The organism is Hydrocarboniphaga sp. FW305-C-57, assembly GCF_058783045.1.
The window spans coordinates 1-55052 of record NZ_JBYSYG010000009.1 but is presented as its reverse complement, the minus strand read 5'-3'; the positions used below and the strand labels follow the sequence as shown (position 1 = coordinate 55052).

The window sequence follows — 55052 nt, the reverse complement described above, 5'->3', positions numbered from 1 at the left end:
GCGATCACCGAGCTTGCGCTCGATCGCGGCGATCGAGCTCAGGACCGGATCGCCCGAGAAATCGGTCGCGACGGTGTCGGGTACTTCGGGGCCGCCGATGGCCGGCACCGAACCGAAATCGAACTCCCCGCTCTCGAGGCCGGCGATCTCGGTGAGCCGCTGGCCGGCGGCGTCGAGCCGGATGATGTGGGCATTGAGCTGGGCGATGCGGCGGGACAGCGCCTCGGTGTTCTCCTCGGCCATCTCGCGCGTCCTGGCGAGCTCGGCGCGCTGGGCCATGAGCTCTTCGGACCATTTGCCGGCGAGACGATCCGGCAGCAGCGCGGTCGAGCCTCCGCGCACCAGAAAGCCGGCCGAAAAGCCGACGCCGCAGACCAGCAACCCAACCAGCGCCACCGGCATCCATGAGAGGATGTGCGCAGGCGCGAACTTGAAACGCCAGGTTCGCCCTCGCGTGTGGCTCACAACGATAATATCCATTACGACCCGCAATCCTCATGCACGATGATGCCGTCTCACTGATCGGCACCCTGCGTCAGCAGCCTCATCCGCTGCGTGACCTGATCGAGCGTGCCGAGCGCATCAGCGCCCTGGACAACGCCCTTCGGCAATGGACTCAAGAGCCCTGGTTTCAATCGATACGCCTGGCCAACATTCGCGGCGACACGGTCGTTCTATTCGCTTCGAACGCCGCCGCGCTGGTCCCCTTGCGTTATCGCCAACAGGAACTGCTGAGCTTCCTGAGAGATTCTTTGAAGCTGTCCTGCACCCGCCTGGAGACCAAGGTGAGGCCGTCTGTTAATCGACGATTCACCCGAGTCTAGGCGGCAAGGCAAATTGAGGCAAGAGCCGGGCCGTATCGGGCGTTTTGCCCGGAGTTGGGCGCCGAAGAACAAAAAAGCGGCGCCAAGCGCCGCCTTTTCAACACCATTGAGCCGATTCAGGCCGCTGCAAGCACACCGCGCACGTAGTTGATCGGAGGCGCGGCATTGGCCTCTTCGAAGGTGACGTATTCCCAGGCCAACGGATCGTCGAGCAGCGCGCGCAGCAGTTTGTTGTTGAGCGCATGGCCGGATTTGTAGGCCGTGTAGGCGCCGATGAGGCTGTGACCGCCGAGGTAGAGATCGCCCACCGCATCGAGAATCTTGTGGCGCACGAACTCGTCCTCGAAGCGCAGGCCGTCCGCGTTCATGACGCGGTATTCGTCGAGCGCGACGACGTTGTCGAGGCTCGCGCCTAGGCCGAGGTTGTGGGCGCGCAGCTGGTCGAGTTCGCGCATGAAGCCGAAGGTGCGGGCCCGCGACACCTCGCGCACGTACGAGGTGCTCGAGAAATCGACGATCGCGGTCTGGCGGCTGGTCTTGAAGATCGGATGCTTGAAGTCGATCGAAAAGCTCAGGCGAAAGCCCTCGAACGGCTCGAAGCGGGCGAACTTGTCGCCCTCCTGCACCTGCACGGGCTGCTTGATGCGGATGAAGCGCTTAAGCGCCTCCTGCTCGTGGATGCCGGCCGACTGGATCAGGAACACGAACGGGCTGGAGCTGCCGTCCATGATCGGAATTTCGGGCGAGGAGATTTCGATGATGCAGTTGTCGATGCCCAGGCCCGCGAGCGCGGACATCAGATGCTCGACGGTGGCGACGCGCACCTCGCCCTGATCGGACTTGTGGACCAGCGTGCTCGACAGCGTGGTCTCGCGGATCAGGTCCGCACGCGCCGGCACTTCGACGACCGGCGACAGATCGATGCGCCGGAACACGATGCCGGTATCGGGGCCGGCCGGCAGCAGGGACATGAACACCTTCTGCCCGGAATGAAGGCCGATGCCGGTCGCCCGGACGGCTTTTTGTAGGGTGCGCTGCTTGACCATTTTCTTGGTCCTCGGTTGAGCCCGCTCTGGTTTCGCGGTGGAGCGAGCCACGGCTAGACCGTGACTAAACGCCGAAGTTTACCACCGCTCATGCAAGCTACCGTCGCAAAAACAAACCCCTGCTGAAGCTCGGCCTCGGCAGGGGTCGGATTACCGCAGGGACCGACGATCAGTCCGCCTGCTGCCGCAGGAAGGTCGGGATATCGAGCATCTGCTCGTCCAGATCCAGCCCGGCGAACGGGTTGCTGCGCGGAGCAGCGGCCGCCGCTGCGGCCATCTGCGGCTCCATGCGCGAGCGCTGCACGCCGGTCAGCGTCGGCACCTGCTGCGGCTGCTGGTAGGCCGGCTGCTGGTACTGCGGCTGGTAGTGGCCCTGATGATGCGGCTGCTGATACTGCGGCTGCTCGCTGCGCACGAACGGCGTGACCTTGGACGGCTGCGCCTGGATCGCCGGCTGCTGGTGAGCGGCCGGACGCATCGCAAGCCCGGTGGCGACGACGGTGACGCGCAGCTCGTCGCCGAGCGATTCGTCGATCGACACGCCGAACTTCATGTCCGCATCCTCGGAACCGATCTTGCTCACGCGCTCGTTGACGAGCTGGAGTTCCTTGCGCGTCAGCGAACCGCCGTGCGTCAGCGTGACGAGGATGCCATGGGCGCCCGAGAGCTCGATGTCGTCGAGCAGCGGGCAGGCCAGCGCGGCCTCGACGGCGCGCTCGGCGCGGGCTTCGCCATTGGCGGTGCCCAGGCCCATCATCGCCATGCCGCGGTTGCTCATGACCGTCTGCACGTCGGCGAAGTCGACGTTGATCTCGCCCGGGTTGGTGATCAGGCCGGAGATGCCCTGCACGGCGTTCTTGAGCACCTCGTCGGCCTTCTTGTGGCACTCGGTGACCGTCATGTCCTCGGGCAGCGTGATCTGCAGCTTCTCGTTCGGAATCACGATCAGCGAGTCGACGTGCTTCTGCAGTTCCTCGATGCCGCGGCGCGCCACGTCCATGCGCTTGCCGGATTCGAAGCTGTAGGGCTTGGTGACCACGGCCACCGTCAGGATGCCCATTTCCTTGGCGATCTCGGCGATCACCGGTGCCGCGCCGGTGCCGGTTCCGCCACCCATGCCGGCGGTCACGAACAGCAGGTCGGTGCCTTCGAGCAGCTCGCGAATGAGCTCCTTGCTTTCGAGCGCGGCCGCACGACCCTTTTCAGGGTTGGAGCCCGCGCCGAGGCCGCGTGTCAGAGTCGCGCCCAGTTGAACGATGTTGGTGGTCTTGCATTTCTCGAGATGCTTGCGATCGGTATTGGCAGCGAACAGCTCGATGCCCTCGATGCGCGCCTCGACCATCTCGTTGATGGAATTGCAGCCGCCGCCGCCCACGCCGATGACGCGGATCACCGCATCCATGGGCTGACCGTCGACGATCTCGTACAGCTCGTTAGCTCTTCCTGCCATGTCAAACCTCCAATCGATACTGCGAGACCCCAAACCCTTCCGCGATCTGTGAGAACTTGTCGGCATTTGTACGGGTTTGATGTTATTTAGTGTGCACAGTGGAAATAAATAATGCAACACTTCATAACACTTCAGACCCAGCCCTCAGAACCTTCACAGACTCCCTGAAATCATTGAGCTTTATTAGAAATTGCCTTTGAACCACTGACTTACGCGCTGCACCCAGTAGCCGACGCCGACTTCAGGTCGGGTGTCCCTGGGTGCCTGGAACTGGCGGCCGTACTGCAGCAGGCCCACCGCCGTCGCATTGGCCGGGCTCTTGGCCACGTCGCGCACGCCGACGACGTTCTGCGGCAGTCCCAGACGCACCGGCAGCTCGAACACCTCCTCGGCGAGTTCCTGCACGCCCGGCAGGTAGCAAGCGCCGCCCGTGAGGACCACGCCGCCGGCGATGCCGTCGTACCAGTCCGAGCGATGCAGTTCCTTGCGGATGAGCCGGAACAGCTCCTCGTAGCGCGGACGGATGACTTCCGACAGCGTGATGCGCGAGAGCCGGCGCGGCGGGTTTTCGCCGACGCTGGGCACTTCGATCTCTTCGTCGAAGGTCAGCAGCTGCGGCAGCGCGCAGCCGAACTTGAGCTTGATGTCCTCGGCCGCCTGCGTCGGCGTGCGGAAGGCCACGCTGATGTCGTTGGTGACCTGGTCCCCCGCCACCGGCAGCACCGCCGTGTGGCGCACCGCGCCGCCCTTGAACACCGCGATGTCGCTGGTGCCACCGCCGATGTCGACCATGCAGACGCCGAGCTCGCGCTCGTCGGGCATCAGCACCGCGTAGGCCGACGCGAGGTGATTGAGGCAAAGCTTGTCGACGTGCAGGCCGCAGGACTCGACGCACTTCTGCACGTTCTGCGCGGCCGATTCCGAACCCGTGACGATATGCACCTTGGCCTCGAGGCGCACGCCGAACATGCCGACCGGCTCCTGGATGCCTTCCTGGCCGTCGACGACGAATTCCTGCGGCACCACGTGCAGCACTTTCTGGTCGGCCGGAATCGCGATCGCACGACCGCCTTCGATGACCGATTCGACGTCCTTCTCGGACACTTCACGCGAACGTACCGGCACCACACCGACCGAGTTGTGGCTCTTGATGTGCGCGCCCGAAATGCCGACGAACACCGACTGCGCGCGGCAACCAGCCATCAGTTCGGCTTCTTCGACGGCGCGACGGATCGCCTGCGTGGTCGCTTCGATGTTCACCACCACGCCGCGCTTGAGACCGCGTGACGGATGCGAGCCGAGGCCGACGATTTCGACGTGGCCTTCGGGCATCAGCTCGCCGACGATGCAGGTGACCTTGGACGTGCCGATGTCCAGGCCCACGAGCAGATTGCGCGATTCGCGCTTAGCCATTGTTCTTCACTCCTTGAATAGCGGCGGCCGGCGCTCCTGCCTGGCCCTCGCCGGTCTGGTTGGCGATCCAACCGATGGCGAAACCGTTGGTATAGCGTAGATCGACGTAGGCGACTTCATCGAGACGATTGCCGACGGCCGCGAGCAGCGCGCCCGTGAGCACCGGCACCTTGTCGGCGACGTCGCCGTCACCGAGGCGCAGCGTCAGACCCATGCGCGTCTGCGCGGTCCACTCGCCGCGTGCATCGAGCGCCAGGCCGTTGATCGCGAGCACCGTATCTTCGAGCGCGGCCGAAAGCCGGCGATAGCTGCTCGCCACGAGTGCTTCGTTGCCGGCCGTACCGGACAGCCGCGGCAGCTTGCCGAGCAGTGATTCGGGCATGTCCTGCGCGGCCGGCGTGAATGCGACACCGCCGGTGTCGAGCAGCGATTCACCGTTCCAGCGCGCGAACGGCTCGCGCTCCCAGACGCGAATCGAGAGGCCCGTCGGCCAGTCGCGCTCGACGCGCGCCTTGGCGACCCAGGGCAGCTGCGTGAGTTCTTCGCGTACCGCGTCGACGTCGACCGAGAAGAAACCCTGGCCGAGCGACGGCAGCGCCGCCTCGCGCAGCAGCTGCGGAGACACGCGCTCGAACTTGCCTTCGATGCGCAGGCGGCTCAGGTCCGGATCGCGCCATTGCATCGCCAGCGTCGTCGTCGCCATCAGCAATGCGGCGAGACTCGCGATCCACAGCCAGCGCGACGGAATCTCAAGCCTGCGAAGCTCATCGATCGCGGGCAGTTCGAGCACCCGAGCGCCGCGTTCTACGGTCATGGCACGCATGTCAGATCGTTCCTTCGGAAGACAAAGTGGTTTGCAGGATTCGCCAGCACAGATCGGCGAACGAAAGGCCGACGGCCTTGGCGGCCATCGGCACCAGCGAATGCGAAGTCATGCCCGGCACCAGGTTGGCTTCGAGCAGCCAGGGACGTTGCTGCTCGTCGAGCAGGAAATCGATGCGTCCCCAGCCGCTCGCACCGAGCAGATCGAAGGCGCGCAGGCTCAGCGCCTGGATCTCGGCTTCGAGCGCAGCGGGCAAGCCGCTCGGACAGTGGTAGCGCGTGTCGTTGGAGATGTACTTGGCGTTGTAGTCGTAGAACTCGCCATCGGGCTCGATACGGATCGTCGGCAGCGCCTGGCCGTCGAGGATCGCGCAGGTGTATTCACCGCCGCGAATCTCGCGTTCGGCCAGCACCACGCGTGGACGATCTTCGTATTCGCCCGCCGCCTTGCGATACGCAGACACTGCGGAGGTCGCGAACTTGACCTTGCTGATGCCGACGCTCGAACCCTCGGCGGCCGGCTTCACGAAGTACGGAAAGCCGAGCTGCGTTCCGGCCGCGAGCGCGTCCTCGTTCGAGCGCAGCACGAGCCATTCGGGCGTCGGCAGGCCTTCGGATTTCCAGATGCGCTTGGTGCGCAGCTTGTCCATCGCGAGCGCGCTCGCGAGCACGCCGCTGCCCGTGTACGGAATGCCGATCAGGTCGAGCACGGCCTGCACGGTGCCGTCTTCACCGCCGGTTCCGTGCAGCACGTTGAAGGCGCGATCGAAACCTTCGTTCTTGAGTCCGAACAGGCGCGCAGGCGTGAGGTCCACCGCATGCGCGTCGACGCCGCGCGAGCACAGCGCTTCGTGCACGGCTTCGCCGCTCCAGAGCGCGACCTGCCGTTCGGACGACCAGCCGCCCATGAGCACGGCGACCTTGCCGAAGTCTTCGGGACGTGAGGCGTGAGGGGTGAGAAGTGAGGCGTTCACAACGGCTCTCCTACGACTCGAACCTCGGGATGCAGATCGATGCCGGTCTGCTCGCGGACTTCGCTGCGAATCTTTTCGATGAGTGACTCCACGTCGGCCGCTTTGGCGCCGTCGTCGGTGACGATGAAATTGGCATGCAGCTTCGAGACTTCCGCTCCGCCGATGCGCGCGCCCTTGAGCCCGCAGCTTTCGATCAGACGCGCCGCGTGATCGCCCGGCGGATTGCGGAACGTGCTGCCCGCGCTCGGCTTGCCGACGGGCTGAGTGGCCTTGCGGCGCGCGAGCCATTCACGCGTCACGCGCTCGTGCTCGCCGTGCTCGTCGTGCGCCACGCGCAGGCGCGCACCGAGAAAACCGAGGAAACCGTTCGGCAGATCGACATGCCGATAGCTCCATGAAAAATCGTGCGGCTCGAGCCACTCGGCGCGGCCTCCGCGGAACACCGCTTCGACCGCGATGACCTGCGGCCAGGTCTCGCCGCCCCAGGCGCCCGCGTTCATCGCGAGCGCGCCGCCGACCGTTCCCGGAATGCCGGCCATGAAACCGAGTCCCGCGCGCTTGTGCTGCTGCGCGAACTTGGCGAGCCGCGCGCAGTGCACGCCGGCTTCGGCGTAGATCTCGAATTCACCGGCCGAGACCAGGCCGTCGAGCGCGCCATGCAGCGAAATCACGGTGCCGCGAAAACCGCCGTCGCGCACGAGCAGGTTGCTGCCGAGCCCGAGCCAGAGCACCGGCTCTTTCGCGGGCAGGCGCGCGATGAACTGCAGCAGATCGTCGCGATCGGCCGGCTCGAAGAAGCGATCGGCCGGACCGCCCACGCGCCAACTCGTGTGCAGCGACAGCGGCTCGTGCTCGCGCAGTTCGCCGCGCACGCTTTGCCGTGACGATGGGCTCGCAGTGCGGTTCACGCCGGCACTCCGAATTGCTTGATCAAGGTGGCCGGCAAGCCGCCGATGTCGCCCGCTCCGAGCGTCAGCAGCAGATCGCCGTCCTGCAGCACGCCGGCGAGCGCATCGGGCAAATCGGCGACCGACTTCACGAAGACCGGCTCGACCTTGCCGCGCGAACGCACGCAGCGCGCGAGCGAGCGGCTGTCCGCGTTGGTGATCATCTCCTCACCGGCCGCGTAGACCTCGGTCAGCAGCAGGCCGTCGGCCTCCGACAGGATCAGGCAGAAGTCGTCGAACAGATCGCGCGTACGCGTGTAGCGATGCGGCTGGAACGCGACCACGAGACGACGCTGCGGATGCGCCGCGCGCATGGCCTGGAAGGTCGCCGCGATCTCGCGCGGATGATGGCCGTAATCGTCGACCACGAGCGCGCTTCCGCCTTTCGGCAGCGCGACGAGTCCGTGCGGCTCGCAACGACGGCCGATGCCCTGGAACTCGAGGAAGGCCTTGCGAATCGCTTCGACGCCGACGCCGAGCTCGAGCCCGATCGCGATCGCGGCGAGCGCGTTCTGCACGTTGTGCAGGCCCGGCAGGTTCAGATGCAACTCGGCGCGCAGGCCTTCGCGCGTAACCAGATCGAAATCGTGTCCGCTGCCGACCGCGCGTATGTTCACCGCGCGCACGTCGGCTTGTTCGCTGAGGCCATAGGTCAGCGTCGGCCGCCCGATTTCGGTGATCAGCTCCGAGATCACCGGATCGTCGATGCACAGCACCGCGAGGCCATAGAACGGCAGCCGGTGCAGGAACTCGACGAAGGTGTCCTTGAGCGTGTTGAAGTCGCCGCCGTAGGTTTCGAGATGATCGGCGTCGATGTTGGTGACCGCCGCCATCAGCGGAGACAAGTGCAGGAACGAGGCGTCGCTCTCGTCCGCTTCGGCGACGAGATAGTGGCCGGCGCCGAGGCGCGCATTGGTGTCCGCGCTCTTGACCTTGCCACCGACGACGAAAGTCGGATCGAGCCCGCCTTCGGCGAGCACCGCGGCGACGAGACTCGTGGTGGTGGTCTTGCCGTGCGTTCCGGCGATCGCGATGCCGTAGCGGAAGCGCATGAGCTCGGCGAGCATCTCGGCGCGGCGCACGACGGGTATGCGATGCGCATGCGCGTAGGCGACTTCCGGATTGCTGGCCTTCACCGCCGTCGAGCAGACGACGACGTCCGCGCCCTCGGTGTTCTGCTCGGCGTGGCCGAAGAAGATCTGCGCGCCGAGCGAGGCGAGGCGACGCGTGGCGGCCGACTCCTTGAGGTCGGTGCCCGAGACGCGATAGCCCAGGTTGAGCAGCACCTCGGCGATGCCGGCCATGCCCGATCCACCGATGCCGAGCATGTGCACGCGACGCACGCGACGCATCTGCGAAAGCGACGACGTGAAGCTGGGGTTCACCATACCTGGCCTCCAGCGGCGAGCACTTCGTGCGCGATCTCGCGCGTGGCCTGCGGCCAGGCCCTGGAACGCGCGGCCTGCGCCATCTGCAACAACTTGGCGCGGTTGCCGAGCAGGTCGCGCAGCAGCGCGGCGAGGCCTTCGGCATCGAGTTCGCGCTCCTGGATCAGCACGGCCGCGCCCGCATCGGCGAGATAGCGTCCGTTGGCGGTCTGGTGATCGTCGACCGCATGCGGAAACGGCACCAGCACGGAGGCGCAACCGGCCGCGCAGAGCTCGGCGATGGTCGAAGCACCCGAACGGCAGACCACCAGATCGGCCCAGGCATAGGCCGACGGCATGTCGTCGATGAAGGATTCGATGCGCGCCATCACGCCTGCATTCGTGTACGCCGCGCGGGCGACGTCATAGGTGCGGCCGGCCTGATGACGAATCTGCGGGCGCTGCGTATCGGGCAGCAGCGCGAGCGCGGCGGGCACGAGTTCGTTGAGCGCACGCGCGCCCTGGCTGCCGCCGAGCACGAGCACGCGCAAGGGCTGCTGGCGCTCGGCCAGCCGTTCTTCGGGCGACGGCAGCTCGGCGATCGCCGCGCGCACCGGATTGCCGACCGTGTTCGCCTGGCGGAACGTGCGCGGAAACGCTTCGAGCACCTTGTTCGCAATCACCGCGAGGCAGCGATTGGTGAGGCCCGGCGCCGCGTTCTGCTCGTGAATGACGAGCGGCACGCGGGCTAGGCGCGCGGCGAGGCCGCCCGGACCGCTCGCGAAGCCGCCCATGCCGAGCACCACGTCCGGACGCCGGCGACGAATGATGCCGCGCGCCTGGCTCACCGCCTTCCAGATCAGCAGCGGAGCGCCGAGCAAGGTCTTCCAGCCTTTGCCACGCAGGCCGCGCACGTCGATGGTTTCGAGCTCGAAGCCCTGCGGAACCACGGTGCGCGCCTCGAACGAATCGGGCGCGCCCATCCAGACGATCTCGTGCCCGAGCGCCCGCAACTCGTGCGCGACCGCGAGCGCGGGGAACACATGCCCTCCGGTGCCGCCGGCCATGATCATCACGTTCATGGGGCTTCTCCGATGCCGAGAGACGGCGAACGGGAGACGGGAGATGCAAACGCTTCGTCGGCCTGCGCCGAGGCCGTGCTTCTACGCCTCCCGTCTGCCGTCTCCCGTCTGCCGCCCGCGGACAGCAGACGATTCTCGTAATCGACGCGCAGGATCAGCGCGAGCATCACGAGCACGCAGATCAACGAAGCGCCGCCGTAGCTGATCAGGGGCAGCGTGAGTCCCTTGGTCGGCAGCGCGCCCATGTCGACAGCCATGTTGATGAGCGCCTGCAACCCGAGCCAGGTCGACAAGCCGTAACAGACGTAGGCCTTGAAGCGCTCGCCCGCCGCTTCGGCGCGGCCGCCGATGACGAAGCCGCGCCAGACCACCAGCGCGAACAGACCGATCAGCACGAGCACACCGAGCAGGCCGAACTCCTCGGCGAGGATCGCGAAGATGAAATCGGTGTGCATTTCGGGCAGGTACAGCAGCTTCTGCACGCTGTTGCCGAGACCGACGCCGGTGACCTCGCCGCGACCGATCGCAATCAGTGAATTCGCGAGCTGCCAGCCGCTGTTGTTGATGTCGGCGAACGGGTGCAGGAAGCTCATCATCCGGCGTACGCGATACGCCTCGGCGAAGGCGACCAGGGTGAGCAGGCTGCTGCCGGTGACCATCAGCACGAGCAGGTGCCAGAGCTTCGCACCGCCGAGAAACAGCATGACGAAGGCCACCGTCAGCAGGATCACGGTCGCGCCGAAGTCCGGCTCCAGGATCAGCAGCGCGCCCGCGACGAGCAGCGGCAGGAACGGCAGCAACAGGCCCCGCCATTCGTTCTGCAGGCGCGCCTGCCGGCGCACGATGTAACCCGACAGGTAGACGATCAGCGCGAGGCGCGCGAGCTCCGAAGGCTGCATGCGGATGAAGCCGAGGTCGATCCAGCGACGCGCCGCGTTGACCTTGATGCCGATGCCCGGAATCAGCACGATCACGAGCAGGAGCACCGCACTGATCGCGATCAGCGCGCTCTTGCGCTCCCAGAAATGCATCGGCACGAGGAACGCGCCGAACGCGGCGACGCCGCCGATGCCGACGAACAACAGCTGGCGCCAGAAGTAATGGAACGGAGCGCCGGTCATCTTCTCGGCCTGCGCGACCGATGCCGAGGCCACCATGATCAGCCCCCAGGACAGCAGCAGCGCGATGCCCGCGAACATCGGCCCGTCGAGTCCGACGCGGGCACGCGGGAGCGTGAAGAACTTTTGTGCAAGCGTGATCATGCGAGTGCCTTCACCGCCTGCGCGAAGCGCTGGCCGCGTTCGACGTAGTTCCTGAACTGATCGAGGCTCGCGCAGGCCGGTGACAGCAGCACGCGGTCACCGGCCTGCGCGAGCGACTGTGCACGCAGCACCGAGGCCTGCAGGTCGGCCTCGCGATAGACCGGCAGCGCGCCGAGAATGGCGTCTTCGATCGCCTGCGCATCCTGTCCGAACAGCACGGCGGCGCGGCCCTTCTGCGCGAGCGGTTCCGCGAGCGGCGAAAAGTCCTGCCCCTTGCCCTGCCCGCCTCCGAGCCAGACGATCGGACCCGACAGGCCTTGCAGGGCCGCGAGCGTCGCGCCGACATTGGTGCCCTTGGAATCGTCGAGCCAGACCACGCCGTGGGTTTCGGCGACGAAGGCGCAGCGATGCGGCAGGCCGGCGAATTCGGTCAATGCGCGCAGGCTGTGTTCGCGTGCGATGCCGGCGGCATCGGCGAGCGCGAGCGCGGCAAGTGCGTTGGCTGCGTTGTGCAGGCCCTGGATTTTGAGCGCGGACAACGGCAACAGCATGTCGTCGTCATCGAAAAGGGCGTAGGGCGCGTCTTGATCCACCGTCGTTCCATCGCCGAGGCGGGTCGAGACCCGCCCTACGTGGTATCGGCCGGCTTCGATGCCGAAACTCATGGCGTTCGCCGGCGCATGACACATCACCAGTGCATCTTCGACGTTGACTACCGCGACTTCGCAGTGCGCGAAGATGCGCGCCTTGACCGCGGCGTAATGCTCCATCGTTCCGTGGCGATCGAGATGATCCTGCGAGAGATTCAGGTTCGCGGCCGCGCGCAGCTTGAGCGTGTGCGTGGTTTCAAGCTGGAAGCTCGACAGTTCGAGCACGTAGAGCTCGCAGTCGCTCGCGAGCAGGTCGAGTGCCGGCACGCCGAGATTGCCGCCGACCGCCGCGCGCAGGCCCGCGGCCTTCGCCATCTCGTAGACGAGCGTGGTGACCGTGCTTTTGCCGTTCGATCCTGTGATCCCGATCACCGGCGCATCGGCCTCACGCGCGAACAGCTCGACGTCACCGATCACCGGAACACCGGCCGCGATGAGCTCGCGCACGAAGGGCTCGTCGAGCGAAACACCCGGAGAAACCACGGCTTCGTTGAATTGACTCAGCGGCTGCGAAGCGCTGAACGCACCGAGGCGAAACACGACTTGCGGAAACTCCGCGCGCAAGGCCGCGATGCCCGCAGGCTCCGCACGCGAATCGGTCACCGTGATCTGCGCGCCGGTGCGCGCGAGATAGCGCAGCACTGAGACACCGGACAAGCCGAGCCCGACCACCAGCAGATGCCGGCCGGCGTAGGACTTCGTCACGGTGGGGCGCGCGATCGTGTTCATCGGATCTTGAGTGTCGACAATCCGATCAGCACGAGAATCAAGGTGACGATCCAGAAGCGCACGATGATCTTGGGCTCGGGCCAGCCCTTGAGTTCGTAGTGATGGTGCAGCGGGGCCATGCGGAAGATGCGCTTGCCACCGGACCACTTGAAATAGCCGACCTGGATCATCACCGACAGCGTTTCGGCGACGAACACGCCGCCCATGACCACCAGCACGAGTTCCTGGCGCACGAGCACCGCGACCACGCCGAGCGCGGCGCCGAGCGCGAGCGCGCCGACGTCGCCCATGAACACCTGCGCCGGGTAGGCGTTGAACCACAGAAAGCCCAGCCCCGCGCCGCCGATCGCGGTGCAGAAGATCGCGAGTTCGCCGACGCCGGCGATGTACGGAATGCCGAGGTAGTTCGCGAACTTCACGTTGCCCGTGCAATACGAGAACACCGCGAGGGCCGACGCCACGAGTACGCAGGGCATGATCGCGAGGCCGTCGAGGCCATCGGTCAGATTCACCGCGTTGCTGGTGCCGACGATGACCAGATACGCCCAGATCACGAAGAAGCCGCCGAGCGGCAAGGCCACGTCCTTGAGCATCGGCACGATCAGCAGCGTCTCGGCCGGCGTCTTGGCGGTCAGGTAGATCGCGATCGAGGTGCCGAAGCCGGCCAGCGAAAGCCAGAAATACTTCTGCTTCGCGGTCAGGCCGAGATTGCGGCGATACTTGATCTTGATGTAGTCGTCCGCGAAGCCGACGAGCCCGAACGCCACCGTCACGATCAGCGCGAACCAGACGAAGCGGTTCGACAGATCGGCCCACAGCAGCGTGGCGACGCTGATCGCCGCGAGGATCAGCACGCCACCCATCGTCGGCGTGCCGGTCTTGGCCTGGTGCGATTTCGGGCCGACTTCGCGAATGACCTGCCCGAACTTGAAGTCGTGCAGCTTGCGGATCAGCAGCGGCCCGAACGTGAACGAAAAGATCAGGGCTGTCAGCACGCCGAGTATCGCGCGCACGGTCAGGTAGCCGAACACATTGAAGCCGCTGATATGCGTTTTCAGCGCTTCGGCCAGGTGATAAAGCATCAGTGCACTCCCCCGTCGGCGCCGCCCACCAGCGCCTGAACCACAGCTTCCATACGCGCAGAGCGCGATCCCTTGACCAGCAAAGTCAGCGGCGAGACGCAGGCCGCGACATCAGCCCGCAATGCCGCGATGAGCTGCTCATGCGTTGCGAACACGCGCGTGCCCTCGCCGAAACCGGCTGCGTAATGCGGCGACATCGCGCCGGTGACGTAGAGCCGATCGAGCCCGAGCGCACGCGCGCTCCGGCCCGCTTCGACATGCAGCGATTCGGCCGTCGCCCCGAGTTCGGCCATGCCGCCGAGCACGGCCCAGCGCTCGCCGGGCAGCGCCGCGAGCAGCTGCAGGCCGGCGGCGAGCGAAGTCGGATTGGCGTTGTAGCTGTCGTCGATGAGCCTCGCGTTCGGCGCGATGCGCTTCCAGGCCACGCGACCGCTCGGCGCCTGCACTTGCGCGAGACCGGCCGCGATCACCTCGGCCGACAGGCCGAGAGCGTAAGCCGCGGCGGCGGCCGCGAGCGCGTTGAGCACGTTGTGGCGGCCCGGCAGCGGCAGGTTCACGTCGGCCTCGCCGTTCGGCAGGCTCAGCGTGAAGCGCATGCCGTTGCGTCCATCGTCGATCGCATAGCTCTCGATGCCATCGGCACTCACGTCGGCATCGGCCGACAGGCCGAAGCGAATCTGCTGCGCGTTTCCTGCGAGGGTTGACCACAGCGGCGCGTAGACATCGTCCGCGTTGATGATCGCGACGCCCTGCGGTTGCCGCGCGATCGCGGCGAACAGTTCGCCCTTGCCGCGCGCGACACCATCGCGCGAGCCGAAGCCTTCGAGATGCGCATCGCCGGCCTGCGTGACGATGCCGATCTGCGGCTGCGCGATCGCGGCGAGCGCTTCGATCTCGTGCAGATGATTCGCGCCGAGCTCGATGACGGCGGTCGCGTAGTCGTCGCGCAGGCGCGCGAGCGTCAGCGGCACGCCGATGTGATTGTTCAGATTGCCTTCGGTGGCGAGCACCGGTCCGCGCGCGGCGAGCACCGCGGCGAGCAGCTGCTTGGTCGTGGTCTTGCCGTTGCTGCCGGTCACCGCGACGACCGGGTTCGCGAAATCGCCGCGCCAGGAACGCGCGTAGTCCTGCAAGCCCGCAAGCGTGTCGCCGACGAGCACCTGCGGCAGCGCGACGCCGATGGCGCGCGAAACCAGCGCGCCGACCGCACCGCGCTGGCGCGCCTCGTCGAGATAATCGTGACCGTCGAAGCGATCGCCGACGAGCGCGACGAACAAGTCGCCGGGCTGCAACTGGCGCGTATCCGAAATCACGCGCGAAAAGCCGGCGTCGGCACCGGTCAGTGGCGCGTTCAGACGGCGTGCGAGATCGGCGAGCGTCGGCGTCATGCGTGCGCTCCCAAGGTCGAGCCGCCGAGCAGCTGCGCGACGTACAGGCGATCAGAGTACGCGCGCTTTTCGCTGCCGATGATCTGGTAGTCCTCGTGCCCCTTGCCCGCGACGACGACCACATCGTGCTCGCCGGCCTGATTGACGGCCGTGCGGATCGCTTCGACGCGGTCATGGATGACCGGCGCCACGATGCCGGCCGGCAGGCCTTCGAGAATCTGCTGCGTGATCGACTCGGGCGATTCGGTGCGCGGATTGTCGTCGGTGACGATCAGCGCATCCGCGTGCGCGGCCGCGGCGGCGCCCATGAGCGGACGCTTGCCATTGTCGCGATCTCCACCGCAACCGAACACGCACCAGAGCTTGCCGCCGGTGTGCGCGCGCACGGCCTTGAGAATCTGTTCGAGCGCCTGCGGCGTATGCGCGTAATCGACGACCACGAGCGGCTTGCCCGCGCCGCCGCGAAAGCCTTCGATGCGGCCCGGCACCGTCTGCGACTGCGAGAGCGCTTCGACGACGGCCTGCAGCGGCACGTCGGCCGCGAGCAGCGCAGCGGCGGCGGTCATGAGGTTGTAGGCGTTGAAACGTCCGAGCAGCGGCGCATCGAGCTGCGCACGGCCCGCATGCGTGTCGAGCACGAGGCTCAATCCACGTCCATGCAGCTTCAGCTCGCGGCCGATCACGTAGCGCGGCGTCGCAGGCTCGTCGCCATCGAGACCGTAGGACGTGAGTCGCGAGGCGTGAGACGTGAGGCGTGAGAACTCATCGATCCAGCGCGCGCCGGTCGCATCGTCGCGATTGAGGATCAGCGTGCGACCGTCGTCCGGCTCGAACAGCTTGCGCTTGGCGGCCGCGTAGGCTTCGAGCGTGCCGTGGTAGTCGAGGTGATCGCGCTGCAGGTTCGTCAGCGCTACCGCATCGAAGGCGATGCCACCGACGCGGTTCTGGTCGAGCGCATGCGAGGACACTTCCATCGACACGGCGCTGCAACCGCTTTCGACCATTTGCGCGAACCAGCGCTGCAGCGAAACCGGATCGGGCGTCGTGTGGCTCGCGTCGGCGAGCGCGGCAAGCCGGCCGTAGCCGATCGTGCCGATGTACGCGGCCGGACGGCCGAGCCGATCGAAAGCCTGGGCGACCAGATGCGCCGTCGAAGTCTTGCCGTCGGTGCCGGTGACGCCGAACGTGAATGCGCTGTTCGAAGGCTCGCCGTAGAAACGCGAGGCGATCGCGCCGACGCGCTGTGCGAGCGATTCGACCGCGAATTCGGGCACTCCGAGCTGCGGCGGCGCGATGCCGCTCGCCGGCTCCCAGGCGATCGCCGCGGCTCCGTTTTCGACCGCCTGCGGCGCATGCGCGAGCCCATGCGCAGCGCTGCCGCGCACAGCCAGGAACAGATCGCCCGGCGTGACCGCGCGCGAATCGAGCGTCAGGCCACTCACGCTCAGATCCGGCACAGCGGCGCCGAATCCATCGAACAAGGCCTTGAGCGCGAGCGACTTCAACGCAGCACCTCGGCCACGCCGCCGCCACTGCCGACCTTGGCGATCGAACCGGCAGGCTGCGTCGCCGGAATCACCGGCATCGGCTCGTCGGGCGGAATCTGCAGCAAGCGCAGCGCGCCTTGCATGACCGTCGAGAACGCCGGTGCGGCGACCAGGCCACCGAAGTAGCCGCCTTCACCGGGCTCGTCGATCAGCACCAGGCCGACCAGGCGCGGATGCTCGGCCGGCACCATGCCGATGAAGGCCGACTGGTAGCGCTTGCTCGCGTAGCCGCCGGTGTCCGACACCTTGTGCACGGTGCCGGTCTTGCCGGCGATGCGATAACCCGGAATCGCGGCGCGGCTGGCGGTGCCTTCCTTCGACACCACGCCCTGCATGAGACGGCGAACCTGGCGCGCGGTCTCGGCCGACACGGTGCGCTGCGGCGCCACCGGCTCGCCGCCCTTGACCAGACGCAGTTGCGGCATCAGGCCGTCGTTCGCAAGCCCGCAGTAGGCGCGCACGAGATGCATCGAGGTCAGCGACAAGCCATAGCCGTACGAAGCGGTGGCGGTGGCGATGGTTCCCCACTCCCGGAAGTTGCGCAGCACCGGGCTCGCTTCGCCCGGGAAACCCGAATGGATCGGATCGCCGAAGCCGAATTTCTGATAGCCGTTCCAGACCGCCTCGGGGCCGATCTGCAGACCGATCTTGGCCGCGCCGACGTTGGATGATTTGGTCAGGATCGACATCAGGTCCATGTCGCCGTGCGAATGCGTGTCGCGCACGGTCAGCGCGCCGACCTTCCACCAGCCCGGACCGACGTCGTAGTGGTCGTCGGACTTGACCGCGCCGATGTCGAGCGCCTGTGCGATCAGCAGCGGCTTGACCGTCGAACCGGGCTCGAAGCTGTCGACGATCGCGCGGTTGCGCAGTGCGCCGCCGACCTTGCGCTCGTCCGGATTGTTCGGGTTGTAGCCGGGCTGGCTCGCCATCGCGAGGATCTCGCCGCTCTTGACGTCGGCGACGACGATGAGCCCGCCCTTGGCGTTGAACTTGGAAACCGAATTCTTGAGCTCGCGATAGGCGAGATACTGCAGCCGCAGATCGATCGTGAGCGCCAGGTCCTGGCCCGGCTGCGCGGGCTTGGCGTCTTCGGTGTCTTCGACGATGCGGCCCTTGGCATCGCGGATCACGCGGCGCGAACCGCTCTGCCCGGTCAGCAGCCTGTTCTGCGCCACTTCCATGCCTTCCTGGCCACGGCCGTCGAGATTGGTGAAGCCGACGAGCTGCGCGGCGACTTCACCGGCCGGGTAATAGCGGCGGTATTCGCGCTGCGCGAACACGCCGGGCGCCTTGATCGCGAGCAGGCGCTTGGCCTCGTCCGGGTTCATCTGGCGCTGCAGATAGACGAACTGCTTGTTCTCGCGCTCCTTGAGGAACTGCGTCAGGTCACGCGGCTTCAGGTTGAGCATGCGCGCGATCGCCTCGACGTGGCCGGCCGAGGCGAGCAAGGCCTTCGGCACCGTCCAGATCGAATCCACCGGAGCCGACAGCGCGAGCGGCTCGCCGCGACGATCGCGAATCGCGCCACGGCCGCCTTCGAGCGTGACCGTGCGCACGTGGCGCTTGCTGCCCTCGCGCGTGAGGAAATCGTTCTCGAGCACCTGCAGCTGGAACGCGCGCGCGAACACGCCGGTCGCGCCCACGCACAGCAGGCACAGGACGAGCACGCGCCGCCAGGGCGCCACCGGCTGCACCTTGTGCGGCGCCGCGTTCGGAATCGCGCCCGCGCCGCGCCCGCCGCCACTGCGCGCGTTGCTGCCGCGTTCGTGCTTGAGGTAAGGCTTCACTGGCCATCCCTGCGCAGACCGCGTGCGCGCGGCTGCTCGACGACGACGTAGTCGCGCGGCTCGGACATGCCGAGCTGATCGCGTGCGAGCGCTTCGATACGCCCGTGATTGGCGAGTGCCGCATCTTCGAGCTGCAGCTGGGACCATTCCATCTCGAGCCGATCGCGCTCCTTGCGCAGGCGCTCGATCTCGGTCGTCTGCAGGCGGTTCTCATGCTTCACGCGCACGACCGCGAGCGCGCTGAGGATCACCGCGACGGCCAGGAACATCGGCAGCAGCATCGATTGCCGGGACACGGGAGACGGGAGACGGGAGACGTTCTTGCGCTCGCTCACGAGACTTTCTCCGCGACTCTCAACACGGCGCTACGCGCACGCGGATTGATGTCGCATTCGGCGTCGGTCGGAAAGTCGCGTGAAACGCGGCGCAGCGTGACTTGCGTCTCGCGTCTTGCGTCTCCCGTCTCCCGGCTGTCGCGAATGAAGCGCTTGACGATGCGATCCTCGAGCGAATGGAAGCTGATCACCGCGAGCCGTCCGCCCGGCGCGAGCACTTCGGCCGCGGCGCCGAGCGCCTGCGGCAGCACGTCGAGCTCGCGATTGATGTAGATGCGAATGGCCTGAAAGCTGCGCGTGGCCGGATGGATCTTCTGCCGCGGCCCCGGCATCGCGCGCGCGATGATCTCGGCCAATTGCGTCGTCCGCGTGATCGGCGCCTGCGTGCGCGCCTCGACGATGCGACGCGCGATGCGCCGGCTCGCGCGCTCTTCGCCGTACTGGTACAGCACGTCGGCGATCTCGTCGTCCTTGGCACGCGCGAGCCATGAAGCAGCCGGTTCGCCGACCGCAGTGTTCATGCGCATGTCGAGCGGGCCGTCGCGCAGGAACGAAAAGCCGCGCTCGGCATCGTCGAACTGCGGCGACGACACGCCCAGATCGAGCAGGATGCCGTCGATGCGACCGACCAGGTCGAGCTCGCGCGCAAGCTGCCCGAGCTCGCCGAAGTTGCGATGGTGGATGCGAAAGTTCGCGCGACCGGCGAAGCGCTCGCCGGCCGCGGCGATCGCGGCCGGATCCTGATCCATCGCATGCAGAAAGCCGCTCTCGCCGATCGCGTCGAGAATGGCCTTGCTGTGCCCGCCGCGGCCGAAGGTGCCGTCGAGATAAATGCCGCCGGGCCGCGGAGCCAGACCGGCCAGGGCTTCGTCGAGCATCACCGGACGGTGCGGATCGGCCATCGAGCGCTCAGGTCGGATAGAGGCAGAAAAGCCGCCGGAGGCGGCCGCTTGCGGGGAGGGCGTGTGCATGGCGCATCACCGCTTGATGAGCTTGAGCGCTTGCTTGACGCGCTCGGGCTCAGCACGGCGCGCCTGGTAGCGCGATTCGTCCCAGATGTCGAAGCGGCTGATCTGCCCTTCGACGACGACGCGGCCGTTGAGCAGGCCGGATTCTTCGCGCAGCCACTGCGGCAGCACGATGCGGCCCTGGCCGTCGAGTTCGACGGCGACCGAGCGGCCGATGATTTCCTGCTTGAGCAGTTCGGCCTGCTCGCTGTCTTCGAGGCTCTGGATCTGCTCGGCCAGGCGTGCGAACTCGGCCGACGGAAACACTTCGAGATGCGGCTTGCCATCGTGGGAAAACGGGGTCAGGTACAGCGGGCCGGCATCGGTTTTGGCGAGCGCATGCCGAAACGAGGCCGGGACCGCGACACGGCCCTTCTCGTCCAAGGAAACGGCATACCAGCCTGAGAACACCGAGCACTCACTTTGGACCGCAGCCGGTCCACCCGCCTGAGAAAGTCGTTACGGAAGCAACCCCCCGCTCCAAACAATGTTTCAAAGCTTCAAGCCCACCAGATTCACCACTCAATGGATTTGATGCCCCACTTTGCCCCACTCCGCGCCACTATATTCCACGGCAATGGTGCGCGCAACCGAAATCCCAAGCCGAAACAAGGGCTTGAGCTTCAGGCGCGATTCAGGATTTTTTGGGGAAAGACTGACGAAAAAACAGCCACTTGCGCCAACTTCCTGAAGTGGAAGTCAGCTCGTGGCGTTCGATGCGGATTCGAAAACGAGGAAAAAAGCGAGTCGGCCTGTAAGCCGGGTTCTGTCCGGAGCCTTGCGACCCCTCAACAACCATTCCTCTAGGCTGCACGTCGCCGTGCAGCTCCAGCAGCCTACCCGGTGGGCGCGTGGGCCACGCGTCGCCTTTCTTGCGAAAGACATCCCACCCTATTTGGCCTTGCTCCGAACGGGGTTTGCCGTGCCGGTCCATTGCTGGACTCGCGGTGCGCTCTTACCGCACCGTTTCACCCTTGCCTGATCCCGCTTGCGCGGGCCATCGGCGGTTTGGCTCTCTGTTGCACTTTCCGTAGGCTCGCGCCTCCCAGGCGTTACCTGGCGTTCTGCCCTGCGGAGCCCGGACTTTCCTCCCCCATCTCGCGATGGCGGCGGTTGTTCGGCCGACTCGGCGCGGAGTCTACTGCAGGAGCCGCCTCATTCCGAGCCGCCCGAACCACCGAGCTCCATCGCGAGCGCGTAAAGCTCGTTCTTGCGCGCCCCGGTCAGCTCGGCGGCGACGCGTGCCGCCTTGGCCGGCGACAGCTCCTTGAGCAGCACGCGCAGCAGGCGCAGCTGCTCGGTTTTGCCGGCACTTTCGGCCTTTGCTCCCTCGATCACGAGCACGAACTCGCCGCGTCCGCGATTGCTGTCGGCCGCGAGCCAGGCGACGAGCTCGCTCGCCGGCAGCAGCACGCTCTGCTCGAAGCGCTTGGTGATCTCGCGGGCCAGGCAGACGCGGCGCTCGGGCCCGAGCTCGGCGACGAGATCGGCCAGCGTCTCGGCGATGCGATGGCTCGACTCATAGAAGATCAGCGTCTGCGGCAGGCCGCCGAGCTCGCGCAGGCGCTCGCGGCGCGCGGAGGACTTGTGCGGTAGAAAGCCGGCGAAGCAGAACGCGTCGCTCGGCAGGCCGGCCAGCGACAGCGCGGCGATCGCGGCGCAAGGGCCCGGTACGGCGATGACCGGAATGCCGGCCTCGCGCGCGGCGCGCACGAGCACGAAGCCCGGGTCCGAAATCAGCGGCGTTCCGGCGTCCGAGATCACCGCCACCGCGCGGCCTTCGCGCAGCTGGGCGAGCACGTCGGCGACGGCACGGCCCTCGTTGTGCTCATGCAGGGCGCTCAGCGGCCGCTGGATGCCGAAATGCGCGAGCAGGCTGCCCGAGGTGCGGGTGTCCTCGGCGCAGATGCGATCGACTCCGCGCAGCACCGCCTGGGCGCGCGGCGACAAGTCGCCGAGATTGCCGATCGGCGTCGCCACGACGTAAAGATGACCGGGCGCGACGGCGTTTTCGGCCGTGCTGGAAGAAAGCTCAGACATGGGAACTGCAATCCTGGTGCGCAATTGGCGTGCGATACTTTACCGATGCTGCGATCCCGACTTTTCTGCGCGAGCCTGTTCGGGCTCGGCCTCGTACTGGCCAACGCCCTGGGCAGCTCCAAGGCGGCCGCCGATCCGCAGCCGGCCGCGGAGCAGGCCCTGTCGGCAGCCGAGGCGGCGATCAATACCGACAACGACAGGCTCGCCGAAACCTGGCTCAGCCGGATTCCGGCCGGTTCGCTGACGATGCCGCAGATGGCCCGCGCGCAGATCGTGCGCGCCGACATCCTGCTCAAGCGCGGCCAGCCGATGCCGGCGCTGCAGTCGCTGCCCGCCAGCTCCGATCACGTGCCGCTCTACGCCGCGCAGATCGAACAGCTGCGCGCGCAGGCCCTGTTCGCACTCGGCGATCCGGTGGCCGCGGTGCGCGCGCTCGTGCTGCGCGAGCGCTTCGTGCAGAGCGACCCGGCTGCGCTCGCCGAGAATCGCGACCAGATCTGGAACGGGCTGCTGCGCAACCCGCCCGAGGCCGGCGATCTGCCCAAATTCGCCGCCCAGAACACCGCGACGCGCGGCTGGCTCGAGCTGTTCCAGACCTGGCGCCAGGGCTCGATGGCGAACTACGGCGCCTGGAGCGCGAAATTCCCCGGGCACCCAGGCAATGCGCGCATCGCGGGCTTCATGGCCCGCCCGGCGCAGGCTCCGGCCGTCGCGACGACAGCGCCCTCGCCGCCGGCTTTCGCGTCACCGGCCGCGTATCCGCCGTCCGCACCGGCTCCGATCAGCGATGCGCCCTTGCAGGTCTACGCGGGCAACCGCGGCGGCGGCTTGGCCCTGCTGGTTCCGCTCAGCGGCCCGCTGGCCGCGACGGGTGAAGCGGTGCGCACCGGCTTCATGGCCGCGGCGAACAAGGGCGGCGCCGGCGGAAGCGTTCGCGTCTACGACAGCGGGGCCGACGCGAGCCAGGCGATCGGCGCCTATCAGACCGCGCTCGGCGAAGGCGCCGGCGTGATCGTCGGACCGCTCGTCAAGGATGCGGTCACCGCGCTCGCCCGCATGGGCCCGCCGGCGGTTCCGCTGCTGGCGCTCAATGCGCTCGACGCGAACCAGCCCGCTCCGGCCAATTTCCTGCAATTCGGCCTCGCGCCCGAGGACGAGGCGCGCGCCGCGGCGACGCAGGCGATCAACCAGAACCGCCGCCGGGCACTCGCGCTGGTTCCAGCGAGCGACTGGGGCAACCGCGTGCTGATCGCGTTCCGCGAACAGTTCACCGCGCTCGGCGGCACCGTGGTCTCGGCCGAGGCCTTCCAGTCGGGCGCGCCCGATCCGTCGAAGGTGGTCAAGAAGCTCATGTCGCTCGACGCGAGCGAAGGCCGGCACAAGGCGCTGACCGCGGTGCTCGGCAAGAACACCGAGTTCGATGCGCGCCGGCGCGAGGACGTCGATTTCATCTTCCTGGCCGCCAAGCCGTCGGACAGCTACCTGATCCTGCCGCAGCTGCGCTTCTACCGCGCAAGCGCTCTGCCGATCGTGAGCACCTCGCTGATCTTTGAGGGCCGCGGCATCGACTGGCAGCGCATGAGCGTCTGCGACATGCCATGGATGCTCGAAACCCAGGGCCAGTGGGCGCAGGCGCGCAGCGAGGCGACGGCGACGGATGCCGGCCCGATGCGCGGCTATCCGCGTCTGGTCGCGCTCGGCGGCGATGCGTATCGCGTCGCCAGCCGCCTGCTCACCAACAACCTGCACACGGGCGATCGCATCGACGGCGCGAGCGGCCGTCTCGTGATCGGCGGCGACGGCCGCATCGCACGCGAACTGAGCTGCAGCGCGCCGGTGAACACGGCGGTCGCCAGCGCGGCGCCCTGATTCGCGATGAAGGGCGCGGACGCCGAAGACCTCGCGCTGCGCCATCTGCAAGCCCAGGGGCTCACGCTGCTGCAACGGAATTTTCGCGCGCGCGGCGGCGAACTCGACCTGGTCATGCGCGAGCGCGGCAAGCCCGACACGCTGGTCATCGTCGAGGTACGCAAGCGCGGCAACGCGCGCTACGGCAATGCGATCGAAACCATCGGGACAGCCAAGCGGCAACGCATCGTGCTCGCGGCGCGCTGGCTGCTCGCGTCGAATGCGAAATTCGCGGACATGCCGGTGCGTTTCGATGTCATCGCGCTCGATGCGAACGACCGCGTCGAATGGATCCGCGGGGCTTTCGACGCCGATTGAAGCCCGGCGCTTGCGCGATCGGCCGGTGCGCGATTCGAAGGCGCTTTACTTGACGACGCGCAGGTTCGGGCGGCCCGGACGCGGCGGCTTGCTCGGCTCGTCGGGTGGCGGCGGGGGATCGGTGGGCTTGCCGTCACCGGGCTCGGGCGGCTCGACCTCTCCGAACACGATGCCCTCGCCGTTCTCGCGCGCGAACACCGCGAGCACCGCGCCGCTGGGGACCTGCACGTCGAACGAGCGGCCCGAGAAGCGCGCCGAAAACCAGATCGGATCGCTCTGCACATCGAGGTTCTGCACCGCCATCGGGCTCACGTTGAGCGTGATGCGCCCTTCCTGCACGTACTCGCGCGGTACCACCACGCCCGGATAGTCGGCCGACACGAGCAGGTGCGGCGTATGGCCGTTGTCGGTCGCCCAGTCGTAGATGGCGCGAATCAGATAGGGGCGGCGGGAGCGAAAAACCGGCATGGGATCGTGCGGAATCGGCGGTGGTTGCAGCGAAGCCGAGTGTAGTCGGTTCCGCCGTTCAGCGCGTTGCCTGCACGAGCTTGGAGACCGCGGCGCGTGCGAACGCACGCTGCGCGTAGCGGCGCAGTGGATCGGCCGAGGGCGGCAGATCGAGCCTGATCTCGGCGATCTTCCAGAACAGCGCGGTCCAGGCGCTATCGACGATGGAATGATCCTGGCCGAGAAACCAGCTGCGGCCGCCGAACAGCGGCACGCTGCCGACGAGTCTTTCGACGAGCCGCTTGCGCGCTTCGCGGCCGCTTGCGCTGGTCGGGTTCTCGGCGGCCGGCAGCAGCGGATACAGATCGGCCTCGATGCGATCGAGCACCATGCGCAGGCGGGCGCGCTGGGCCGGATCGGGCGGCATCATCGGCGGATGCGGATAACGCTCGTCGAGATATTCCACGATCACGCGCGCCGGATAGATCACGGTGTCGCGATCGGCGAGCGTCGGCAGTGCGTGAGTCGGATTGAGCAGCGCGAGGTCTTCGCTCGGCCGGCCGGGACGCTCGATCTGCAGCCGGGCACCGTCGACGTCCTTCTCGGCGAGCACGAGCCGCACCCACAGACAGCCCACCGCTCCGGCGCTGCAGAACAGCGTGATGCCGGAATTGGCCGCGGGCTTGTTCGGCGGCACGTACTTCGTTTTGGCGCGCAGAGACATCCAGCGACTCTAGGCGATCACTGGGCAAAAAGTCGACAGTTGTGCAGCAGCGTCCAAAATGAAGAAGCCGCCACGGACGACTCCGTGGCGGCTTCCGGCAAAACAGGTTTCAGACGGACATCAGTGCTTGATGTCGCGCCAGAACTCCTTCTTGAGGAAGTAGCAGAGCGTCAGCAGGATGAGCAGGTAGAACATCGCCTTCGGGCCCACGCCCGTGCGGATGCTCTTGCCCGGCTCGGCCGCGTAGGCCATGAAGTTCACGAGGTCGCCGACGAACTTCTCGTACTGGTCGGGCGTCAGGCTGCCCGGCTGCACGAGCTTGAGCGGCACGCCGTGGTGCTCGCCGCCCGCACCGTGATCGCCGGCCTCGTCGTGTTGCTCTTCCTTGACCTGCCATCCCTGCAGCGCCCACAGCACGTGAGGCATCGAGGCGTTCGGCAGCACGAGGTTGTTGACGCCGAGCGGACGCTTGGCATCGACGTAGAACGTGCGCAGATAGCTGTAGACCCAGTCGGCCCCACGTGCGCGCGTCTCGAGCGTCAGGTCGGGCGGCGTCTGCCCGAACCAGCCCTTCGAGGCATCGGCCGGCATCGACGACAGGATCGCGTCGCCGGGCTTGTCGCTCGTGAACATCAGGCTGCTCTTGAGCACGTCGTCCGGTATGCCGAGATCCTGGCCGATGCGGTTGTAGCGCAGGTACTTCATCGAGTGGCAGCCCGAGCAGTACGCCATGAAGTCACGCGCGCCACGCTGCAGCGAAGCCAGGTTCGAGGTATCGGGCGTGTAGCTGTAAGGCAGCGCATGACCACCGGCGGCAAACGCCGAACCGGAAACGACCAGACCCGCAACTGCGGTCAGCAATTTGGCAAAGCGCTTCATCCCGTCACCCTTTCCGGCACCGGCTTGGATTTTTCGAAGTTATGAATGAACAGCAACGAGAAGAAGAACGCGAAGTAGTACACCGTGCCGATGCGCGACAGCAGCGTGTACAGCACGCTGGTCGGCTGCATGCCGAGGTAGTTCAGCATGATGAAGTCGATCGCGAAGATCAGCGTGAGCAGCTTGGTCAGGTTGCCCTTGTAGCGGATCGACTTGATCGGGTTGCGATCGAGCCACGGCAGCAGGAACAGGATCAGCACCGCGCCGAACATCACGATCACGCCCGGCAGCGCCGAGCTGAACATCGACGGCGTCGCGCGCAGCATCGCGTAGAAGGCGCCGAAGTACCACGCCGGCGTGATGTGCTCGGGCGTGACCAGCGGATTGGCTTCCTGGAAGTTCGGCTTCTCGAGCAGGTAGCCGCCGCCATCCGGAGCGAAGCAGATCACCGCGACGAAGATGATCAGGAACATCGCGACGCCGACCAGATCCTTGACCGTGTAGTACGGGTGGAAGCCGATGCCGTCGAGCGGAATCTTGGTGTCCGGATCCTTGTGCTTCTTGATCTCGACGCCGTCGGGGTTGTTGGAGCCCACTTCGTGCAGCGCGATCAGATGCGCGACCACCAGGCCCACGAGCACGAACGGCAGCGCCACCACGTGCAGCGAGAACAGGCGATTGAGCGTGGCGTCCGACGGGATGTAGTCACCCTGCACCCAGACCACGAGGTCCGGGCCGATGAACGGGATCGTGCCGAACAGCGAGATGATCACCTGGGCTCCCCAGTAGCTCATCTGGCCCCAGGGCAGCACGTAACCAGCGAAGGCCTCGGCCATCAGCACGAGGAAGATCAGGCAGCCGAACAGCCAGATCAGCTCGCGCGGCTTCTTGAACGAGCCGTAGATGAGCCCGCGATACATGTGCAGGTAGACGACGATGAAAAACGCCGAGGCGCCCGTCGAATGCATGTAGCGGATGACGTTGCCCCAGGGCACGTCGCGCATGATGTATTCGACGCTGCCGAAGGCTTCGGCCGCGCTGGGCTTGTAGTGCATCGCCAGGATGATGCCCGAGAGCAGCTGGTTAACGAGCACCAGCAGCGCGAGCGATCCGAAGTAGTACCAGAAGTTGAAGTTCTTCGGCGCGTAGTACTCGGTGAGGTGATCGCGCCAGAGCTTGGTGAGCGGAAACCGGTCGTCGATCCAGCCGAGGAAGCCGGTGGTCTTGTAGGGATTGGGTACGATGGCCATTGCTGTCTGCCCTGTCGGTGCTTTAGGCCGCAGCCTGGTCTTCGCCGATCACCACCGAGTTGTCGCCTTCGAACTTGTAAGGCGGCACCACGAGGTTGGTCGGCGCCGGAACGCCGCGATAGACGCGGCCGGCGAGGTCGAACTTGGAACCGTGGCAGGGGCAGTAGAAGCCGCCCTGCCAGTTCGGCGCGATTTCCGGAGCCGGATGATCCGGACGGAAGGTCGGCGAGCAGCCCAGGTGGGTGCAGGAGCCGACCATGACCATGATCTCGGGCTTCACGGAGCGCGTTTCGTTCTGCGCGTACTTGGGCTGGTGATCGACGGTGGATTCCGGATCGGCCAGATCGCCCTTGACCTTGGCCAGGCTCTCGACCATCTCGGGCGTGCGCTTGATGATCCAGACCGGCTTGCCGCGCCAGGCCAGCGTGATCATCTGGCCGGCTTCAAGGCCGCCGATGTCCGCCGTCACCGGCGCACCGAGCGCCTTGGCTCGCTCACTGGGCTTGAGGGAGGCCAGGAAGGGCCACACCACCGCACCCACGCCTACAGCGCCCACGCCAGTGGTGGCGAGGGTCAGGAACCGGCGTCGACCGGTATCCACACCTTCATTGCTCATCGCAACATGTTCCATTTTAGATAGGGCCAAAGATTGAAAAGCGAACAACGGCCTGTCTGGTGTCGACGTCTTGACGCAGCGATATCGGCATTCATCTGCCGGGACATGCTGCGGAACTCCCCCTAAGACGCATTAAAGCCGATCGATTATAAAGCCCTATTGCGCCGGACGTAACCCATAAATGCGACGCCTGTAACCCGGAATGTCACCCGGCAGCGACAGCTGTCGCCCCATCCGCGTGACAGGCCGGATCGTCAGGCGCGGCCATCGTCGCGCAGCAGCGCCTCGAGCTCGTCGGCGCCTTCGGCCTGCGTGATCATGCGGTCGAGCAGCTCCGAGACCCGGCCACGCAGATCGCCGATCGAGGATTCGCGGACCACGCGCTTGACCTCGAGCAGGCTGGTCGGGTGCATCGAGAATTCGGTCAGGCCGAGCCCGAGCAGCAGCCGGGTGTAGCGCGGATCGCCCGCCATCTCGCCGCACATCGACACGTCGATGCCGGCCGCGGCCCCGGCCTGGATGGTCATGCGCACGAGCTGCAGCACCGCCGGGTGCAGCGGGTCGTAGAGATAGTTGACCTCGTCGTCGACGCGATCGATCGCCAGCGTGTACTGGATCAGGTCGTTGGTGCCGATCGAGAAGAAGCGCGCGTGCCGCGCCAGCATCGAGGCGGCGATCGCGGCGGCGGGGACTTCGACCATCGCGCCGATCGGCGGCGGCGTGATCGCCGCGCCCTGCTGGCGCAGCTCCTGGCTGCAGGCTTCGATGATCGCCGCCGCCTGCCGGAACTCGGCGAGGTTGGAGATCATCGGCAGCATGATCTTCATCTGTCCGTGACGAGCGGCGCGCAGCAGGGCGCGCACCTGCGTGCGGAACATCTCCTGTTCCTTGAGGCAGAGCCGGATCGCGCGCAGCCCGAGCGCCGGATTGTTCGGCGTCGGGCCCAGGCTGCGGCCCGAATCGACCTGCTTGTCGGCACCGAGATCGAGCGTGCGGATCGTGATCGGTCCTTTGACGGCCGAAACAACGCGCGCGTAGGCCTCGTACTGCTCGTCCTCGCTCGGCTGGTCCTTGCGATTCATGAACAGGAACTCGGTGCGGTACAGACCGACGCCCTCGGCGCCGTTGGCCGAAGCCACCGCCGCGTCTTCGGGCAGCTCGATGTTGGCGAGCAGGTGCACGCGGATGCCGTCGACCGATTCGGCCGGCATGTCGCGCAGCAGCGTGAGGCGCTTGCGATGCTGGACCTGCTGCTGCTGGCGACGCCGGTAGAACGCCGTCGCGAGCACTTCGGGATCGGCGAGCACGTGGCCGCTCTCGCCGTCGACGATGAGCTGCTCGCCCTCGCGAACGAGCCGGCGCGCGTTGTGCAGGCCGACCACGGCCGGAATGCCAAGGCTGCGCGCGAGAATCGCGGTATGCGACAGCGGGCCGCCGTATTCGGTGACGAAGGCGACCACCGATTGCTGCGCAAGCAGGATGATGTCGGCCGGCGTGATGTCGTCCGACAGGATCACCGTCGGCTCGGTGATCGTATCGGGCTTGAGCGTGAGCTGGGGCTCGCTCTTGAGCAGCACGCGCAGGATGCGATCGCAGACGTGCTCGACGTCGTCGCGTCGCGTGCGCAGGTACGGGTCCTCCATCTGGTCGAACACCGCGATCAGCGCATCGCGCGCCCTTTGCAGCGCCGCCTCGGCATTGCTGCGATCGCTGCGGATGCGCGCGACCGTCGCATCGGTGATCGAGCGATCGTCCATCATCAGCAGATGCGTATCGATGAAGGCCGCGATGTCGCCCGGTGTGCCGAGCGGGATGCGTGCCCTGACTTCGCGCAGCTGTTCCTTGGCGCGGCGCTGCGCCCCGTAGAAGCGCACGACCTCGCCTTCGACATCCGCCGCGGCGAGCGTGTATTCGGGAATCTCGAGCTCGTCCGAATGCAGCTTCTGCGCGCGGCCGATCGCGATGCCGCGCGAGACGCCGATGCCGGATAGCCAGAGGCTCATCTTGTCGTGAGGCGAGAGAAGTGAGGGGTGAGGCGCAGAGGCGAAGGCGCGCAGCTTTGCGGATTGCGCGCCTCACGCCTAACGCCTAACTCCTCACGGCTTTTCACGCCTCTTCTCCGAAGCGATTGGCGATCAGCGCCTCGAGCTCTTCGAGCGCCTGCCGTTCGTCCTCGCCTTCGGCGATCAAGGTGATCTGGCTGCCCTGCGCGGCGGCCAGCATCATCACGCCCATGATGCTCTTGCCGCTAACTTCGCGCTGATCCTTGCGCACGCGCACGTCGGCCTCGAACTTCGATGCCAGCGTGACGAGCTTGGCCGCCGCACGTGCGTGCAGGCCCAGACGATTGACGATGGTGACGGTGCGTTCCATACGAATTCCCTTATCGCCTCATGCGATGCGCGGGCACAGCATGATGCCCTTCTGTCCGCCTTCCACGGCGGTCTGCGCCATCGCCTCGAGCGAAAGCGCCGGATAGTTGAAGACCCTCACGAGCATCGGCAGATTCACGCCGGCGACGACCACCGTGCGCGCCGCGTTCGCGGCGAGCTTGTTGGCGATGTTCGCCGGCGTCGAGCCGTATGCGTCGGTCAGCACGAGCACGCCCTGCCCTTCGTCGAGCCGCTCGATCACGCGCAGGCCCTGGCGCAGCAGCACGTCGGTGGCCTGCACGCGACGCACTTCGAGCACGTCGGTCTTCAGCGGCAACTCGCCGAGCATGTCGGTCATCGTCTCGAGCATCAGGTGCCCGAGCTTGCCGTGCGTGACGAGCAGAAGACCGACGCTCATGAGGGGCTCCGCAAGCGTCGCTGGTTCACGAGAGTTCCCGGTGCTTGTGCAGCACCTGATCGAAGCGCCCGCTGAAATGCTCGGCGAGCCGCTCGACGATGTAGACGCTGCGATGCTGCCCGCCCGTGCAGCCGATCGCGATCGTCAGGTAGGCGCGATCCTGCGCGCGAAACGCCGGCAGCCAGGTTTCGAGAAACCGGGCGATGTCGTCGATCATCGCGGTCACCGGCGTATGGCTCTTGAGCCATTCGCCGACCTTCGCATCGCGGCCCGTGAGCTTGCGCAGGCCAGGCTCCCAATGCGGGTTCGGCAGGCAGCGCACGTCGAAGACGTAATCGACGCCGGTCGGCGTTCCGTTCTTGAAGCCGAACGACAGGAACAGCACCGACAGCTTGCCTTCGACCGCTTCGGCCATGCGCTGGTAGACCGCTTCGCGCAGCTCGTGCAGGTTCATGCGCGAGGTGTCGAGCGGCTCTTCGGCGGAGTTGGCGATCGGCTGCAGCAGCTGGCGTTCCTTGCGCACCGCTTCGAGCAGCGACAGCTTGCCGCTCGACAGCGGATGCTTGCGCCGCGTCTCGCTGTAGCGGCGCAGCAGCACGTCGTCTTCGGCGGTCAGAAACAGCACGCGCACGTCGACGCCCTTGGCGCGCAGCTTGGCGAGATAGTTCGGGAAGCGCCGGATCTGCGCTTCGGACTCGCGCGCGTCGATACCCAGCGCGAGCCGCTCGAAGCGCTTGCCCGAACGCTTGGCCATCGCCCGACGCATCATCGGCTCGATCAGCGCGAGCGGAATGTTGTCGATGCAATACCAGCCGACGTCTTCGTACTGCTTGAGCGCGACGGTCTTGCCCGCACCGGACAGACCGCTGACGATCACGAGCTTCATGGGTTTTTCGAGGCCTCGATGGCGCGATGCTGGCGACGAATGAAATCTTCGGCCGCATCGTAGCCGGAACGCTTGAGTTTCTGATCGCGACAGGCCGCCTCGGCCAGCGCCGCCAGATTGTGGCCGACGCGAATCGGCAGCGCGATCTCGGGCACCTCGACGCCGAGCAGCGTCCGCGCATTGCGCTGACCGTAGACGCGATCGGGCACGCCGCTGATCTCGGGCGGCAGCAGGCGCAGCACCAGATCGAGTGGGCAGCTGCGCAGCAGGGTCTCGGCGCCGAACATGCGTCCGATGTTGAGCACGCCAAGACCCCGCACTTCGAGAAAGCCTTCGAGCAGCGCCGGGCAGCGCCCGATCAGGCGGCCCTGCTCGTCGAGCGCGAATTCCGTGGCGTCGTCGGCGACCAGCCGATGGCCGCGCGACAGCAGTTCGAGGGCGAGCTCGCTCTTGCCGACGCCGCTGCTGCCCGAGAGCAGCACGCCGAGATCGAAGATTTGAATGAAGACGCCGTGCAAGGTGACCGAGGCGGTCGCGCCGGCGCTCATCGGAACCGGATCAGTTGGAGCCGTAGCCCGACAGCAGCGAATACAGCGCCTTGTCGTCCGAAGCCGACCGCAGCTTGGCGCAGAAATCTTCGTCGGAGAACATCTCGGCGATGGCGGCCAGATGCTTCAGATGCGCCTCGGTCGCACTCTGCGGAACCAGCAGGCCGAACACCAGATCGACGGGGTTGCCGTCGTGGGCGTCGTAATCCACGGCCTGCTTGAGCCGCATGAAAGCGCCGACGCTGGTCTCGACACCGGCGACGCGGCCGTGCGGAATCGCGACGCCGTGGCCGAGGCCGGTGCTGCCGAGTTTCTCGCGGCCGGTGAGGCTCGTGAACACCTCGGCCGAGCTTAGCGTGCCGGTGCCTTTCGAGAGTAGAGCGGAAAGTTCTTCGAGCGCCTTCTTCTTGCTGGTCACCGAAGTCCCGTGAGAGACGCGGTCCGCACTCAGAATTTCGCTCAATTTCATTGATTCGCTCCTGTAGAAGCCCGGGATTCTAGCTGAACTGACAGCAAACCGGCTTCACAGACGGCAGAGCCCCGCCCGGCTTGCGCCGGACGGGGCTCTGCGGCTCCAGCATCAATCCGGCTGCGCTTCCTGGAACGGCATGCGCTTGGCTGCCTGCTTCACATGATGGTCACGCAGCTTTTCCTTGTGGCGGCGCGTCTGCTGATCGAGCCTGTCCATGAGCACGTCGATGGCGGCGTACATGTTGTCTTCGACGGTCGCCTCCGCATGGAGATCGGCACCACTCGCATGAACCGTGGCTTCGGCCTTATGTCGCAACTTTTCGACCGACAACACCACATCGGCGTTGATGAGATGGTCGAAATGGCGCTCGATCCGCTTGATCTTGGTGGTGACGTAGTCGCGCAGCGGCGGCGTCAGATCGAGGTGATGGCCGGAGATGTTCAGGTTCATCGTGGGTGACTCCTTTACGTTCGAGCCGACATTGGCTCGGGGATAGCACCCATCGGCGGCAGTCCCGCCGCCAACGGGGACAACAAAAGGATTCAGGCTACGGCTTTGCGCTCATGCGACGGCGGGATGTTGAGGGCTTCTCGATACTTGGCGACCGTTCTGCGTGCGACTTGAATTCCTTCCTTCAGCAACAGATCGGCCAGCGTGGAGTCCGATAACGGCCTCGCGGGATCCTCACCACCGACCATGCGCTTGATCATGGCCTGAATGGCGGTTGCAGAGCAGACACCTCCTTGAGTGGTTTGAACGTGGCTTGAGAAGAAGTACTTGAGTTCGTACAGGCCGCGCGGTGTCAGCATGTACTTGTTGGCGGTGGCGCGCGACACGGTGGATTCGTGGATGCCGAGCTGCTCGGCCACGTCACGCAGCACCAGCGGCCGCATGGCTTCTTCACCGTATTCGAGAAAGGCACGTTGTTCTTCCACTATGCATTGGGACACACGAAGAATCGTCTCGTTCCGTGATTCGAGGCTGTTGATGAAATAACGCGCCTCCTGCAGATGATTCTTGAGCGTGAGCTGGTCGCGCGACTGGTCCGCCCGCTTGATGAAGCTCTGGTAATGCGAGTTGATGCGCAGGCGCGGCATGTGCTCCGGGTTCAGCGAAACACGCCAGCGGCCGCTCTTCTTGGCGACGATGACATCGGGACGCAGATAGTCCGACTCGTGGGCCTGGAACGGGCGTCCCGGATGCGGCTGCAGGTTGCGGATCAGCACGGCGGCCGTCCTGATCACGCCGATGTCGAGGCCGGTGGCCCGGCGCAGGCCGTTTTCGTCGCGGCGCGCGAGCAGCAGCAGATGGCCGTCGGTGATCTTGAGCGCCGCCGCAAGGCCCGGCGTGGCCGGATCGAGCTGCTGCAGTTGCAGGCGCAGGCACTCGGCCAGGTCGCGCGCCGCGATGCCGGGCGGATCGAAATCCTGGATCTGGCGCAGCACCGCTTCGACGCGCTCGGGCGTGACGTTGTATTCATGCTCCAGCCGCACGCAGAGGCCCGGCCAGTCTTCGAGATAGCCGTCCTCGTTGATCGCGTCGATCAGGTGGGCGGCGATTTCGGCGTCGACCGCATCGACCGACATCAGCTGCGCCTGCGAGATCAGGTGCTCCTGCAAGGTGGCGCTGCCGCGCAGGTTGGCCTGCAGGTATTCCTGCAGCCCCTCGTCGTCGGACGAACCGCTGCCGCTCGGCGTGTAGTCGTCGAAAACGTCCTGCCAGTCGGCATCGACGGGCATGTCTTCGGGAATCGATTCGCCGGCGGTGACCTCGGTGATTTCGCCGCCATCGGATTCGGAGGCCGAAGCGGCTTCTCCGGCCGGCTCGCCGGCGTCCCATTCGGAGTCGTCGGTGTCCATTTCGAGCATCACGTTGGAATCCAGCGCCTGCTGGATTTCCATCTGCAGATCGAGGCTCGACAGCTGCAAGAGACGAATCGCCTGCTGCAGTGCAGGCGTCATCGTCAGGGCCATGCCGGCCCGCAATGAAAGCGACTGCTTCATGCTAGACCGTTCCTGAGTTGAGACTGTTTTGAGAGCAAGGTTTGCGTTTCATACGGCTCAACATATACGCCGGTACAAACCTTGCATCAAGTGGGGTAGACGAGGGTCGACCCGGTGTGCATACTGCGGCATTAAGCGCCGCCCCGAACATCCACTCCCGTCGCGATGTTCGCCCGCAATCCCTTATTCAAGGCTTGTTCAAAGCCTGAATTGCTCGCCCAGGTAGACCTTCCTGACGGTCTCGTTCTGCAGCAGTTCCTGCGGCGCTCCCTCTGCGATCACCGTACCCTCCGCGAGGATGTAGGCGCGGCTGCAAATCCCTAGGGTTTCGCGCACGTTGTGGTCGGTGATCAGCACGCCGATGCCGCGGCTCTTGAGATGCGCGACGATGCTTTGAATGTCCCCGACCGCGATCGGATCGACGCCCGCGAACGGCTCGTCGAGCAGGATGAAGCGTGGATTCGCGGCCAGGGCGCGCGCGATCTCCACACGACGGCGCTCGCCGCCCGATAGCGCCTGCCCTTCGCTGGCCCGGATGTGCGCGATGTGCAGTTCGCCAAGCAGGCGCTCGAGTTCTTCGCCGCGCTGCGCCCGGTTCAGGTCGCTGCGCGTTTCGAGGATCGCCAGGATGTTGTCCTGCACCGACAGCTTGCGGAACACCGAGGCTTCCTGCGGCAGGTAGCCGATTCCCAGGCGAGCGCGCGCGTGCATCGGCAGCCGCGTGATGTCCTGGCCGTCGAGCTCGATGACGCCGCCGTCGGCCGGAACCAGGCCGACGACCATGTAGAACGAGGTGGTCTTGCCGGCGCCGTTCGGGCCGAGCAGGCCGACCGTCTCGCCGGCCTGCACCTGCAGCGACACGTCGCGCACCACCGTGCGCTTCTTGTAGCGCTTGACCAGACCGCGGGCGGAAAGAATCGAGCTCATGGGGTGGTCGGCTTGCTGTCGGTCTGGGGGGGCGGCGTCGCGGCGCCGCGCTGCTGCGGCTGGATGATGATCTTCACGGGCCCGCCGCTGCCGCCGTCGGCCTGGATGCGGCGCTGGTTGACGTTGTAGTGGATGGTCTCGCTCGTGAGCTCGTCCTCGCCGCGCGTGACGCGCGCGTTGCCGGTCACGTCGATCTGCCCGGCCTTGGTGTCGTAGAACAGCGTCCTGCCGCGCGCGGTGACCGGCGGCTCAGGCTTCGCGGTCGAGCCGGGCGCCGCGTCGTGGCACAGGTTGGCCGGGTTGCCGAAGACCTTGGCGCGGTACTGGCCATCGCCGAGCTGCTCGAGTTCGAGCTTGTCGCCGTCGATCTTGAGTGTGTCCGACACCAGTTTCACGTCGCCCGAATAGACCATGAGCCCGTTCTGGGCCCAGTCGACGTTCTTGGCGGTGATCGTCACCGGGCCGGTCGGGCGCAGGCGCTCGGCGGTCTCGTTGGGCTTCTTCTCGGCCTTGGGCTTGGCCGCCGCTTCGGCCGGCTTGGCGGTCGACGCCGCCTGCGCGAGCGCCGCGGGCGGCGAGCCGAGCATCAACGCGGCCAGCAGGCCGGCGACGAGGCGCGCATCGGCGCGCCGCTCAACGGGATTGCGGTTTGGGCACATATTCCATCCTGACGTCGCCAAGCAATTGCACGGTCTGCTTCTCCCAGTCGGCCTGCAGTCCCTTGGACCTGCCATTGCGGCTCGCGCTTTCGAACTGCACGCCCTCGTCGGTCTGCAGCTGGCGCTTGTCCGGATCGACCCAGAGCTGGGCCATCTCCAGGGTCACCGGCTCGCCGTCGGGCCAAGCGCCCTCGACATTGACCGGCCCGTGCATCGAAATGCGGCGCTCGTGCGGCGGAGCTTCGCCGCTCGGCGAGCTCAGGTTCCACGGGGTCTTGCTGATGCCGAGCACGTTGACCTTGAGCTGCTCGTAACGCGCCGATTCGTCGTCGTAATAGTCGGCGCTCTCGGCGGTGGCGGTGAAATCGCGCTGGCCCTGCTGGTTGAGCCGCGTCCATTCCACGCCCTTGAGGCTGTAGCGCGGCACCTTGTCGCCCTCGGCTTCGGGCGGCGCTTCGGGCTCCAGCGCCGGTGAGCCGAACAGCAGCCAGGCCGCGACCATCAGCGGCAGCGCGAGCCAGATCAGCGCCGACTTGAGCCGGTTCATGCGTCGATGCCCTGGGCTTCGAGAATCAGGTCCGAAGCCTCGCGAATCGCGCCGTCGCCGCCGCGATACTGGCTGACCCAGTGCGAGGCGGCGATCGCCTTCGGATGGCCGTCGGCGACGCACAGCGCGAGGCCCACGCGGCGCATCAGCGGCAGGTCGGGCGTGTCGTCGCCCATGTGGGCGCACTGCTCGTCCGTGAGGCCCAGGCTGTCGATGATCTCGCGATACGCCGGCAGCTTGTCCTCGGTGGCCAGGCGGATGTGGCGCAGGCCCAGATGTTCGAGCCGGCGCTGCATGGCTTCGGAAGGACGGCCCGAGATCACCGCCACTTCGATGCCGTTGCGCAGCAGGTTCTTGATGCCGAGCCCGTCCTTGACGTTGACGGCCTTGATCTCCATGCCGTCCGGGCCGAGATAGAGCTTGCAGTCCGTCATCACCCCGTCGATGTCGAGGAAGACGCAGCGGATGCGGGCCGCGCGCTCGCGTACCTGTTCGATGGGCAGCATCAGACCACCCCGGCGCGCAGCAGATCGTGCATGTGGATCACGCCCTGGAGTTTTTGCGCATCGTCGGTGACGAGCAGCGCGGTGATCTTGTGCTTCTCCATGAGCTGCACCGCCTCGGCCGCGAGCCAGTCCGGGCGCGCGCTCTTGCCACCGCGCGTCATCACCTGGTCGATCGTCGCGGTGCGCAGGTCGATCTGGTCTTCGAGCGAGCGGCGCAAGTCGCCGTCGGTGTAGACCCCGACGACGCGATCGTCCGCATCGACGATGGCGGTCATGCCGAGGCCCTTGCGGGTCATTTCGAGCAGCGCCGCGGTCAGCGGCGTTCCGGGCGCGACCTTGGGCAGGCGGTCGCCCGTATGCATGAGATCCTCGATGCGCAGCAGCAGGCGACGACCGAGCGAGCCGCCTGGATGCGAGAGCGCGAAATCCTCGGACGTGAAGCCGCGCGCCTCGAGCAGCGCGACCGCCAGCGCATCGCCCATCGCGAGCGTGGCGGTGGTCGAGGCGGTCGGCGCGAGGTTCAGCGGGCAGGCTTCCTTGGCGACCGAGACATCCAGGTGCACGTCGGCGATGCGCGCGAGCGTCGAGCCGGGCTTGCCGGTCATCGCGATCAGCGGCGTCGCCATGCGCTTGATCAGCGGCAGGATCGTGAGCACTTCGGCGGTTTCGCCCGAGTAGCTGATCGCGATCACCACGTCCTGCGGGGTGATCATGCCGAGATCGCCGTGGCTGGCTTCGCCCGGGTGCACGAAGAAGGCCGGCGTGCCGGTGGAGGCCAGCGTCGCCGCGATCTTGCCGCCGATGTGCCCGGACTTGCCCATGCCGGTCACGACGACGCGGCCGTGGCAGCCGAGCATCAGCGTGCAGGCACGGGCGAAATGCGCGTCGACCCGGTCGAGCAGCCCGGCGAAGGCGTCGCGCTCGATCTCGAGCGTGCGCCGGCCGCTGGCCTGCAGCTGTTCGGAGTTCACGGCCTGGGGATGCTTGGTCATAAGGGCGGGAGTTTATCCGAGACGTTCAGCCCTTGATGCGCGCGAAGGCTTCGAGCGCCCGCGCCCGCGATTCACCGAGATCGACCGCGGGTCGCGGATACTGCTGGCCGAGCGTGAGCCCATGCTGGCGCAGCAGCCCGGAGTCGGCCATCCACGGCGCGTGCAGGAGCTTGTCGGGCAGCTTGCCGATCTCGGGCACCCAGTGCCGCAGGTAGCGGCCCTCCGGATCGAACTTCTGGCTCTGCGTGACAGGGTTGAAGATGCGGAAATACGGCGCCGCATCGGCACCGCAACCGGCCACCCACTGCCAGCCGAGCGTGTTGTTGGCCAGATCCGCGTCGACCAGCGTGTCCCAGAACCAGCGCTCGCCTTCCTGCCACGGAATCAGCAGGTTCTTGACCAGGTAGCTCGCCACGATCATGCGCACGCGGTTGTGCATCCAGCCGGTGGTCCAGAGCTGGCGCATGCCGGCGTCGACGATCGGCACGCCGGTCTGCCCGCGCTGCCAGCGGCGCAGGTCGTCCGCGTAGTCCTTGCGGTTGCGCCAGACGAAGCCGGCAAAGCGCTCGTTCATCGGCTGCTCGGGCGTCTTCGGGAAGTGGTAGAGCACGTGGTGCGCGAACTCGCGCCAGTACAGCTCGCGCTCGTAGACCTCGGCCCCTCCGTGCAGGCCGGCCTGGCTTGCGCTCGCGAGTTCGCGCTGCACGCGGGCCAGGGCCTGCACGGGCGTGATCTCGCCGAAATGCAGGTGCGGGGACAGCAACGAAGTCAGCACCTGGTCGGGGCGGTCGCGGCCGGCGGCGTAGCCGCTCATGGCCTCGCGGCAGAAGCGGTCGATGCGCGCGTGCGCCGCGTCTTCTCCGGGTGTCCAGGTTCGGGCGATGCCGCCGTCCCAGGCGATTCTGGGCAGCAGCCCGAGAGAAGCCAGGTCCTCGCTCGCGATGCCGGCCGGCATCGGAATGGCACGCGGCGTCGGCAGCGGCCGGCGCGGCAAGCCGAGCGCCCTGGCCGAGCGCGAGAACGGCGTATAGACGCGGTACGGCCCACCCGAGCCGGTCTTGAGCGCCCAGGGCTCGACGAGCAGGTTCGCCGCGAACGCGCGGGCTTCGAGGCCGTCTTCGATCAAGGCCTCGCCGACGCGGCGATCGGATTTCACCCAGGCCGGCTCGTAGCGCCGGTTCCAGAACACGCCCTCGGCTCCGGTTTGCTCGACCAGCTTGCGCAGCGCGTCCAGAGGATCGCCGCGGCGGATCACCAGCCGTGCGCCGAACCCGCGCAGCTGCGCATCGAGCGCGGCGAGCGAATGATGCAGCCACCAGCGGCTCGCGGCGCCGGGCGTCCAGGCGCCTTCGAGCGCATCGGGCGGCAGGATGTAGACCGGAACGATGCGCTCCGCGTGATCGAGCGCATGGGCGAGCGCCGGGTTGTCGGCCAGGCGCAGGTCACGGCGAAACCAGACCAAAGCTGTCTTCATTCGGAGAGGGGCGTCTCGTGGGCTCAGTCGATTACGGTAACGGGTTCACATCGGTTGCGGCCTGCGAGGCTAGCAGCGCCCGGCTGAACCGCCTCGACGCCTCCTCCGTTCCCGCGGCTCCCGGCTTCACCGCCAGCGCGTGCGTATAATTTCGCCCTCATGACTACTCCTTCTCCGAACGCCATCGATATCGTCGGCGTTCGCAAATCCTATGGCCGGCTCGAGGCGCTCAAGGGCGTCGGCTTCTCGATCGCGCGCGGCGAGTTCTTCGGCCTGCTGGGCCCCAACGGGGCCGGCAAGTCCACGCTGATCAACACCATCGCCGGCCTCGTCGCCCAGGACGCCGGACACATCGCGGTGCTCGGCCACGACACCGTCAAGGACTTCCGCGCCGCCCGGCGCAAGCTCGGCGTGGTACCGCAGGAGCTCGTGTTCGACCCGTTCTTCAAGGTCGTCGACATGCTGCGCATCCAGGCCGGCTATTACGGCGCCGGCAAGGAAGTCTGGCCGTGGATCGACGAGATGCTCGAGCGCCTCGACCTCGCCTCCAAGCGCAACTCGCCGATGCGCGCGCTGTCGGGCGGCATGAAGCGCCGCGTGCTGATCGCGCAGGCCCTGGTCCACAAGCCGCCCGTGGTGATCCTCGACGAGCCCACGGCCGGCGTCGACGTGGAGCTGCGGCGCACGCTCTGGAGCTTCATGTCCGATCTGCACCGCCAGGGTCAGACCGTCGTGCTGACCACGCACTACCTCGAAGAGGCGCAGGAAATGTGCTCGCGCATCGCGATTCTCGACAAGGGCGAGATCAAGGCGCTCGAATCGACGCGCCAGCTGCTGCGCCGCCATCCGTTCCGCTTCCTGAGGCTCAAGCTCGCCGGTGATGCACAGCTGCCGGAGGCGCTCAAGCCGCTCGTTTCGAGCGAGAGCGAGGGCGTGATCGAACTCAAGCTCGACACCTCGCGGCACCCGATCGGCGGCGTGTTCGACACGCTGCGCAACGCCGGCGTCGCGATCGAGGACGTGCACACGCGCGAACCCGACCTCGAAGACATCTTCGTCGAACTCACCAAGCGGGAGTCGGTGGCATGAGTCCCGATCAGCTCGGCTTCTACACGCTGCTCAAGAAAGAGGTCATGCGCTTCTGGTCGGTGCTCGGCCAGACCGTGACCGCGCCGGTCATCACCGCCCTGCTCTACCTGCTGGTGTTCGCGCAAGCGCTCGAAGGCCGCGCCTCGGCCTACGCGGGCGTGAGCTACACCGAGTTCCTGGTGCCGGGCCTCATCATGATGACGGTGCTGCAGAACGCCTTCGCCAATACCTCGTCGAGCCTCACGCAGTCCAAGGTCAACGGCAACATCGTGTTCGTGCAGATGGCGCCGATCGGGCCGCTCGAATGGTTCGGCGCCTACGTGATCGCGGCGATGGTGCGCGCCGGGCTCGTCGCATCGGTGATGCTCGTCGTCACCTTTCCGTTCGTGAAGCTGCTGCCGCAGCAGCCGCTGGCCATGCTCGCGATCTTCGCGCTGGCGAGCGCGAGCCTGGCGACGATCGGGCTGATCGCCGGCATCACCTCGCAGAAGTTCGACCAGCTCGCCGCGTTCACCAATTTCTTCATCAACCCGCTGTCCTTCCTGTCGGGCGTGTTCTACTCGGTGCACGCGCTGCCGAAGTTCTGGTATCACGCCTCGCACGCCAACCCGTTCTTCTACATGATCGATGGCTTCCGCTACGGCTTCTTCGGCAAGGCCGACGTTCCGATCTGGCAAAGCCTGGCCTGGACCGGCGGCTTCTTCCTGCTGACTTCGGCGGTCTGTTTGTGGATGCTGGTGACCGGCTACAAGATGCGGCGGTGAAGGCGTGAGGTGGAAAGCATGCATTTGAGATCGACATGACGAAAGACGAGATTCGCAACCTGATTGAAGCGGGACTGCCGGGCGCACAGGTACGCGTCATCGGCGACGACGGCCAGCACTTCGAGGCCGAAGTGGTTTTCGAGGGCTTCGCCGGCAAGCTGCCGCTCGCGCAGCACCGCATGGTCTACGCGACGCTCGGTGACAGGATGGGCCGCGAGATTCACGCCCTCCAGCTCAGGACGCGCGCTGCCTGATGATCTTCATCACGCCCAACCCTTCAGGCCTCGGGCCTCACGAGCACTAAGTGGACAAATTCATCATCGAAGGCAACGGCCCGCTGCGCGGCGAGATCGTCGCGTCGGGCGCCAAGAACGCGGCGCTGCCGATCCTCTGCGCCGGCCTGCTGTCGGACGAGCCGCTGACGGTCACCAACGTGCCCAAGCTCTGGGACATCGGCACCACGCGCAAGCTGCTCACGCAGATGGGCGTGACGATGGAGCAGACCGATTCGCACACCTACGTGATCGACGCCAGTCCGATCACCACCTGCGTGGCTCCCTACGAACTCGTGCGCACGATGCGCGCCTCGATCCTCGTGCTCGGCCCGCTCGTCGCCAAGCGCGGCGAAGCGCACGTGTCACTGCCGGGCGGCTGCGCGATCGGCGCGCGTCCGGTCGATCTGCACCTGATGGGCCTCGAAGCGATGGGCGCCGAGATCACGCTCGAAGGCGGCTTCATCCACGCCAAGTGCAAGAAGCTCCGCGGCGCGCACATCGTCTTCGACACGGTGACCGTCACCGGCACCGAGAACCTCATGATGGCGGCGACGCTCGCCGAGGGTGAAACCATCCTCGAAAACGCGGCGCGCGAACCCGAAGTGGTCGATACCGCCAACTGCCTGCGTGCGATGGGCGCGAAGATCAGCGGCGACGGCACCACCACGATCCGCATCCAGGGCGTCGACAAGCTGCACGCGGCCACGCATCGCGTGCTGCCCGACCGCATCGAGACCGGCACCTACCTGGTCGCCGCCGCGGTCACGCGCGGGCGCGTCCGCGTGACGCGGACCGATCCGTCGATGCTCGACGCGGTGCTCGTGAAACTGCAGCAGGCCGGCGCCAAGGTGCAGACCGGCACCGATTTCATCGACATCGACATGCAGGGCAAGCGTCCCGACGCGGTCAACATCCACACCATGCCGCATCCGGGCTTCCCGACCGACATGCAGGCGCAGATGATGGCGCTCAACTGCGTCGCCGAAGGCGTCGGCACGATCCGCGAAACCATCTTCGAAAACCGCTTCATGCACGCGCAGGAGCTGCTGCGCCTCGGCGCGGACATCCGCATCGAGGGCAATCTGGCGGTCATCACCGGACGCGAGCGCCTGCAGGCCGCGCCGATCATGGCCACCGACCTGCGCGCCTCGGCTTCGCTGGTGCTCGCCGCGCTCGCGGCCGACGGCGAGACCGTCATCGACCGCATCTATCACATGGATCGCGGCTACGAGGACATCGAGGGCAAGTTCCAGGCGCTCGGCGCCAAGATCAAGCGCATCGGCAAGCAGTTCGGATAGCCAGTGCAGCCACGGGAGCGCATCGACATGCAGGCCAGACTCGCAGTGCTGATCGATGCGGACAACGCACGCGCTGACGCCATCGAGCCGATGCTCAAAGAGATCGCCAAGTTCGGCCTGGCCACGGTCAAGCGCATCTACGGCGACTGGACGCAAGCTCAGCTCGGCAGCTGGAAGAAGAAGCTGGCCGAACACGCGATCCAGCCGGTTCAGCAGTTCGGCTACACCACCGGCAAGAACTCGACCGACAGCGCCCTGATCATCGATGCGATGGATCTGCTCTACACGCAGCGCTTCGACGGGTTTTGCCTGGTGTCGTCCGACAGCGATTTCACCAAGCTTGCGGTTCGCCTGCGCGAATCGGGCCTGCAGGTGTACGGCTTCGGCGAGCAGAAGACACCTCGCTCGCTGATCGCCGCCTGCGACAAGTTCATCTACATCGAAAACCTGGAGCCGTCGGCCAAGGCTCAAAAGGCGCCGGCAATAGCCGCCGAGCCGGCAGCGGCAGCAGCGGCGCCAAAACCGGCGAGCCGCAAACGCGCCGCGAAGTCCGCTCCCCCTGCCGCACACCCGACACCGCAGTCCGCCACGACGCCCGCCGCGCCGGCCGCCGAGACCAAGCACGCCATCGATCGCGAGCTCGTCGCCCTGCTGGAAGATGCACTCGAAGCCTGCGTGGACGAGGAATCCGGCAAGGCCCATCTGGGACACATGGGCCAGTGGATCAGCCGCCAGAAGCCCGATTTCGATTCGCGCACCTACGGCAAAAGGCGGCTCAGCGATCTCGTCAAAGCCATCGATAGTTTCACCATCGAAGAACGCGCCACCGCAGATGGCAAGTCCAGCGGCATCTACGTGAGCCGCCGCTAGCGCGGACCTTCATGGAAACCGCCAAGCCGCGCGTGGAGATCGAGTTCTGCATGCAATGCCGCTGGCTGCTGCGCGCCGGCTGGACCGCGCAGGAGCTGCTGACCACCTTCGCCGACGAGCTCGGTGAAGTCGCCCTCAAGCCCGGCAGCGGCGGCGTGTTCCGCGTCACGGTCGACGGCGAGACCATCCACGATCGCAAGCGCGACGGCGGGTTCATGGAGCTGCCCGAGCTCAAGCAGCGTATCCGCGACCGCATCGCGCCGGAGCGCGATCTGGGACACAGCGACCGTAAAAGCTGAGGCCACGCTTGGCGCAGAGGTTTTATAACCGAACGCGATTACGGTATTTGAAGATATTCCTTTTGCATTGGGTGACCACCGCCTAGATTGACTGCTCTCAGGGCTCACCGAGCCTTTCTTCGAGGCGCCAACGCCAGGAGCACGTCATGTCGTTTCACGCAGCCAGCGTACCGTTGGCAGGAATTTCCGATCCGGAGCCTTCCGTGTCGGGCCGTGATGAAGACCGGTTCGAGGCACCCGAACTGCCGCACGGCGGTGGGCTCGACCCTGTGAGCGCCTGGGCGCTCGTTCGTACGGGCCAGGTCACGCTCGTCGACGTGCGTACCACCGAGGAGCGCAAGTTCGTCGGCCACGTTCCGGACAGCGTGCATGTTCCTTGGGCGACCGGCACCGCGCTCACGCGCAACCCGCGCTTTGCGCGCGAACTCGAAGCCAAGCTCGGCAGCAAGGACAGGCCCACGCTGCTGATCTGCCGCAGCGGCAAGCGATCGGCGCAGGCGGTCGAAGCCGCGATCAAGGCCGGTTTCAGCCTCATCGCCAACGTGCTCGAAGGCTTCGAGGGCGATCTCGACGCGCAACAGCAGCGCGGCCACGACAACGGATGGCGTTTCCACGGCTTGCCGTGGAAACAGGATTAGTGACTCACGGCTTGCCGTGGAAACAAGACTAGTGATCCACGGCTTGCCGTGGAAACAGGATAGTGACTCACGGCTTGCCGTGGGTGCAGGACTAAAGCAACGGATCGATCGCCACGTGAGCCTTCCCGATTCCAACCCAGAATCAGAACCCGTTCCGCACTGGGACCTGGCCGCGGTCGTCCAGGACCTCAAGGCCGCTCGCGAGGAGTGGCGGCATCGCCGCCATCGTGAGCGCGACAAGGGAGATCGCGAGTTCCCATCGCCCGATCGCGTGCGCGACCTGCTCGGGCTGTTGCGCGGGGCGTTGTTCCCGCTGCGCCTCGGACCCACGGATCTGCAGCGCGGAGGCGAAGATTTCTACGTCGGCCACGCGCTCGATCGCGCGCTGACCGGGCTCGTCGAAGAAGCCCGCCTGGAGCTCGCAAGCCACGCCGCCGTGGACGAGGCGCGCAAGCTCGCGCAATCGCGCATCAGTGCCTTCGCGCACAGCCTGCCGGAGCTGCGCGCCCTGCTCGACACCGACGTCGAGGCCGCCTTCCAGGGCGATCCGGCGGCGCGCAGCGTCGACGAGGTGCTGCTCTGCTATCCGGGCGTGCATGCGCTGATCCATCACCGCCTCGCGCATCGGCTTTATCAACTCGGCCTGCCGCTGATCGCGCGCATCATCGCCGAGCTCGCGCATTCGGAAACCGGCATCGACATTCATCCGGGCGCGCGCATCGGCCGCTACTGCTTCATCGACCATGGTACCGGCGTGGTCATCGGCGAGACCGCCGAAATCGGCAATCACGTGCGGCTCTACCAGGCCGTCACGCTCGGCGCCAAGCGCTTCGAAGTCGGTGAAGACGGCTCGCTCGCCAAAGGCCAGCCACGGCATCCGATCTTCGAAGACGACGTGGTCATCTATGCCGGCGCGACGGTGCTCGGGCGCATCGTCATCGGCAAGGGATCGAGCATCGGCGGCAACGTCTGGCTCACGCGTTCGGTGCCGCCCAACAGCCAGATCACGCAGGCCCAGTCGCAACATGCCAATCGCGGTCCGAAAGACGGTTACTCCGCATGAAACCCGTGCATCAGCGGCTGGGGCCCATCGTGCGCGAAGCCCGCATCGCGCGAGGCTGGTCGCAGGAGAGGCTCGCGGAAACCGCGGGGCTCGATCGCAGTTATGTCGGCGAGATCGAACGTGGTCGCGTGAGCCCCACGCTGCTCACGCTCGAAAAGCTCGCCACCGCATTGCACCTCTCAGCTTCGGAACTGATCAGCCGTTGCGAACAACTGCGCAGCGCGCCCGACTCCTCGCAGAACTCAGGCTTACCGCTTGCGGGCGATAGTCCGTAGACCATCGGCTTAGCACTGCGCATTCTGTCGTTATTCCCGCAGCGACTAATCCATTCAACAGTCGATTGGAGTCACGATGGTCGATTCAGTCCCGCAGACGCTCGGCGATGCCGGCGCTCGCAAGCTTGCCAATACCACCAAGACGCCGGCGCAACTGCCGATCATCACGCCGCGCTGGCTCACCCACCTGCTGCAGTGGACACCGGTCGAAGCGGGCGTCTATCGCGTCAACCAGGTGCGCAATCCGGCCGACATCCGCACCGCCTGCTCGGTGACCGAGCAGGGCGAGCTGCCGAATTCCTTCGTCGACTACGACCCGCATCCGCCGGAATACGTGCTCAAGCAGGTCGCGACCAAGCTCAACATCGCGACGCGAGTCGCCGACCTGTATTCGAGCCCCTACGATCAGATCAAGGAGCAGCTGCGCCTGATCATCGAAACGATCAAGGAGCGCCAGGAAAGCGAGCTCATCAACAATCCGGAATATGGCCTGCTTGCGCAGGTCGCCGAAGAACAGCGCGTCTATCCGCTGACCGGCGCGCCGACGCCGGACGACATGGACGAGCTGCTGACCAAGGTCTGGAAGGAGCCGGCGTTCTTCCTCGCGCACCCGCTCGCGATCTCCGCGTTCGGCCGCGAGTGCACGCGCCGCGGCGTTCCACCGCCGACCGTGAGCCTGTTCGGCTCGCAGTTCATCACCTGGCGCGGCGTGCCGCTGATTCCGTCTAACAAGCTGCCGATCGACGACGGCAAGTCCAAGATCATCCTGCTGCGTGTCGGCGAAAAGCGTCAGGGCGTCGTCGGACTGTTCCAGCCGGGCCTCGCCGGCGAGCAGACGCCGGGCCTGTCGGTGCGCTTCATGGGCATCGACGACCACGCCGTCGCCTCGTACCTGGTCTCGCTGTACTGCTCGCTCGCGGTGCTCACGCCCGACGCGCTTGCCGTGCTCGAAGACGTCGAGATCGGCAAGTACCACGACTATCCCGACACGTATAAGTAATGGCTGCCGACCAGGACTTCGACGGTCGCGCCAGCTTGCCGGACGACGCGACGCTGAGCCTGCTGGCGTCCGAGCTGTTCCAGACGCCGCCGGGCGCAGCGCAGCAGGCTCCCACCGCGCCGACGCGGCCGGTGCAGCTCGCGCCGCCCGGCAGCCTGCAGGGTGGTGGCGTGTCGCCGCTGTCGCATCTGCCGCCGGTGCCGTACGCGACTTCGTTACCGGCGACCCCGCCGCTCAAGGCCACGCCACAGGCTGCCGCCGAGTTCGCGGCGCCACCGGTCTTGCTGACGCCGCGCATCGCGCCGACGCAGGCGGTTTCGGCCGACCTGCCCGGCGTGCAGAGCACGGTGCTGCCGATGCTGCCGCGTGGCGGCGGTGCGCTCGCCGGCGTACCCGAAGCGCCCGCCGCTGTCGCCGAAACCGCGCCAGCCGCGACGAAGAATCCGCCGGGCAGCCCGTACTATTTCATCAGCGATACGAGCTCCATCGCGGCGCCGGCGCTCGATCTGTCGCAGCTCTCGGCGTTCGCACTGCCAGGCGTGCCGCAGCAGCCTGCGCAGGCCCCTGCCCCGCCTTCGGCTCCGGGCTTGCCGGGCGCGGCGATCTCCAACCCCGGAAGTGGCAACGGATCGGCCGCAAGCGCCTCGCCGTCCGCGCCGAGCTATTACTTCACCGATCTGAGCACGCCACGCGCGAGCCAGCCGCCGGCGGTTCCGCAAGGCCGCGGCGCGTTCGACGTGAACGCGATCCGTCGCGATTTCCCGATCCTGCAAACGCGCGTCAACGGCGGCAAGAATCAGCTTGTCTGGTTCGACAACGCGGCGACGACTCAGAAGCCTCGCGCGGTGATCGAACGCCTCTCGTACTTCTACGAGAACGAGAATTCGAACATCCACCGCGCCGCGCACGAGCTTGCGGCGCGTGCGACCGATGCCTACGAAGGCGCGCGCAAGAAGATCGCCAAGTTCATCGGCGCCTCGCAGCCCGAAGAAATCGTCTTCGTGCGCGGAACGACCGAAGGCATCAACCTGATCGCGCAGACCTACGGCAAGCAGAACCTGCGCGAAGGCGACGAGATCGTGATCTCGCATCTGGAGCATCACGCCAACATCGTGCCCTGGCAGATGCTGTGCGCCGAAAAAGGCGCGAAGCTGCGCGTGATTCCGGTCGACGACAGCGGCCAGGTGCGGCTCGACGAGTTCCAGAAGCTGCTGTCGGATCGCACCAAGATCGTGTCGGTGACGCAGGTTTCGAACGCACTCGGCACCGTTGTTCCGGTCAAGCAGATCATCGACATCGCGCATCGCTACGGTGCTAAGGTCGTCATCGACGGCGCGCAGTCGGTCTCGCACCTGCGCGTCGACGTGCAGCAGCTCGATGCGGATTTCTTCGTGTTCTCGGGCCACAAAATCTTCGGCCCGACCGGCATCGGCGCGGTCTATGGCAAGCGCGACATTCTCGAGCACATGCCGCCGTATCAGGGGGGCGGCAACATGATCGCCGACGTGACCTTCGACAAGACGGTCTACCACGGCGCTCCGACGCGTTTCGAAGCCGGCACCGGCAACATCGCGGATGCGGTGGGACTCGGCGCGGCGCTCGATTACGTCGATCGCATCGGCATCGAGAACATCGCACGCTACGAACACGAGCTGCTCGAATACGGGCAGCAGCAGCTCTGCACGATTCCGGGCCTCTGCCTGATCGGCACCGCGGCCGACAAGACCAGCGTGATGAGCTTCGTGCTCGACGGCTACAGCACACACGAAGTCGGTCAGGCGCTCAGCGAAGAAGGCATCGCCGTGCGCACGGGCCACCACTGCGCGCAGCCGATCCTGCGCCGCTTCGGCCAGGAAACCACGGTGCGTCCGAGCGTAGCGTTCTACAACAGCTTCGATGAGATCGATTCGATGATCGCGGTGCTCCGCAAGCTCAAGGGCAGGCGGCGCTGAGCCTCGTCACTTTTCACTCATTGGAAGCTGCACAACAAAAATCGCCGGCGCTCATACGCCGGCGATTTCGTTTCTGCGCCATTCGACTATTTCGACTTCGCACGGCTGCGTTGAGCTGCCGTCTTGGTCGTCGCACGCCTACGCGTCGTGCTCGATCGCTTGGCGGCCGAGCCCTTGTTCGGCGAACGGCCCTTGCGCGTCGCCGCGGCCCTGCGAGCCGAATCCTTGCGCGCCGCCTTCTTCGCGGTCTTGGTGACCTTGCGACCCGAGCCGCTCTTCTCGCCGCCACCGCTCTGCTTGTTCACCGTGGCCCAGGCTCGCGCCGCGGCTTCCTGCTTCGGCGTGCCGCGCTCTTCGTAGCTCTTCTCGATCCGTTCGGCCTTGTGCTTCTGCTCGGCCGAATAGGCGGACTTGTCTCCTCTAGGCATGACGTTCTCCTGTCTTGCATTGGAGACTGCAGTGTCGACCCTGGCGCTGAGCAGGCCCTGAAACAATGCGGAGACTTTCCGATACGACCCGGATAGTGGCCAAGTGGCGGGAACTTCCGCCGAGCGGCTAAAATGCGCGCACCCACCGACATCATCTCTTGTCCGGCAGGCACTCGACCCCGCCACCGTACAAGGATTTCGCATGTCCGCTGCTTCGCGTCGCAAGCGTCTACGCGCATCGTCTTCGAGCGCCGCTCTTCTGATTCCGCTGTGCTGGCCTCTCGCTTCGCTCGCACAGGAGCCCGAGGCGAGCACGGTCACGCTCGACGCAGTCACGGTCTCCGAGTCGGCCGACAATCCGTCTCCCTATACCGTCGAAGTGACGGCTTCGTCGACGCGCCTGCCGCTGAGCCTGCGCGACACCCCGCAGTCGGTCAGCGTGTTCACCGAGCAGCGCATCCAGGACCAGAACCTGCAATCGCTGCGCGACGTGCTCGACAACACGCCGGGCGTGTATTCGTACGCCTACGACACCGAGCGCGTGGTGTTCACCGCGCGTGGTTTCGTGATCGACAACATCCTCAACGACGGCGTGCCGATGCCGGTGGGGCTCAACGCCGGTTCCGCCGACCCGACGCTCGACACCGCGCTCTACGAGCGCATCGAGATCGTGCGCGGCGCCACGGGCCTGCTGTCCGGCGCCGGCAATCCATCGGCCGCGATCAACCTCGTGCGCAAGCACGCGGATGCGCAGCAGCCCGAAGGCTCGCTGTTGCTGAGCTACGGCTCCTGGGACAACTTCCGCAGCGTCGGCGACATCAGCACGCCGCTGAACCAGGACGGCAGCGTGCGCGCCCGCGTCGTCGCGGTCTACCAGAATCGCGAGTCGTATCAGGACCTCTACGAGAACGAAAAGCAGGTGTTCTACGGCGTCGTCGATGCGGACCTCACGCCCGCGACGCGCCTGAGCCTCGGCTACGACTTCCAGAAGACCTTGCCGCAAGGCAACACCTGGGGTTCGTTCCCGCTGTTCTTCAGCGACGGCACGCGCACCGATTGGTCGCGCTCGGTCACCACCACGGCCGACTGGTCGTTCTGGAACAACAAGACGCAGACGGCCTTCGCCGAACTCAATCACGAATTCGCCAACGGCTGGTCGCTGCGCTCGAGCGTTTCGCGCCGCGAGATCGATGGCGATTCGAACCTGCTCTACCTGTCCGGCTTCCCCGATCGCGAGACCGGCGAAGGCCTGGAAGCCTACGCGTATCGCAGCGACGATCACGGCCGGCAGAACGCGATCGATGTCTATGCGAGCGGGCCGTTCAAGCTGTTCGGACGCCAGCACGAGCTCGTCGTCGGCGCCATGGGCGCCTGGAGGCATCAGGACGCCTACGAACATCAGGTGACGAGCGAACTCGGCAGCACCGGCAATTTCTTCGACTGGGACGGCTCGTATCCGGAGCCCACGTATTCGCCCGATGCCGACTATGCGATGCGCGTGCGTGGCCGCCAGAGCGCCGCGTACACCGCGCTGCGGCTGTCGCTGGCCGATCCGCTCAAGCTCATCGCGGGTGCGCGACTGAGCCAGTGGAAGAGCGACTACTTCTACATCTACAGTGGCCCCGAGCCCTTCGTGCAGGATCACGACAAGCTCACGCCGTACGCGGGCCTGATCTACGACTTTTTGCCGCAGTGGTCGGCTTTCGCGAGCTACACGAAGATCTTCAATCCGCAGAATTATTTCCTGGCCGACAAGCGCATCATCGAGCCGCTCGACGGCTACAGCACCGAAGTCGGCATCAAGGGCTCGCACTTTGCCGGCAAGCTCAACACCGCGTTGACGCTGTTTGATACGCGCCAGGACAACGTTGCGAATCCGACCGGCGAATACATCGACGGCAACCTGAACCTGCCGATCTACGCGTCGGTCGACGGCACGCGCTCGCGCGGCTTCGAACTCGAAGTCAACGGCGAACTCGCGCCGCGCTGGAACCTCAGCGCCGGCTGGTCCTACTTCAAGCTCGAGGACGGCGACGGCAACGGCATCCGCCGCTACGTTCCGCGCACGACGCTGCGCACGTTCACCACGTACACGCTGCCGGGCGACTGGAACAAGCTCACGATCGGTGGCGGCGTGAACTGGCGCTCGAAGAACGAGGTTTCCGTGTACAACCCGAGCTTCGAGCTGGAGCCGGTATCGCAGAAGGGCGTCGCGCTCGCGAACCTCATGGCCCGCTACGACATCACGCCAAGAATCACCGCGCAGCTCAACGCCGACAACCTGTTCGACAAGAAGTACTACGTGATCGACGAGTATGGCAACCTGTACTACGGCCAGCCCGCGAGCGTCGCGGCGAGCCTGAGCTACACCTTCTGAACCGGCTCCCGATCGCCCTCGCCGAGTGCGCGCGACGGATCGAAGCGCAGCGCGACGCCCGATAGCCGCGCGCGCAGGCTCGCGCGGATGTGCGCCGCGATGAGTTGCGCGGCGGCTGCGATCGAAAAGCCTTCGGGCCGGATGTTGGAGATGCAGTTGCGCGCCTCGTCGGTGGTGCCGACTTTCGGCGCGTAGGTGAGGTAGGCCCCGAGGCTGTCGGGTGAAGACAGCCCGGGGCGTTCGCCGATCAGGCTGACCGCAAGTTTCGCTTCGATGTGTTCGCCGACTTCGTCGGCGAGCGCCACGCGCGCCTGCGTCGCGATGACGACCGGCGCGATCGAAAGCCCTGCGAGCAGCGGTTTCAACTGCGCGAGCAGCGCAGGCGCATGGCGCTGCACCGCGATCGAAGACAGACCATCGCCGATCACGAAGACGATGTCGGCTTCGCGCTCCACTTCGGCGAGCTCTGCGAGCGATTGCGCGTGCAGGCGACGCCCCCAATCGGGACGCGCGAGATAAGCCGCGCGATCATCGGCCCGGCTGCGAACCTCGATCACACGCCAGCCCGCATTCTCGAGTTCGCCGCGCAAGGCCGGCACCTCGAGCGGCAGATGCACCGCATCGCGCGCCTGCGCATGGGCGAGGCCGAAAGCGAGCACTTCGCGCGTCGGCAGGCTGCTGCCGCTGCGTCCGATCGCGATGCGCGCGGCGGTATGGCGACGCAGCTCGCTCCAGGGATCGGGCGCCGGCTGGCCGCGGCCGCTAACGAGGTCGGGTGTGTCGCTCATGCGGCCGCCGATGCGAACGCGCTCAACGCGGTCAGTGCCGGAGTCTGGCGCGCATCGCGCAGCCTTCCCTGCTCGTCGACGATCTGCATCTTCGCGAGCCAGGCTTCGAACTCGGGCGCGTGCTTGAGGCCCAGGGCCTCGCGCACGTACAAGGCGTCGTGAAAACTCGTGCTCTGGTAATTAAGCATGATGTCGTCCGCGCCCGGAACGCCCATCACGTAGTTCACGCCGGCCGCACCGAGCAGCAGCAACAGATTGTCCATGTCGTCCTGATCGGCTTCGGCGTGATTGGTGTAGCAGACGTCGACACCCATCGGCAGGCCGAGCAGCTTGCCGCAGAAATGATCCTCGAGCGCGGCGCGAATGATCTGCTTGCCGTCGTAGAGATATTCGGGGCCGATGAAGCCCACCACGGTGTTCACGAGCAGCGGCTGGTACTGCCGCGCGACCGCGTAGGCGCGCGCCTCGCAAGTCTGCTGGTCGACACCGTGATGCGCATCGGCCGACAGCGCGCTGCCCTGCCCGGTTTCGAAGTACATGAGGTTTTCGCCGAGGGTCCCGCGCCCGAGCGAGCGCGCCGCCTCGTGGGCCTCATGCAGCATCGCCAGCGTGATACCGAAGCTCTTGTTCGCCGCCTGCGTGCCGGCGATCGACTGGAACACCAGATCGATCGGCGCACCGGCTTCGATCGCCTCGATCTGCCGCGTCACGTGTGTGAGCACGCAGGACTGCGTCGGAATCTCGAAGCGCGCGATGAGTTCGTCGAGCAGGCGCCAGAGCGCCGCGAGCCTGGCGGGTTCGTCGGACACCGGATTGATGCCGATCACCGCATCGCCGCAACCGTACAGCAGGCCATCGAGGATCGACGCCGCGATGCCCTGCGGATCGTCGGTCGGATGATTCGGCTGCAGACGCACTGCGAGCCGCTGCGGCAATCCGAGCGTATTGCGAAAGCGCGTGACGACACGGCACTTGCGCGCCGCGAGCACCAGATCCTGGTTGCGCATGAGCTTGGACACCGCTGCGACCATCTCGGGCGTGAGGCCTGGCGAAAGCGCCTGCAGCGTGGCCTCGTCGGTCGCATCGGACAGCAGCCAGTCGCGGAACTCACCGACGCTCAGACTCGCGATCGCTGCGAAAGCTTTGGCGTCGTGCGTGTCGACGATCAGGCGCGTGACATCGTCGGTCTCGTAGGCGATCAGCGGTTCTTCGACGAAGCGCTTGAGCGGAACCTCCGCGAGCGCGAGCCTGGCCGCCATGCGCTCCTCGGCGGTCGCGGCCGCGATGCCCGCGAGCAAGTCGCCCGAGCGCAGCGGCGTTGCCTTGGCCATGAGTTCGCGCAGGCTATCGAAGCGGTAGCTGCGGACGCCGATGGTGTGGGCGTAGGACATGCCGGGACTCCAGCAATGATTGGACCAGGGCGGTGTGGTGCGATTCTGCTTTCGGGAGTATGAACCGACGGTTATGCTTTTTCTGGTGAGCCGGCCCAGCCCTTAGAGTTTTGACCTCGCCGGTCGGGCCTTACTTCTCTTTGCTTGTGCAAAGAGAAGTAAGCAAGAGAAAGCACACCCTGGTGACGCACTTTCGCTGCGCGAAAGTCCCCTGCGCTGCTCACGTGCTCGGGGCAGGAGTTTCGACGCGACATCCTGTCGCGACGAAACTCGGCGGACATCCTTGTCCGCCGACCCCTGCGCGCGCTGCGCTGCTCGGTGCGTCACAAGGGATTGAAAAGCGAACAGCAAAAGCAGAAGCAACTGCTTCCTGCAGTCCCCCTCTCCCGCGTGCGGGAGAGGGGGGTCCGTCAGGACCGGGTGAGGGGCTTTTGCTTGGCTTCGATCCACAACAAAAGCCCCTCTCTCCCCTGCTTCTCAGGGACTCTCTCCCGCACGCGGGAGAGAGGACAACACCAAACCAGCGGCGGCGAGGCGCAGCGAGCCAGGAGTAGCTGTTGACGTTCAACCCCTGGCAGCGCCGGCTGGAGCGGCGCGCGCAGTGGGGCTGGCGGCCACGATGGCCGCCAGAGCTTCGTCGCGACAGGATGTCGCGTCGAAGCGACCCCGAGCACGGCGCTCCAGCCGGGGACCCGTTCGTCGGCATAGCCGTCGAACGGGCGCGGACTTCGGGGCCTGCTTTCTTTGGTTACTTTCTTTGCAGGAGCCAGTACTGTCCGGGGAAAGTGGTCTGTCCTGTTTTCAAGTCATTGATTGAATTGTTCTGATGGCTGTTTCGGGGCTG

Annotated in this window: 56 protein-coding genes and 1 other RNA gene (1 of these 57 running past the window's edge); 15 read left to right on the top strand and 42 right to left on the bottom strand. The window is 66.3% G+C overall.

What is annotated here, in order from left to right:
* A protein-coding gene (locus tag AC3WUM_RS17645) for a M23 family metallopeptidase (protein ID WP_492411809.1) crosses the window boundary here: on the bottom strand, positions 1–480 show its 5' portion. Its footprint begins 456 nt before the window's first position; the window shows 480 of its 936 coding nt (coding positions 1–480); the start codon lies at positions 478–480; its stop codon lies beyond the left edge, outside the window.
* Positions 481–497: 17 nt separating this feature from the next.
* Here AC3WUM_RS17645 and AC3WUM_RS17640 point away from each other — a divergent pair, with 17 nt between their 5' ends.
* Positions 498–824 carry a hypothetical protein gene (locus AC3WUM_RS17640; RefSeq protein ID WP_322266959.1) on the top strand — a complete coding sequence of 109 codons (327 nt, stop codon included), beginning with the start codon at positions 498–500 and terminating at the stop codon, positions 822–824.
* A gap of 116 nt (positions 825–940) precedes the next feature.
* Here AC3WUM_RS17640 and lpxC read toward each other — a convergent pair whose 3' ends face one another.
* From lpxC to rsmI, 19 genes are all read right to left on the bottom strand, one after another.
* Positions 941–1870, bottom strand: coding sequence for a UDP-3-O-acyl-N-acetylglucosamine deacetylase (lpxC, locus tag AC3WUM_RS17635; RefSeq protein WP_492411807.1), 930 nt, complete (start codon positions 1868–1870; stop codon positions 941–943).
* A gap of 169 nt (positions 1871–2039) precedes the next feature.
* Positions 2040–3320 (bottom strand): cell division protein FtsZ, encoded by a 1281-nt coding sequence (gene ftsZ / locus AC3WUM_RS17630; RefSeq protein WP_492411805.1) that lies wholly within the window; start codon positions 3318–3320, stop codon positions 2040–2042.
* Positions 3321–3503: 183 nt separating this feature from the next.
* Positions 3504–4733: a cell division protein FtsA gene (ftsA, locus tag AC3WUM_RS17625; protein ID WP_374680205.1), complete on the bottom strand. Its 1230-nt coding sequence runs from the start codon at positions 4731–4733 to the stop codon at positions 3504–3506.
* Complete coding sequence (locus AC3WUM_RS17620) at positions 4726–5556, bottom strand: cell division protein FtsQ/DivIB (RefSeq protein WP_492411802.1); 831 nt, start codon at positions 5554–5556, stop codon at positions 4726–4728. Before AC3WUM_RS17620 ends, ftsA begins: the two co-directional genes overlap by 8 nt.
* A gap of 1 nt (position 5557) precedes the next feature.
* Complete coding sequence (locus AC3WUM_RS17615; RefSeq protein ID WP_492411801.1) at positions 5558–6529, bottom strand: D-alanine--D-alanine ligase; 972 nt, start codon at positions 6527–6529, stop codon at positions 5558–5560.
* Positions 6526–7437, bottom strand: coding sequence for a UDP-N-acetylmuramate dehydrogenase (gene murB / locus AC3WUM_RS17610; protein WP_492411799.1), 912 nt, complete (start codon positions 7435–7437; stop codon positions 6526–6528). Before murB ends, AC3WUM_RS17615 begins: the two co-directional genes overlap by 4 nt.
* Complete coding sequence (gene murC, locus AC3WUM_RS17605) at positions 7434–8864, bottom strand: UDP-N-acetylmuramate--L-alanine ligase (protein ID WP_492411797.1); 1431 nt, start codon at positions 8862–8864, stop codon at positions 7434–7436. Before murC ends, murB begins: the two co-directional genes overlap by 4 nt.
* Positions 8858–9925: an undecaprenyldiphospho-muramoylpentapeptide beta-N-acetylglucosaminyltransferase gene (gene murG, locus AC3WUM_RS17600; RefSeq protein WP_492411795.1), complete on the bottom strand. Its 1068-nt coding sequence runs from the start codon at positions 9923–9925 to the stop codon at positions 8858–8860. Before murG ends, murC begins: the two co-directional genes overlap by 7 nt.
* Positions 9922–11187, bottom strand: a complete 1266-nt coding sequence (gene ftsW / locus AC3WUM_RS17595; RefSeq protein WP_492411794.1) for a putative lipid II flippase FtsW — start codon at positions 11185–11187, stop codon at positions 9922–9924. The genes murG and ftsW overlap by 4 nt, the downstream gene beginning before the upstream one ends.
* Positions 11184–12566, bottom strand: a complete 1383-nt coding sequence (gene murD / locus AC3WUM_RS17590; RefSeq protein WP_492411793.1) for a UDP-N-acetylmuramoyl-L-alanine--D-glutamate ligase — start codon at positions 12564–12566, stop codon at positions 11184–11186. Before murD ends, ftsW begins: the two co-directional genes overlap by 4 nt.
* Positions 12563–13648, bottom strand: coding sequence for a phospho-N-acetylmuramoyl-pentapeptide-transferase (gene mraY, locus AC3WUM_RS17585; RefSeq protein WP_492411791.1), 1086 nt, complete (start codon positions 13646–13648; stop codon positions 12563–12565). Before mraY ends, murD begins: the two co-directional genes overlap by 4 nt.
* Positions 13648–15036: a UDP-N-acetylmuramoyl-tripeptide--D-alanyl-D-alanine ligase gene (locus tag AC3WUM_RS17580; RefSeq protein ID WP_492411789.1), complete on the bottom strand. Its 1389-nt coding sequence runs from the start codon at positions 15034–15036 to the stop codon at positions 13648–13650. Before AC3WUM_RS17580 ends, mraY begins: the two co-directional genes overlap by 1 nt.
* Entirely contained in the window at positions 15033–16541 is a 1509-nt protein-coding gene (locus AC3WUM_RS17575; protein ID WP_492411787.1) for a UDP-N-acetylmuramoyl-L-alanyl-D-glutamate--2,6-diaminopimelate ligase, read from the bottom strand. Before AC3WUM_RS17575 ends, AC3WUM_RS17580 begins: the two co-directional genes overlap by 4 nt.
* On the bottom strand, positions 16538–18373 hold the full coding sequence (locus tag AC3WUM_RS17570) for a peptidoglycan D,D-transpeptidase FtsI family protein (RefSeq protein WP_492411785.1): 1836 nt from the start codon (positions 18371–18373) through the stop codon (positions 16538–16540). The genes AC3WUM_RS17575 and AC3WUM_RS17570 overlap by 4 nt, the downstream gene beginning before the upstream one ends.
* Positions 18370–18708, bottom strand: a complete 339-nt coding sequence (gene ftsL, locus AC3WUM_RS17565; protein ID WP_492411783.1) for a cell division protein FtsL — start codon at positions 18706–18708, stop codon at positions 18370–18372. Before ftsL ends, AC3WUM_RS17570 begins: the two co-directional genes overlap by 4 nt.
* Positions 18705–19610 carry a 16S rRNA (cytosine(1402)-N(4))-methyltransferase RsmH gene (gene rsmH / locus AC3WUM_RS17560; RefSeq protein WP_492411781.1) on the bottom strand — a complete coding sequence of 302 codons (906 nt, stop codon included), beginning with the start codon at positions 19608–19610 and terminating at the stop codon, positions 18705–18707. Before rsmH ends, ftsL begins: the two co-directional genes overlap by 4 nt.
* 75 nt (positions 19611–19685) lie before the next feature.
* A complete protein-coding gene (locus tag AC3WUM_RS17555) occupies positions 19686–20126 on the bottom strand; it encodes a division/cell wall cluster transcriptional repressor MraZ (protein ID WP_492411779.1) in 441 nt (146 codons plus the stop codon).
* A 328-nt stretch (positions 20127–20454) separates the two neighbouring features.
* Positions 20455–20844, bottom strand: an RNA gene (gene rnpB / locus AC3WUM_RS17550) — RNase P RNA component class A.
* Positions 20845–20870: 26 nt separating this feature from the next.
* Positions 20871–21755 carry a 16S rRNA (cytidine(1402)-2'-O)-methyltransferase gene (gene rsmI, locus AC3WUM_RS17545; RefSeq protein ID WP_492411777.1) on the bottom strand — a complete coding sequence of 295 codons (885 nt, stop codon included), beginning with the start codon at positions 21753–21755 and terminating at the stop codon, positions 20871–20873.
* Positions 21756–21800: 45 nt separating this feature from the next.
* On the opposite strand from rsmI, the gene AC3WUM_RS17540 reads away from it, so the two are divergent.
* Both AC3WUM_RS17540 and AC3WUM_RS17535 read left to right on the top strand, forming a co-directional pair.
* A complete protein-coding gene (locus tag AC3WUM_RS17540; RefSeq protein ID WP_492411776.1) occupies positions 21801–23624 on the top strand; it encodes a penicillin-binding protein activator in 1824 nt (607 codons plus the stop codon).
* 6 nt (positions 23625–23630) lie between these two features.
* A complete protein-coding gene (locus AC3WUM_RS17535; RefSeq protein WP_492411774.1) occupies positions 23631–23981 on the top strand; it encodes a YraN family protein in 351 nt (116 codons plus the stop codon).
* Between the two features lie 45 nt (positions 23982–24026).
* Here the strand turns inward: AC3WUM_RS17535 and AC3WUM_RS17530 are convergent, their stop codons facing one another.
* The 19 genes from AC3WUM_RS17530 to AC3WUM_RS17440 all read right to left on the bottom strand — a co-directional run bounded on the left by AC3WUM_RS17530 (position 24027) and on the right by AC3WUM_RS17440 (position 39701).
* Positions 24027–24449 carry a ClpXP protease specificity-enhancing factor gene (locus tag AC3WUM_RS17530; RefSeq protein WP_492411772.1) on the bottom strand — a complete coding sequence of 141 codons (423 nt, stop codon included), beginning with the start codon at positions 24447–24449 and terminating at the stop codon, positions 24027–24029.
* A gap of 58 nt (positions 24450–24507) precedes the next feature.
* Positions 24508–25152, bottom strand: coding sequence for a glutathione S-transferase N-terminal domain-containing protein (locus AC3WUM_RS17525; protein WP_492411770.1), 645 nt, complete (start codon positions 25150–25152; stop codon positions 24508–24510).
* A gap of 120 nt (positions 25153–25272) precedes the next feature.
* Positions 25273–26031, bottom strand: coding sequence for a cytochrome c1 (locus AC3WUM_RS17520; RefSeq protein WP_492411768.1), 759 nt, complete (start codon positions 26029–26031; stop codon positions 25273–25275).
* A complete protein-coding gene (locus AC3WUM_RS17515) occupies positions 26028–27281 on the bottom strand; it encodes a cytochrome b (protein ID WP_492411766.1) in 1254 nt (417 codons plus the stop codon). Before AC3WUM_RS17515 ends, AC3WUM_RS17520 begins: the two co-directional genes overlap by 4 nt.
* Before the next feature lie 22 nt (positions 27282–27303).
* Positions 27304–27897, bottom strand: a complete 594-nt coding sequence (petA, locus tag AC3WUM_RS17510; RefSeq protein WP_492411764.1) for a ubiquinol-cytochrome c reductase iron-sulfur subunit — start codon at positions 27895–27897, stop codon at positions 27304–27306.
* A 254-nt stretch (positions 27898–28151) separates the two neighbouring features.
* Positions 28152–29900 carry a phosphoenolpyruvate--protein phosphotransferase gene (gene ptsP / locus AC3WUM_RS17505; RefSeq protein WP_492411763.1) on the bottom strand — a complete coding sequence of 583 codons (1749 nt, stop codon included), beginning with the start codon at positions 29898–29900 and terminating at the stop codon, positions 28152–28154.
* A 103-nt stretch (positions 29901–30003) separates the two neighbouring features.
* The gene (locus AC3WUM_RS17500; RefSeq protein ID WP_492411762.1) at positions 30004–30270 is read right to left on the bottom strand and encodes an HPr family phosphocarrier protein; all 267 of its coding nucleotides are present in this window, start codon (positions 30268–30270) and stop codon (positions 30004–30006) included.
* 18 nt (positions 30271–30288) lie between these two features.
* On the bottom strand, positions 30289–30687 hold the full coding sequence (locus AC3WUM_RS17495; RefSeq protein WP_492411760.1) for a PTS sugar transporter subunit IIA: 399 nt from the start codon (positions 30685–30687) through the stop codon (positions 30289–30291).
* Positions 30688–30712: 25 nt separating this feature from the next.
* Entirely contained in the window at positions 30713–31573 is an 861-nt protein-coding gene (rapZ, locus tag AC3WUM_RS17490; RefSeq protein WP_492411759.1) for an RNase adapter RapZ, read from the bottom strand.
* On the bottom strand, positions 31570–32121 hold the full coding sequence (locus AC3WUM_RS17485) for a hypothetical protein (protein ID WP_492411758.1): 552 nt from the start codon (positions 32119–32121) through the stop codon (positions 31570–31572). Before AC3WUM_RS17485 ends, rapZ begins: the two co-directional genes overlap by 4 nt.
* A 10-nt stretch (positions 32122–32131) precedes the next feature.
* Positions 32132–32590: a PTS sugar transporter subunit IIA gene (locus AC3WUM_RS17480; RefSeq protein WP_492411756.1), complete on the bottom strand. Its 459-nt coding sequence runs from the start codon at positions 32588–32590 to the stop codon at positions 32132–32134.
* A 111-nt stretch (positions 32591–32701) separates the two neighbouring features.
* Complete coding sequence (gene hpf / locus AC3WUM_RS17475; RefSeq protein ID WP_492411754.1) at positions 32702–33043, bottom strand: ribosome hibernation-promoting factor, HPF/YfiA family; 342 nt, start codon at positions 33041–33043, stop codon at positions 32702–32704.
* 92 nt (positions 33044–33135) lie between these two features.
* Positions 33136–34596: an RNA polymerase factor sigma-54 gene (locus AC3WUM_RS17470; protein ID WP_492411753.1), complete on the bottom strand. Its 1461-nt coding sequence runs from the start codon at positions 34594–34596 to the stop codon at positions 33136–33138.
* 198 nt (positions 34597–34794) lie between these two features.
* Positions 34795–35523 (bottom strand): LPS export ABC transporter ATP-binding protein, encoded by a 729-nt coding sequence (lptB, locus tag AC3WUM_RS17465; protein ID WP_492411751.1) that lies wholly within the window; start codon positions 35521–35523, stop codon positions 34795–34797.
* On the bottom strand, positions 35520–36182 hold the full coding sequence (gene lptA, locus AC3WUM_RS17460; protein ID WP_492411750.1) for a lipopolysaccharide transport periplasmic protein LptA: 663 nt from the start codon (positions 36180–36182) through the stop codon (positions 35520–35522). The genes lptB and lptA overlap by 4 nt, the downstream gene beginning before the upstream one ends.
* Positions 36157–36729 carry an LPS export ABC transporter periplasmic protein LptC gene (gene lptC / locus AC3WUM_RS17455; RefSeq protein WP_492411749.1) on the bottom strand — a complete coding sequence of 191 codons (573 nt, stop codon included), beginning with the start codon at positions 36727–36729 and terminating at the stop codon, positions 36157–36159. Before lptC ends, lptA begins: the two co-directional genes overlap by 26 nt.
* Positions 36726–37235 carry a KdsC family phosphatase gene (locus tag AC3WUM_RS17450; RefSeq protein ID WP_492411747.1) on the bottom strand — a complete coding sequence of 170 codons (510 nt, stop codon included), beginning with the start codon at positions 37233–37235 and terminating at the stop codon, positions 36726–36728. Before AC3WUM_RS17450 ends, lptC begins: the two co-directional genes overlap by 4 nt.
* Positions 37235–38227, bottom strand: a complete 993-nt coding sequence (locus AC3WUM_RS17445; RefSeq protein WP_492411746.1) for a KpsF/GutQ family sugar-phosphate isomerase — start codon at positions 38225–38227, stop codon at positions 37235–37237. The genes AC3WUM_RS17450 and AC3WUM_RS17445 overlap by 1 nt, the downstream gene beginning before the upstream one ends.
* A 25-nt stretch (positions 38228–38252) precedes the next feature.
* Entirely contained in the window at positions 38253–39701 is a 1449-nt protein-coding gene (locus tag AC3WUM_RS17440) for a cryptochrome/photolyase family protein (RefSeq protein WP_492411744.1), read from the bottom strand.
* Between the two features lie 159 nt (positions 39702–39860).
* On the opposite strand from AC3WUM_RS17440, the gene AC3WUM_RS17435 reads away from it, so the two are divergent.
* The 11 genes from AC3WUM_RS17435 (at position 39861) to AC3WUM_RS17385 (ending at position 49224) form a co-directional block, all read left to right on the top strand.
* On the top strand, positions 39861–40790 hold the full coding sequence (locus AC3WUM_RS17435) for an ABC transporter ATP-binding protein (RefSeq protein ID WP_492411742.1): 930 nt from the start codon (positions 39861–39863) through the stop codon (positions 40788–40790).
* Positions 40787–41554 (top strand): ABC transporter permease, encoded by a 768-nt coding sequence (locus AC3WUM_RS17430; RefSeq protein WP_492411741.1) that lies wholly within the window; start codon positions 40787–40789, stop codon positions 41552–41554. The genes AC3WUM_RS17435 and AC3WUM_RS17430 overlap by 4 nt, the downstream gene beginning before the upstream one ends.
* Before the next feature lie 35 nt (positions 41555–41589).
* On the top strand, positions 41590–41808 hold the full coding sequence (locus tag AC3WUM_RS17425) for a BolA family protein (protein WP_492411739.1): 219 nt from the start codon (positions 41590–41592) through the stop codon (positions 41806–41808).
* A gap of 50 nt (positions 41809–41858) precedes the next feature.
* Positions 41859–43127: a UDP-N-acetylglucosamine 1-carboxyvinyltransferase gene (murA, locus tag AC3WUM_RS17420; RefSeq protein ID WP_492411737.1), complete on the top strand. Its 1269-nt coding sequence runs from the start codon at positions 41859–41861 to the stop codon at positions 43125–43127.
* A gap of 27 nt (positions 43128–43154) precedes the next feature.
* A complete protein-coding gene (locus AC3WUM_RS17415; RefSeq protein ID WP_492411736.1) occupies positions 43155–43997 on the top strand; it encodes an NYN domain-containing protein in 843 nt (280 codons plus the stop codon).
* Between the two features lie 11 nt (positions 43998–44008).
* Complete coding sequence (locus tag AC3WUM_RS17410) at positions 44009–44296, top strand: Rdx family protein (protein WP_492411735.1); 288 nt, start codon at positions 44009–44011, stop codon at positions 44294–44296.
* A gap of 146 nt (positions 44297–44442) precedes the next feature.
* Positions 44443–44934: a rhodanese-like domain-containing protein gene (locus AC3WUM_RS17405; RefSeq protein ID WP_492411733.1), complete on the top strand. Its 492-nt coding sequence runs from the start codon at positions 44443–44445 to the stop codon at positions 44932–44934.
* Between the two features lie 115 nt (positions 44935–45049).
* Entirely contained in the window at positions 45050–45997 is a 948-nt protein-coding gene (gene epsC, locus AC3WUM_RS17400; RefSeq protein WP_492411732.1) for a serine O-acetyltransferase EpsC, read from the top strand.
* The gene (locus AC3WUM_RS17395) at positions 45994–46272 is read left to right on the top strand and encodes a helix-turn-helix domain-containing protein (protein WP_492411731.1); all 279 of its coding nucleotides are present in this window, start codon (positions 45994–45996) and stop codon (positions 46270–46272) included. The genes epsC and AC3WUM_RS17395 overlap by 4 nt, the downstream gene beginning before the upstream one ends.
* 76 nt (positions 46273–46348) lie before the next feature.
* Positions 46349–47272, top strand: coding sequence for a family 2A encapsulin nanocompartment shell protein (locus AC3WUM_RS17390; protein ID WP_492411730.1), 924 nt, complete (start codon positions 46349–46351; stop codon positions 47270–47272).
* Complete coding sequence (locus AC3WUM_RS17385) at positions 47272–49224, top strand: family 2A encapsulin nanocompartment cargo protein cysteine desulfurase (protein WP_492411729.1); 1953 nt, start codon at positions 47272–47274, stop codon at positions 49222–49224. The genes AC3WUM_RS17390 and AC3WUM_RS17385 overlap by 1 nt, the downstream gene beginning before the upstream one ends.
* A gap of 86 nt (positions 49225–49310) precedes the next feature.
* On the opposite strand, the gene AC3WUM_RS17380 is transcribed toward AC3WUM_RS17385, so the two are convergent.
* Positions 49311–49652, bottom strand: coding sequence for a termination factor Rho (locus AC3WUM_RS17380; RefSeq protein WP_492411727.1), 342 nt, complete (start codon positions 49650–49652; stop codon positions 49311–49313).
* A gap of 202 nt (positions 49653–49854) precedes the next feature.
* On the opposite strand from AC3WUM_RS17380, the gene AC3WUM_RS17375 reads away from it, so the two are divergent.
* A complete protein-coding gene (locus AC3WUM_RS17375) occupies positions 49855–52029 on the top strand; it encodes a TonB-dependent siderophore receptor (protein ID WP_492411726.1) in 2175 nt (724 codons plus the stop codon).
* Here the strand turns inward: AC3WUM_RS17375 and eutC are convergent.
* Together eutC and AC3WUM_RS17365 are read right to left on the bottom strand one after the other, a co-directional pair.
* A complete protein-coding gene (gene eutC / locus AC3WUM_RS17370; RefSeq protein WP_492411725.1) occupies positions 52017–52817 on the bottom strand; it encodes an ethanolamine ammonia-lyase subunit EutC in 801 nt (266 codons plus the stop codon). The genes AC3WUM_RS17375 and eutC overlap by 13 nt on opposite strands.
* Positions 52814–54208 carry an ethanolamine ammonia-lyase subunit EutB gene (locus tag AC3WUM_RS17365; RefSeq protein WP_492411724.1) on the bottom strand — a complete coding sequence of 465 codons (1395 nt, stop codon included), beginning with the start codon at positions 54206–54208 and terminating at the stop codon, positions 52814–52816. The genes eutC and AC3WUM_RS17365 overlap by 4 nt, the downstream gene beginning before the upstream one ends.
* Positions 54209–55052 lie beyond the last annotated feature (844 nt).

What these genes read in the sequence shown, in the direction of transcription:
- mraY (WP_492411791.1), bottom strand. Translation starts at nt 13,648, where the DNA reads ATGCTTTATCACCTGGCCGAAGCGCTGAAAACGCATATCAGCGGCTTC.
- ftsW (WP_492411794.1), bottom strand. Translation starts at nt 11,187, where the DNA reads ATGATCACGCTTGCACAAAAGTTCTTCACGCTCCCGCGTGCCCGCGTC.
- AC3WUM_RS17435 (WP_492411742.1), top strand. Translation starts at nt 39,861, where the DNA reads ATGACTACTCCTTCTCCGAACGCCATCGATATCGTCGGCGTTCGCAAA.
- AC3WUM_RS17470 (WP_492411753.1), bottom strand. Translation starts at nt 34,596, where the DNA reads ATGAAGCAGTCGCTTTCATTGCGGGCCGGCATGGCCCTGACGATGACG.
- eutC (WP_492411725.1), bottom strand. Translation starts at nt 52,817, where the DNA reads ATGAGCGACACACCCGACCTCGTTAGCGGCCGCGGCCAGCCGGCGCCC.
- AC3WUM_RS17580 (WP_492411789.1), bottom strand. Translation starts at nt 15,036, where the DNA reads ATGACGCCGACGCTCGCCGATCTCGCACGCCGTCTGAACGCGCCACTG.
- AC3WUM_RS17495 (WP_492411760.1), bottom strand. Translation starts at nt 30,687, where the DNA reads ATGAGCGTCGGTCTTCTGCTCGTCACGCACGGCAAGCTCGGGCACCTG.
- AC3WUM_RS17485 (WP_492411758.1), bottom strand. Translation starts at nt 32,121, where the DNA reads ATGAGCGCCGGCGCGACCGCCTCGGTCACCTTGCACGGCGTCTTCATT.
- rsmI (WP_492411777.1), bottom strand. Translation starts at nt 21,755, where the DNA reads ATGTCTGAGCTTTCTTCCAGCACGGCCGAAAACGCCGTCGCGCCCGGT.
- lptA (WP_492411750.1), bottom strand. Translation starts at nt 36,182, where the DNA reads ATGTGCCCAAACCGCAATCCCGTTGAGCGGCGCGCCGATGCGCGCCTC.
- murG (WP_492411795.1), bottom strand. Translation starts at nt 9,925, where the DNA reads ATGAACGTGATGATCATGGCCGGCGGCACCGGAGGGCATGTGTTCCCC.
- ftsZ (WP_492411805.1), bottom strand. Translation starts at nt 3,320, where the DNA reads ATGGCAGGAAGAGCTAACGAGCTGTACGAGATCGTCGACGGTCAGCCC.
- lptC (WP_492411749.1), bottom strand. Translation starts at nt 36,729, where the DNA reads ATGAACCGGCTCAAGTCGGCGCTGATCTGGCTCGCGCTGCCGCTGATG.
- AC3WUM_RS17530 (WP_492411772.1), bottom strand. Translation starts at nt 24,449, where the DNA reads ATGCCGGTTTTTCGCTCCCGCCGCCCCTATCTGATTCGCGCCATCTAC.
- lptB (WP_492411751.1), bottom strand. Translation starts at nt 35,523, where the DNA reads ATGAGCTCGATTCTTTCCGCCCGCGGTCTGGTCAAGCGCTACAAGAAG.
- AC3WUM_RS17430 (WP_492411741.1), top strand. Translation starts at nt 40,787, where the DNA reads ATGAGTCCCGATCAGCTCGGCTTCTACACGCTGCTCAAGAAAGAGGTC.
- petA (WP_492411764.1), bottom strand. Translation starts at nt 27,897, where the DNA reads ATGAGCAATGAAGGTGTGGATACCGGTCGACGCCGGTTCCTGACCCTC.
- AC3WUM_RS17410 (WP_492411735.1), top strand. Translation starts at nt 44,009, where the DNA reads ATGGAAACCGCCAAGCCGCGCGTGGAGATCGAGTTCTGCATGCAATGC.
- AC3WUM_RS17440 (WP_492411744.1), bottom strand. Translation starts at nt 39,701, where the DNA reads ATGAAGACAGCTTTGGTCTGGTTTCGCCGTGACCTGCGCCTGGCCGAC.
- AC3WUM_RS17540 (WP_492411776.1), top strand. Translation starts at nt 21,801, where the DNA reads ATGCTGCGATCCCGACTTTTCTGCGCGAGCCTGTTCGGGCTCGGCCTC.
- rapZ (WP_492411759.1), bottom strand. Translation starts at nt 31,573, where the DNA reads ATGAAGCTCGTGATCGTCAGCGGTCTGTCCGGTGCGGGCAAGACCGTC.
- AC3WUM_RS17520 (WP_492411768.1), bottom strand. Translation starts at nt 26,031, where the DNA reads ATGAAGCGCTTTGCCAAATTGCTGACCGCAGTTGCGGGTCTGGTCGTT.
- hpf (WP_492411754.1), bottom strand. Translation starts at nt 33,043, where the DNA reads ATGAACCTGAACATCTCCGGCCATCACCTCGATCTGACGCCGCCGCTG.
- ftsA (WP_374680205.1), bottom strand. Translation starts at nt 4,733, where the DNA reads ATGGCTAAGCGCGAATCGCGCAATCTGCTCGTGGGCCTGGACATCGGC.
- AC3WUM_RS17480 (WP_492411756.1), bottom strand. Translation starts at nt 32,590, where the DNA reads ATGAAATTGAGCGAAATTCTGAGTGCGGACCGCGTCTCTCACGGGACT.
- AC3WUM_RS17640 (WP_322266959.1), top strand. Translation starts at nt 498, where the DNA reads ATGCACGATGATGCCGTCTCACTGATCGGCACCCTGCGTCAGCAGCCT.
- AC3WUM_RS17390 (WP_492411730.1), top strand. Translation starts at nt 46,349, where the DNA reads ATGGTCGATTCAGTCCCGCAGACGCTCGGCGATGCCGGCGCTCGCAAG.
- AC3WUM_RS17525 (WP_492411770.1), bottom strand. Translation starts at nt 25,152, where the DNA reads ATGTCTCTGCGCGCCAAAACGAAGTACGTGCCGCCGAACAAGCCCGCG.
- AC3WUM_RS17365 (WP_492411724.1), bottom strand. Translation starts at nt 54,208, where the DNA reads ATGTCCTACGCCCACACCATCGGCGTCCGCAGCTACCGCTTCGATAGC.
- AC3WUM_RS17415 (WP_492411736.1), top strand. Translation starts at nt 43,155, where the DNA reads ATGCAGGCCAGACTCGCAGTGCTGATCGATGCGGACAACGCACGCGCT.
- AC3WUM_RS17445 (WP_492411746.1), bottom strand. Translation starts at nt 38,227, where the DNA reads ATGACCAAGCATCCCCAGGCCGTGAACTCCGAACAGCTGCAGGCCAGC.
- AC3WUM_RS17395 (WP_492411731.1), top strand. Translation starts at nt 45,994, where the DNA reads ATGAAACCCGTGCATCAGCGGCTGGGGCCCATCGTGCGCGAAGCCCGC.
- AC3WUM_RS17425 (WP_492411739.1), top strand. Translation starts at nt 41,590, where the DNA reads ATGACGAAAGACGAGATTCGCAACCTGATTGAAGCGGGACTGCCGGGC.
- murD (WP_492411793.1), bottom strand. Translation starts at nt 12,566, where the DNA reads ATGAACACGATCGCGCGCCCCACCGTGACGAAGTCCTACGCCGGCCGG.
- AC3WUM_RS17450 (WP_492411747.1), bottom strand. Translation starts at nt 37,235, where the DNA reads ATGCTGCCCATCGAACAGGTACGCGAGCGCGCGGCCCGCATCCGCTGC.
- rsmH (WP_492411781.1), bottom strand. Translation starts at nt 19,610, where the DNA reads ATGGCCGATCCGCACCGTCCGGTGATGCTCGACGAAGCCCTGGCCGGT.
- murC (WP_492411797.1), bottom strand. Translation starts at nt 8,864, where the DNA reads ATGGTGAACCCCAGCTTCACGTCGTCGCTTTCGCAGATGCGTCGCGTG.
- AC3WUM_RS17380 (WP_492411727.1), bottom strand. Translation starts at nt 49,652, where the DNA reads ATGCCTAGAGGAGACAAGTCCGCCTATTCGGCCGAGCAGAAGCACAAG.
- AC3WUM_RS17385 (WP_492411729.1), top strand. Translation starts at nt 47,272, where the DNA reads ATGGCTGCCGACCAGGACTTCGACGGTCGCGCCAGCTTGCCGGACGAC.
- AC3WUM_RS17500 (WP_492411762.1), bottom strand. Translation starts at nt 30,270, where the DNA reads ATGGAACGCACCGTCACCATCGTCAATCGTCTGGGCCTGCACGCACGT.
- AC3WUM_RS17375 (WP_492411726.1), top strand. Translation starts at nt 49,855, where the DNA reads ATGTCCGCTGCTTCGCGTCGCAAGCGTCTACGCGCATCGTCTTCGAGC.
- AC3WUM_RS17515 (WP_492411766.1), bottom strand. Translation starts at nt 27,281, where the DNA reads ATGGCCATCGTACCCAATCCCTACAAGACCACCGGCTTCCTCGGCTGG.
- AC3WUM_RS17405 (WP_492411733.1), top strand. Translation starts at nt 44,443, where the DNA reads ATGTCGTTTCACGCAGCCAGCGTACCGTTGGCAGGAATTTCCGATCCG.
- lpxC (WP_492411807.1), bottom strand. Translation starts at nt 1,870, where the DNA reads ATGGTCAAGCAGCGCACCCTACAAAAAGCCGTCCGGGCGACCGGCATC.
- AC3WUM_RS17620 (WP_492411802.1), bottom strand. Translation starts at nt 5,556, where the DNA reads ATGCGTGCCATGACCGTAGAACGCGGCGCTCGGGTGCTCGAACTGCCC.
- ptsP (WP_492411763.1), bottom strand. Translation starts at nt 29,900, where the DNA reads ATGAGCCTCTGGCTATCCGGCATCGGCGTCTCGCGCGGCATCGCGATC.
- AC3WUM_RS17535 (WP_492411774.1), top strand. Translation starts at nt 23,631, where the DNA reads ATGAAGGGCGCGGACGCCGAAGACCTCGCGCTGCGCCATCTGCAAGCC.